At 72.4% G+C, this 57,671-nt stretch carries 45 protein-coding genes and 1 pseudogene (1 of these 46 running past the window's edge); 24 read left to right on the plus strand and 22 right to left on the minus strand.

Annotated features, from left to right (window positions below; translation table 11 throughout):
- Positions 1 to 146: 146 nt before the first annotated feature.
- The 4 genes and pseudogenes from ACFXI4_RS19735 to ACFXI4_RS19750 all read left to right on the plus strand — a co-directional run.
- Positions 147 to 272: pseudogene (locus ACFXI4_RS19735) on the plus strand (type I glyceraldehyde-3-phosphate dehydrogenase); the annotation flags it as partial.
- 209 nt (positions 273 to 481) lie between these two features.
- A complete protein-coding gene (locus ACFXI4_RS19740; RefSeq protein ID WP_384992420.1) occupies positions 482 to 3,178 on the plus strand; it encodes a GNAT family N-acetyltransferase in 2,697 nt (898 codons plus the stop codon).
- Positions 3,179 to 3,198: 20 nt separating this feature from the next.
- Positions 3,199 to 3,927 carry a CBS domain-containing protein gene (locus ACFXI4_RS19745; protein WP_384992422.1) on the plus strand — a complete coding sequence of 243 codons (729 nt, stop codon included), beginning with the start codon at positions 3,199 to 3,201 and terminating at the stop codon, positions 3,925 to 3,927.
- 15 nt (positions 3,928 to 3,942) lie between these two features.
- Entirely contained in the window at positions 3,943 to 4,437 is a 495-nt protein-coding gene (locus tag ACFXI4_RS19750) for a flavodoxin domain-containing protein (RefSeq protein ID WP_384992424.1), read from the plus strand.
- Between the two features lie 499 nt (positions 4,438 to 4,936).
- On the opposite strand, the gene ACFXI4_RS19755 is transcribed toward ACFXI4_RS19750, so the two are convergent.
- The 9 genes from ACFXI4_RS19755 to ACFXI4_RS19795 form a co-directional block, all read right to left on the minus strand.
- Positions 4,937 to 5,221, minus strand: a complete 285-nt coding sequence (locus tag ACFXI4_RS19755; RefSeq protein WP_384992426.1) for a DUF1876 domain-containing protein — start codon at positions 5,219 to 5,221, stop codon at positions 4,937 to 4,939.
- A 170-nt stretch (positions 5,222 to 5,391) separates the two neighbouring features.
- Positions 5,392 to 6,048, minus strand: coding sequence for an NAD-binding protein (locus tag ACFXI4_RS19760; RefSeq protein ID WP_362729665.1), 657 nt, complete (start codon positions 6,046 to 6,048; stop codon positions 5,392 to 5,394).
- Positions 6,045 to 6,704: a potassium channel family protein gene (locus tag ACFXI4_RS19765; RefSeq protein WP_384992430.1), complete on the minus strand. Its 660-nt coding sequence runs from the start codon at positions 6,702 to 6,704 to the stop codon at positions 6,045 to 6,047. The genes ACFXI4_RS19760 and ACFXI4_RS19765 overlap by 4 nt, the downstream gene beginning before the upstream one ends.
- Positions 6,701 to 9,490, minus strand: coding sequence for a cation-translocating P-type ATPase (locus ACFXI4_RS19770; protein ID WP_384992432.1), 2,790 nt, complete (start codon positions 9,488 to 9,490; stop codon positions 6,701 to 6,703). The genes ACFXI4_RS19765 and ACFXI4_RS19770 overlap by 4 nt, the downstream gene beginning before the upstream one ends.
- Before the next feature lie 55 nt (positions 9,491 to 9,545).
- Entirely contained in the window at positions 9,546 to 10,004 is a 459-nt protein-coding gene (locus ACFXI4_RS19775; RefSeq protein WP_362730695.1) for a CBS domain-containing protein, read from the minus strand.
- A 61-nt stretch (positions 10,005 to 10,065) separates the two neighbouring features.
- The gene (locus ACFXI4_RS19780) at positions 10,066 to 11,055 is read right to left on the minus strand and encodes an Acg family FMN-binding oxidoreductase (RefSeq protein ID WP_384992434.1); all 990 of its coding nucleotides are present in this window, start codon (positions 11,053 to 11,055) and stop codon (positions 10,066 to 10,068) included.
- Between the two features lie 31 nt (positions 11,056 to 11,086).
- Complete coding sequence (locus tag ACFXI4_RS19785) at positions 11,087 to 11,968, minus strand: universal stress protein (protein ID WP_384992436.1); 882 nt, start codon at positions 11,966 to 11,968, stop codon at positions 11,087 to 11,089.
- On the minus strand, positions 11,952 to 12,272 hold the full coding sequence (locus ACFXI4_RS19790; protein WP_384992438.1) for a DUF1918 domain-containing protein: 321 nt from the start codon (positions 12,270 to 12,272) through the stop codon (positions 11,952 to 11,954). Before ACFXI4_RS19790 ends, ACFXI4_RS19785 begins: the two co-directional genes overlap by 17 nt.
- A 151-nt stretch (positions 12,273 to 12,423) precedes the next feature.
- Positions 12,424 to 13,083 (minus strand): CBS domain-containing protein, encoded by a 660-nt coding sequence (locus ACFXI4_RS19795; RefSeq protein WP_384992441.1) that lies wholly within the window; start codon positions 13,081 to 13,083, stop codon positions 12,424 to 12,426.
- Positions 13,084 to 13,370: 287 nt separating this feature from the next.
- On the opposite strand from ACFXI4_RS19795, the gene ACFXI4_RS19800 reads away from it, so the two are divergent.
- Positions 13,371 to 14,276, plus strand: coding sequence for a universal stress protein (locus tag ACFXI4_RS19800; RefSeq protein ID WP_384992444.1), 906 nt, complete (start codon positions 13,371 to 13,373; stop codon positions 14,274 to 14,276).
- A gap of 102 nt (positions 14,277 to 14,378) precedes the next feature.
- On the opposite strand, the gene ACFXI4_RS19805 is transcribed toward ACFXI4_RS19800, so the two are convergent.
- From ACFXI4_RS19805 to ACFXI4_RS19820, 4 genes are all read right to left on the minus strand, one after another.
- The gene (locus ACFXI4_RS19805; protein WP_384992446.1) at positions 14,379 to 15,029 is read right to left on the minus strand and encodes a CBS domain-containing protein; all 651 of its coding nucleotides are present in this window, start codon (positions 15,027 to 15,029) and stop codon (positions 14,379 to 14,381) included.
- A 123-nt stretch (positions 15,030 to 15,152) separates the two neighbouring features.
- Positions 15,153 to 15,839: a universal stress protein gene (locus tag ACFXI4_RS19810; protein WP_384992449.1), complete on the minus strand. Its 687-nt coding sequence runs from the start codon at positions 15,837 to 15,839 to the stop codon at positions 15,153 to 15,155.
- 44 nt (positions 15,840 to 15,883) lie between these two features.
- Positions 15,884 to 16,465: a hypothetical protein gene (locus ACFXI4_RS19815; RefSeq protein ID WP_384992451.1), complete on the minus strand. Its 582-nt coding sequence runs from the start codon at positions 16,463 to 16,465 to the stop codon at positions 15,884 to 15,886.
- A 159-nt stretch (positions 16,466 to 16,624) separates the two neighbouring features.
- Entirely contained in the window at positions 16,625 to 17,017 is a 393-nt protein-coding gene (locus tag ACFXI4_RS19820; protein ID WP_384992454.1) for an STAS domain-containing protein, read from the minus strand.
- Positions 17,018 to 17,288: 271 nt separating this feature from the next.
- On the opposite strand from ACFXI4_RS19820, the gene ACFXI4_RS19825 reads away from it, so the two are divergent.
- The 3 genes from ACFXI4_RS19825 (at position 17,289) to ACFXI4_RS19835 (ending at position 21,896) form a co-directional block, all read left to right on the plus strand.
- The gene (locus ACFXI4_RS19825) at positions 17,289 to 18,356 is read left to right on the plus strand and encodes a zinc-dependent alcohol dehydrogenase family protein (protein ID WP_384992850.1); all 1,068 of its coding nucleotides are present in this window, start codon (positions 17,289 to 17,291) and stop codon (positions 18,354 to 18,356) included.
- 926 nt (positions 18,357 to 19,282) lie between these two features.
- The gene (locus tag ACFXI4_RS19830; RefSeq protein ID WP_384992456.1) at positions 19,283 to 21,010 is read left to right on the plus strand and encodes a GAF domain-containing protein; all 1,728 of its coding nucleotides are present in this window, start codon (positions 19,283 to 19,285) and stop codon (positions 21,008 to 21,010) included.
- Positions 21,011 to 21,146: 136 nt separating this feature from the next.
- Positions 21,147 to 21,896 carry a CBS domain-containing protein gene (locus ACFXI4_RS19835; RefSeq protein ID WP_384992458.1) on the plus strand — a complete coding sequence of 250 codons (750 nt, stop codon included), beginning with the start codon at positions 21,147 to 21,149 and terminating at the stop codon, positions 21,894 to 21,896.
- 365 nt (positions 21,897 to 22,261) lie between these two features.
- Here ACFXI4_RS19835 and ACFXI4_RS19840 read toward each other — a convergent pair whose 3' ends face one another.
- On the minus strand, positions 22,262 to 22,927 hold the full coding sequence (locus ACFXI4_RS19840) for a CBS domain-containing protein (protein WP_384992460.1): 666 nt from the start codon (positions 22,925 to 22,927) through the stop codon (positions 22,262 to 22,264).
- A 593-nt stretch (positions 22,928 to 23,520) separates the two neighbouring features.
- Between ACFXI4_RS19840 and ACFXI4_RS19845 the strand changes: the two genes are divergently transcribed.
- On the plus strand, positions 23,521 to 23,736 hold the full coding sequence (locus ACFXI4_RS19845) for a hypothetical protein (RefSeq protein ID WP_384992462.1): 216 nt from the start codon (positions 23,521 to 23,523) through the stop codon (positions 23,734 to 23,736).
- A 63-nt stretch (positions 23,737 to 23,799) separates the two neighbouring features.
- On the opposite strand, the gene ACFXI4_RS19850 is transcribed toward ACFXI4_RS19845, so the two are convergent.
- Complete coding sequence (locus tag ACFXI4_RS19850) at positions 23,800 to 24,513, minus strand: CBS domain-containing protein (protein ID WP_384992465.1); 714 nt, start codon at positions 24,511 to 24,513, stop codon at positions 23,800 to 23,802.
- Between the two features lie 228 nt (positions 24,514 to 24,741).
- Between ACFXI4_RS19850 and ACFXI4_RS19855 the strand changes: the two genes are divergently transcribed.
- Both ACFXI4_RS19855 and ACFXI4_RS19860 read left to right on the plus strand, forming a co-directional pair.
- Entirely contained in the window at positions 24,742 to 25,614 is an 873-nt protein-coding gene (locus ACFXI4_RS19855; RefSeq protein WP_384992852.1) for a universal stress protein, read from the plus strand.
- Positions 25,615 to 25,853: 239 nt separating this feature from the next.
- On the plus strand, positions 25,854 to 26,513 hold the full coding sequence (locus ACFXI4_RS19860; protein ID WP_384992468.1) for a pyridoxamine 5'-phosphate oxidase family protein: 660 nt from the start codon (positions 25,854 to 25,856) through the stop codon (positions 26,511 to 26,513).
- 321 nt (positions 26,514 to 26,834) lie between these two features.
- Here ACFXI4_RS19860 and ACFXI4_RS19865 read toward each other — a convergent pair whose 3' ends face one another.
- The 3 genes from ACFXI4_RS19865 to ACFXI4_RS19875 form a co-directional block, all read right to left on the minus strand.
- Positions 26,835 to 28,559: a SulP family inorganic anion transporter gene (locus ACFXI4_RS19865; protein WP_384992470.1), complete on the minus strand. Its 1,725-nt coding sequence runs from the start codon at positions 28,557 to 28,559 to the stop codon at positions 26,835 to 26,837.
- A 389-nt stretch (positions 28,560 to 28,948) separates the two neighbouring features.
- Positions 28,949 to 31,351, minus strand: coding sequence for a glycoside hydrolase family 65 protein (locus tag ACFXI4_RS19870; RefSeq protein WP_384992473.1), 2,403 nt, complete (start codon positions 31,349 to 31,351; stop codon positions 28,949 to 28,951).
- Between the two features lie 616 nt (positions 31,352 to 31,967).
- A complete protein-coding gene (locus tag ACFXI4_RS19875) occupies positions 31,968 to 32,873 on the minus strand; it encodes a pyridoxamine 5'-phosphate oxidase family protein (protein WP_384992476.1) in 906 nt (301 codons plus the stop codon).
- 401 nt (positions 32,874 to 33,274) lie between these two features.
- On the opposite strand from ACFXI4_RS19875, the gene ACFXI4_RS19880 reads away from it, so the two are divergent.
- On the plus strand, positions 33,275 to 33,787 hold the full coding sequence (locus ACFXI4_RS19880; protein WP_384992479.1) for a DUF2231 domain-containing protein: 513 nt from the start codon (positions 33,275 to 33,277) through the stop codon (positions 33,785 to 33,787).
- A 640-nt stretch (positions 33,788 to 34,427) separates the two neighbouring features.
- Here the strand turns inward: ACFXI4_RS19880 and ACFXI4_RS19885 are convergent.
- Positions 34,428 to 36,683 (minus strand): hypothetical protein, encoded by a 2,256-nt coding sequence (locus ACFXI4_RS19885; RefSeq protein ID WP_384992481.1) that lies wholly within the window; start codon positions 36,681 to 36,683, stop codon positions 34,428 to 34,430.
- Positions 36,684 to 37,008: 325 nt separating this feature from the next.
- Between ACFXI4_RS19885 and ACFXI4_RS19890 the strand changes: the two genes are divergently transcribed.
- The 8 genes from ACFXI4_RS19890 (at position 37,009) to ACFXI4_RS19925 (ending at position 48,401) form a co-directional block, all read left to right on the plus strand.
- The gene (locus ACFXI4_RS19890) at positions 37,009 to 38,124 is read left to right on the plus strand and encodes a LacI family DNA-binding transcriptional regulator (protein WP_384992483.1); all 1,116 of its coding nucleotides are present in this window, start codon (positions 37,009 to 37,011) and stop codon (positions 38,122 to 38,124) included.
- 603 nt (positions 38,125 to 38,727) lie between these two features.
- On the plus strand, positions 38,728 to 39,993 hold the full coding sequence (locus ACFXI4_RS19895; protein ID WP_384992485.1) for a sugar ABC transporter substrate-binding protein: 1,266 nt from the start codon (positions 38,728 to 38,730) through the stop codon (positions 39,991 to 39,993).
- Positions 39,994 to 39,997: 4 nt separating this feature from the next.
- Complete coding sequence (locus ACFXI4_RS19900) at positions 39,998 to 40,945, plus strand: carbohydrate ABC transporter permease (RefSeq protein WP_384992487.1); 948 nt, start codon at positions 39,998 to 40,000, stop codon at positions 40,943 to 40,945.
- A 4-nt stretch (positions 40,946 to 40,949) separates the two neighbouring features.
- Complete coding sequence (locus ACFXI4_RS19905; RefSeq protein ID WP_384992489.1) at positions 40,950 to 41,849, plus strand: carbohydrate ABC transporter permease; 900 nt, start codon at positions 40,950 to 40,952, stop codon at positions 41,847 to 41,849.
- 109 nt (positions 41,850 to 41,958) lie between these two features.
- Complete coding sequence (locus ACFXI4_RS19910; protein ID WP_384992491.1) at positions 41,959 to 43,170, plus strand: glycoside hydrolase family 1 protein; 1,212 nt, start codon at positions 41,959 to 41,961, stop codon at positions 43,168 to 43,170.
- Positions 43,167 to 45,056, plus strand: coding sequence for a glycoside hydrolase family 3 N-terminal domain-containing protein (locus tag ACFXI4_RS19915; protein WP_384992494.1), 1,890 nt, complete (start codon positions 43,167 to 43,169; stop codon positions 45,054 to 45,056). Before ACFXI4_RS19910 ends, ACFXI4_RS19915 begins: the two co-directional genes overlap by 4 nt.
- Before the next feature lie 854 nt (positions 45,057 to 45,910).
- The gene (locus ACFXI4_RS19920; protein WP_384992496.1) at positions 45,911 to 46,780 is read left to right on the plus strand and encodes a universal stress protein; all 870 of its coding nucleotides are present in this window, start codon (positions 45,911 to 45,913) and stop codon (positions 46,778 to 46,780) included.
- Positions 46,781 to 46,880: 100 nt separating this feature from the next.
- A complete protein-coding gene (locus ACFXI4_RS19925) occupies positions 46,881 to 48,401 on the plus strand; it encodes an AAA family ATPase (protein ID WP_384992855.1) in 1,521 nt (506 codons plus the stop codon).
- A 172-nt stretch (positions 48,402 to 48,573) separates the two neighbouring features.
- Here ACFXI4_RS19925 and ACFXI4_RS19930 read toward each other — a convergent pair whose 3' ends face one another.
- Entirely contained in the window at positions 48,574 to 48,858 is a 285-nt protein-coding gene (locus tag ACFXI4_RS19930; protein WP_384992499.1) for a hypothetical protein, read from the minus strand.
- A 1,134-nt stretch (positions 48,859 to 49,992) separates the two neighbouring features.
- On the opposite strand from ACFXI4_RS19930, the gene ACFXI4_RS19935 reads away from it, so the two are divergent.
- The 3 genes from ACFXI4_RS19935 (at position 49,993) to ACFXI4_RS19945 (ending at position 53,888) form a co-directional block, all read left to right on the plus strand.
- Positions 49,993 to 51,120 (plus strand): CapA family protein, encoded by a 1,128-nt coding sequence (locus ACFXI4_RS19935; protein ID WP_384992501.1) that lies wholly within the window; start codon positions 49,993 to 49,995, stop codon positions 51,118 to 51,120.
- Positions 51,121 to 51,501: 381 nt separating this feature from the next.
- A complete protein-coding gene (locus tag ACFXI4_RS19940) occupies positions 51,502 to 52,998 on the plus strand; it encodes a phosphoribosyltransferase family protein (protein ID WP_384992504.1) in 1,497 nt (498 codons plus the stop codon).
- Positions 52,999 to 53,468: 470 nt separating this feature from the next.
- Positions 53,469 to 53,888 (plus strand): CBS domain-containing protein, encoded by a 420-nt coding sequence (locus tag ACFXI4_RS19945; RefSeq protein WP_362732271.1) that lies wholly within the window; start codon positions 53,469 to 53,471, stop codon positions 53,886 to 53,888.
- Positions 53,889 to 54,174: 286 nt separating this feature from the next.
- On the opposite strand, the gene ACFXI4_RS19950 is transcribed toward ACFXI4_RS19945, so the two are convergent.
- Together ACFXI4_RS19950 and ACFXI4_RS19955 are read right to left on the minus strand one after the other, a co-directional pair.
- Positions 54,175 to 55,599 (minus strand): ATP-binding protein, encoded by a 1,425-nt coding sequence (locus ACFXI4_RS19950; RefSeq protein WP_362718670.1) that lies wholly within the window; start codon positions 55,597 to 55,599, stop codon positions 54,175 to 54,177.
- Positions 55,596 to 56,330, minus strand: coding sequence for a response regulator transcription factor (locus ACFXI4_RS19955; protein ID WP_362718667.1), 735 nt, complete (start codon positions 56,328 to 56,330; stop codon positions 55,596 to 55,598). The genes ACFXI4_RS19950 and ACFXI4_RS19955 overlap by 4 nt, the downstream gene beginning before the upstream one ends.
- A gap of 169 nt (positions 56,331 to 56,499) precedes the next feature.
- Between ACFXI4_RS19955 and ACFXI4_RS19960 the strand changes: the two genes are divergently transcribed.
- Positions 56,500 to 57,671 carry the 5' portion of a ferric reductase-like transmembrane domain-containing protein gene (locus ACFXI4_RS19960; RefSeq protein ID WP_384992508.1) on the plus strand. Its footprint extends 196 nt past the window's final position, so 1,172 of the gene's 1,368 nt are visible here — the first part of the coding sequence; the start codon lies at positions 56,500 to 56,502; its stop codon lies off the right edge, out of view.

The raw sequence follows: 57,671 nt of genomic DNA on the forward strand, positions 1-57,671 counted from the left end.
GCCTGGATCCGCGAACACGGCACCGACCTGCCCGAGGTCGCCGACTGGACCTGGAACGCCTGAACACCACCGACCCCGAAAGAGGTTCACCGCCACGCTCGCCCATCTCCTTGATTACGACTTGACGTTCGGGCACATCGAGCGACGGCGTCTTCGACCCGGCCCTGACCCGGGCCACCGGCACCCCGGCCAAGGTCTTCGGCCGGCACGACAACGAGTGGGGCTACACCAACCGGCTCCTGGACCTCACCGCCCTGGTGACCGAGGACTGATCCGGGCTGCCGGAGCCATCTCGTCCCGCCCCCGTCGGCCGGCCGGAACCCCGGCCGCCGGCGGGGGCAGTCGCGCTCGGCCGCCTCGGCTCCCACCCGGCCTCGTGATCGGGGGCCGATCGGCCCCCACCTCGTCCCGGACAGCCCATGGGACCAGGTCCCGCCGAGCGGGATGCTCGAAGCACGAACCGGTACGGAGGAGACCCGCGATGACCGACGACCTGCTCGAACGATCTTCGGCCCACGCGCTGCTCGCGGACGGGTCCACCGTGTGCATCCGGCCCGTGACTCCCGGCGACCACTCCCGGGTGAAGGGGTTCTACGAGGAGATGTCCGCGGAGAACCTCCGCCTGAGGTTCTTCTCGGTGAGCCGGCGCTCGGCCGCTATGGCCGCAGACCGGGCTTGCGCCCCGGCCCGCCCCGGTTACGGGGCACTGCTGGCCGAGACGGGGGGCCGGGTGCTCGGCCTCGCCGAGTACGAGACCGCAGACGCGGGGGACTCCGCGGAGATCTCCGTCGCCGTTGCCGACGGACTGCACCACCGCGGGGTCGGCACGCTTCTCGTCGAGCACCTGGTCTCGGCGGCTCGCGCCGACGGCATCACCGTCTTCACGGCCGACGCGCTGAGCGAGAACCACGAGGTGCTCCGGCTCTTCGCCGACCTCGGCCTGCGGACCTCCCGCCGTTTCGAGGGCCCGGAGACGCGCTGCACGATCCACCTCGACGAGGACGACGCCTACCTCTCGGCCGTCGAGTCCCGGGGCCGCGCCGCGGATGTGGCGAGTCTGCGGCCGCTGCTGTGCCCGGAAGCGGTCGCCGTGGCCGGCGCCGGACGCAAACCGGGCTCGGTGGGCCGGGCGATCCTCCACCACATCAGGACCGGCGGCTACACCCGTCGCCTCTTCGCCGTGAACCCCAGCGTGACCTCGGTCCTCGGGGTGCCCTGCTACCCGTCCGTCAGCGCCCTGCCCAGGACACCGGACCTGGTGGTCGTGGCGGTCCCCGCGGCGGCGGTCCCGGTCATCGCGGAGGAGTGCGGCAGGGCGGGCGTGCGCGCCCTCCTGGTCGTCACCTCGGGACTCGATCCCGACCAGGCCCGGGCACTCCGTACCGCCTGCCACACCTACGGCATGCGACTCGTCGGCCCCAACTGCCTCGGCATCTCCCACACCGAGCCCGGCCTGCGCCTGGACGCCACCTTCGCCGACCGCCACCCCCGTCCCGGCAGTGCCGGCGTCGCCGTCCAGTCCGGAGGCATCGGTATCGCCCTGCTGGACGGCCTGTCCCGGCTCGGCATCGGCGTGTCCTCGTTCGTCTCGCTGGGCGACAAGTACGACGTCAGCGGCAACGACATGCTCCAGTGGTGGGAGACCGACGGCCGCACCGACCTCGCCCTGCTGCACCTGGAGTCCTTCGGCAACCCCCGCGGGTTCTCCCGCACCGCCCGCCGGGTGGCCCGCCGGATGCCGGTGCTGACCGTGGACGCAGGCCGGTCCACGGCCGGCCGCCGGGCCGCCGCCTCGCACACCGCGGCCGCCGCCACCCCCACCATGACCCGCCGGGCCCTGTTCACCCAGGCCGGCATCACCGCCACCAGCTCGGTCGGTGAACTCCTGGAGGCGGCCGCGCTGCTCCACTCCCAGACACTGCCGGCAGGCAACCGTGTGGCCGTCGTCACCAACGCGGGCGGAGCGGGGGTCCTGGCCGCCGACGCCTGCGCCGAGGCAGGGCTCGCGCTGCCGTCGTTCACCCCGGCGACGACCGACGAACTGCTCGCCGTACTGCCCGACGGGGCCGTCGTCGGTAACCCGGTCGACGCCACCGCCGCTGTGACCGAGGAACAGCTCACGGACTGCGTCGACACGCTCATGGAGCACCCGGGCGTGGACGCCGTCCTGGTGGCCCTGGTCCCGACCGCCCTCGCCACCGCGATCGGCGACGACTTGGCACGGGCCGTCACCGGAGCCCCCGGACGCAGGCCCAAGCCGGTCCTCGCCGTCCGTCTGGAGCAGGACCTCCCGGTCCGGCTGCTGCCCGCCGCCGACGAGGGCGGCTCCATCCCGTCCTACGCCGAACCACAGGCGGCGGCGCGGGCGTTGGCCCACGCGGTAGACCGCGCGGCGTGGCTCGCCCGGCCGGCCGGCACCGTGGCCGAACTCCACGACGTCGACACCGGGCGCGCCCACGCCGTCGCGGACGCCTACCTGGCCGAGCACCCGCAGGGCGGCTGGCTCGACCCGCGTACCTGCGCCGACCTGCTTGCCTGCTACGGCCTCCCGCAGATCCCGTGGGCCTGGGCCGAGACCGAGGACGACGCCGTCCGCGCCGCCGAACGGCTGCGGGGCGCCGACGGCCGGGTGGTCATGAAGGCCCACTGGCCGGGCCTGGTCCACAAGAGCGAGGAGCGGGCGGTCCACCTCGACCTGCGCGGGGAGCCGCAGGTGCGCGCCGCGTTCCGGGACCTGGAGACCCGCTTCGGCCATCTGATGAGCGGCGTGGTCGTCCAGCCGCTCGCCCGGCGCGGCACCGAGCTGTTCGCCGGTGTCGTCCAGGACGAGGTGTTCGGCCCGCTCGTGCTGTTCGGGCTCGGCGGCACGGCCACCGAGATCCTCGCCGACCACGCCGCACGCCTCGCGCCCCTCACCGACCACGACGTGCACGACCTGATCACGTCCCCGCGCTGCGCACCCCTGCTCCTCGGCACCCGCGGCAACGGGCCCGTCGACCTCGAAGCCCTGGAGCAGCTGCTTCAGCGGCTGTCCCGGATGGCCGCGGACCTGCCGCAGCTCGCCGAGGCCGACTTCAACCCCGTCCTGGCCACGGCGGACGGCGCCACCGTGCTCGACGCCCGGGTACGACTGCTGCCGCGCCGGCCACAGGACCCCTATCTGCGCCGGCTCCGCTGAGGGCCGAGGAGGGAACCGAGATGAGGCACAACAAGGTGGGCTCCGTGATGACCACCGACGTCGTCCACGCCTCGTGCGGGACGCCGTTCAAGGAGGTCGCGCGGCTCCTGGCCGACAACCGGATCAGCGGGCTCCCCGTGGTCGACGACGACGACAAGGTCATCGGGGTCGTCTCCGAGACGGACCTCATGGCCCGCCAGGCCACCGCGCCGGGTGCCCTCGGGGAGAACCACCGTGCGTCGCTGGTGCGGCTGACGCGCGGCGCCAGAAGGCAGGCCGCCAAGGCGCGGGCCCGCACGGCCGGAGACCTGATGTCGGACCCGCCGGTCACGGTGCACGCCGAGAACACCATCGTCGAGGCGGCACGCACCATGGCCGAACGGCGGGTGGAGCGGCTTCCCGTCCTGGACGAGGAGGACCGGCTGGTCGGCATCGTCACGCGGCGCGACCTGCTCCAGGTCTTCCTGCGCCCCGACGGCGAGATCCGTGACGAAGTGATCGACGAAGTCCTCGTCCACGCGCTGTGGCTGCCGCCGCACGGCGTCGAGGTGTCCGTGGCCGAGGGCGTCGTCACGCTCGCCGGCCACATGAAGCACAGGACCGAGACCGAGATCGCCGTCTCCATGACCCGGCAGATCGACGGCGTGGTCGACGTGATCGACAGACTCACCTACCGCCTGGACGACTCCCGCATCCGCGAGGAGCAGGCACTGCACGGCGCGGCCGACGACTGGCCGCGCGGACTCTGAGAGGGGGACCTTCCCATGACCGGCACGGTGTTAGTCACCTACGGCAGCAGGAACGGATCGACAGCGCACATCGCGGAGTCGATCGCCGACACCCTGCGCGAGAACGGGCTGACCGTCGAGACGATGCGAGCCGTGTGCGTGCCCTTCGTGACGCGCTACGACGCGGTCGTGGTCGGCGGCGGCCTGTACGCCGGCCGCTGGCACAAGGACGCGCGGACGTTCGTCCGCCGCCACGGCAGGGATCTCGCCGAGCGTCCCGTGTGGTTCTTCAGCAGCGGTCCGCTCGACGACTCCGCCGCCGCGCGGGACATTCCGCCCGTGCGCGCGGTGCGCCGCGCGATGCGGGACCTGCACGCGCGCGGGCACGTCACCTTCGGGGGCTGCCTCGAAGAGGACGCCGACGGATGGCTGGCCCGGCGGATCGTGCGGGCCGGGAAGGGCGGGGACTTCCGGGACTTCGACACGGTGCGGGCGTGGGCGTCCGGGATCGCCGCGGAGCTGAAGAAGTGACCGTGGAGGCCGGGCGGATCCCGACCGACATTCACATCGCGCGCAGGGCCGCGTGCCCGACGGCCGGCACGTTCCAGCCCTGACTCAGCGCCTCGTCCACGTGGTCGACCTCGAAGGCGACGTCCTCGTCCACGGACAGGGCGGTGACGGAGTCGGGCGGCGTCCGGAAGACCCGGCCGTCCGGCGTCGACAGCGCGACGCGTCCGACCCCGTGCGTGCGGAGCAGGGCCCGGCACTCCTCCGCCCTGAGGTCCAGGAGCCGTGGGCGGGCAGGGCGTGCCCCTGCCCGGGCGGGGGGCCGGCACCGCCGCCGTACAGCGCGTCGAGCCCCAGCGCGTCGGCCGGCCCGATGAGGGCCGTCAGGCTCGGGGCATCGGGACGATCCTCCAGGTGGGCGAGGAGTGCCGGAGCCATCCTGGCGCGAGCGGCCGTCTCTGCCCGGGTGAGCCCCAGCCGCAGCCGTGCCGTCCTCTCCTGGAGTCGTCGGGCAAGCGTTCGTTCAGGCGGGCCAGCCGGTCGTCGCACGGTCGGCCGGCCGGTTCGCCCCGGCACTCTCGATGTCCCGTTCGGCAATGCGCAGAAGCTGCCGGGACAGGTCGTTCATGGCCCTGCCCGCCGCGAGTTCGTCGCCGATCTCCGGTACGTTGCTGTCGGTCGGGCGGCAGTGCGCGGTCCCCTGGGCCGTGAGTGAGGTGCTTCCCGTGTCCAGCACCACGCGTGCCTTGGTCGTTCCGTCGTCTTCCTCGAAGAGGTGGAGATTGACCTTCCACTGTGCCGTGTGCATCGCTTGCCTCCTCAGGTCCGCAAGGACGGAGTCCGCTTGGTCCGTCCTGTTTGTCCACCATCGTCCGGTGCCGGATCCCCTTCACAGGGCCGAAGGTCCCCTCCGTACCGCCGTCCGGCCCCGGAGAAGGCGACCCGGCTGATCCCCGACGGCGACGAGCACGTCGGTGCTCACTGGAAGGCCGCGTGGATCTCCTGCTCGGTCGCCTCGTGCGAGACGAGCAGCAGCTCGTCACCCGGCAGGAGCCGTACGCCGGGGCCCGGCACCGTGGGACGTCCGCCGCGCACGATGGTGGCGACGACGGTCCCGGCCGGCAGCTCGACCTCGCCCAGGAGGTGACCCGCGGCCCGGGAGTCCTCGGTGATCGCCGTCTCGATGACATCGACGCCCGCCTTGCTCAGCCGCAGCAGCGCCACCGTGTCCGTCGCCCCGGTCGCCTCCTCGATGAGGGAGATCAGCGGGGTGGCCGCGGGCACGGCCACGTCCACGCCCCACCGTGCGTCGAAGAGCCAGCCGTTCTCCGCGTCGTTGACCCGCGCGGCGACGCGTGCCACACCGAACCGGCGCTTGGCGAGCAGGGAGATGACGAGGTTGTCCTCGTCCTGGCCGGTGGCGGCGATGAGGAGGTCGCAGGTCAGGACGCCCGCGCGTTCGAGGAGCACCGGTTCGCAGGCGTCCCCGGCCACCAGGCGCACGCTGGGCACCTCCTCGATCTCGGCGATCCGTTCCTCGTCGAGTTCGACGAGGGTGACGTCGTTGTGTGCCGCGGCCAGTACCTGGGCGATCCGGGTGCCGAGGCGGCCCGCGCCGGCGATGAGGACCTTCACGTTCCCAGCTCCTTGTCCAGAAAGCCGCGCAACCGGCTCAGGGCGGTCGCGGCGACGGCGAAGGTGGCCACGTCACCCGGTTCGGCCAGGACGTCGCGGGCCGGCAGCATGGAGCGGCCGGCCCGGGTCACCTCCACCACGCGGATCTCCCCGTCGACGTCGAGGTCGGTCAGCCGCCGCCCGGTGAGATGGGCCGGCAGCCGCGAGCGCACCACGACGGTCTCGCCGCTGCCGAAGGACAGTTCCGTGGTCAGGTGCCGGTGCAGCAGCATCTGGTGGATGCGGTCCACGGCCCACCGGACACTGGAGATCGCCGGGATGCCCAGGTCGCGGTAGATGGCCGCACGCCGGGGATCGTGGATGCGGGCCAGAACGATCGGTACCCGGTAGGTCTCCTTCGCGGTGCGCGCGCTGACGATGTTGCCGTTGTCCCCGGAGGTGACCGCGACGAGCGCGTCCGCGTGGGCGACGCCGGCCGCTTCCAGTACCGGCCTGCTGAAGCCGTTGCCCGGATGGAAGGCACCGGGGAAGCCGGGCGGGAGCCGCCTGCGCGCCCTGGACTGCCGGTCGACCACACGAACGTCGTGCCCCTCGGCGGTCAGCTGGACGGCGAGGGCGGCTCCCACCCGGCCGCACCCCACGATGATCACTCTCATGGCGTCTCTCCCCCCGGAGTGGTGCCGCGCCGTCGCAACACCCACTTGCGCAGTTCCTCGGCGGCCAGCAGCAGCGCTCCGAACCCGGTCAGGACCGCCCAGTCGGCAGGGGCCAGCGGTGCCGTGCCGAAGACGGCCTGGAGCGGTGGCGCGTAGCTGATGGCGGCCATCAGGCCGATGCCGAAGCCGCCGGCCGCGAGCAGCCAGGGATTGCTCAGCAGGCCGACACGGAAGACGCTCTGCCGGTCGGTGCGTACCGCGAGCGCGTTGAAGAACTGGCTGACGACGATGCCGGCCTGGACCATGGTGATCGCCTCCCGGTAGACGGGATCGGTCCTGGTGAAGTCGGCGTAGGGGATGCCGGAGGCGTGGATGTGCCAGAAGAAGACGGCACACACGCCGATCGCCTGGATACCGCCGAGGAAGAGTATGCGGCCCATGACGGCCGCCGAGAACAGCCGTTCACGGCGCGGACGGGGCGGGCTGTCCATGACGTCGCGCTCCATCGGCTCGGCGCCGAGTGCCAGTGCCGGCAGCACGTCGGAGCCGAGGTCGATGGCCAGGACCTGGATGGCCGTGATCGGCACCAGCGGGAAGCCGGCGAAGGTCGCCGCGAGGATCGGGGCGAGCTCGGCGATGTTGTGGCTGAAGAGGTAGATCAGGAACTTGCGGATGTTGCGGTAGACGGAACGGCCGAGGCCCACGGCGGTGGTGATGGACGCGAAGGAGTCGTCGAGCAGCACCATCACCGCGGCCTCGCGGGCCACGTCCGTACCGGAGGCGCCCATGGCGACCCCGATGTCCGCGTGCTTGAGGGCGGGCGCGTCGTTGGCGCCGTCCCCGGTGACGGCGACGACCTCACCGCGCCGCTGCAGCGCGGTGACCACCCGCATCTTGTGCTCGGGACTGACCCGGCAGAGCAGCAGCTCCGTGGAGCCCGCCAGCAGCGCGTCCAGGCCGTCGTCGTCCAGCGCGTCCAGCTGCGCGCCGGTGGCCACGGACGGGGCCGGCCCCCGCACGATGCCGACCCGGCGGGCCACGGCCTCCGCGGTCAGCGGATGGTCACCTGTGACCATGACGATACGGATGCCGGCGCGCCGGCAGGCGTCCACCGCGTCCCGGACCTCGGGCCGCGGCGGGTCGTACATCCCGGCGAGTCCGAGCAGGGTCAGCCCCGACTCGACCTCGCCGAGCGCCGGGTGCGCCCCGGCGACCTGCCGCCGGGCGACCGCCAGCACACGCAGCCCGCCGCCGGCCATGCCGTCGGCCGCGGCCACCACCCGGTCGCGGAGAGCAGCCGTCAGCGGGGTGCTCGCCCCCTCCCACTCGACGGCGTCGCAGCGGGCGAGCAGTTCGAGCGGAGCGCCCTTCACGCACGCGACGTAGGCGCCCGCTGCGTCGCGATGCACGGTGCTCATCAGCTTGCGGTCGGAGTCGAAGGGATACTCCGCCACCCGCGGCGCACGGGCCTCCTCCGCCGCCGGATCGACACCGGCCTTCCCGGCGGCCACCAGCAGGGCGCCCTCCGTGGTGTCGCCCAGCACCCGCCAACCGTCCCGCCCGGACGGCGGCACCAGCCGGGCGTCGCTGCACAGCGCAGCCGTACGCAGCAGCTCCCGCACCGGCCCGGCGTCGGCGACCTCGCCCGCGGGCCCGTACCCCACGCCGGTGACCGCGTGCGCCCTGCCGTCGGCCCACAGCTGTACGACGGTCATCTCGGCCTGCGTGAGCGTGCCCGTCTTGTCGGTGCACACCACGCTCGTCGAGCCCAGTGCCTCCACCGCGAGCAGCTGCTTGACCAGGGCGTGCCGGCGTGCCATGCGCCGGACACCGATCGCCAGCGACACGGAGAGTGTGGCGGGAAGCCCTTCCGGCACGAGGGCCACCATCACCCCGAGCGAGAAGACGAACGTGTCCACGAACGGCTGCCCGCCCGGCGCGCGGATCGCGAACAGCAGGGCTCCCGTCGCCAGGGCCAGTCCCGCCACCCGGCGTGCCATGGACGCGACCTGACGCTGGAGCGGGGTCTGCTGGCGGGGTGCGGCGGCGGTGAGCCGGAAGATCCGCCCGAACTCGGTGGTGGCCCCGACGGCGCACACCACGGCCCTGCCCGTGCCCGCGACCACGTCCGTGCCCATGAAAACGGAGTTGTGCGCCTCCAGCGGCGGACCGGCCGGCACGGGCTCGGCCATCCGGGCGGCGGCGTCGCTCTCACCCGTGAGTGCCGCGTTGTTGACCGCCACCTCGTGTGCCTCGACCAGTCGGCAGTCGGCCGGTACGGCGTCCCCGGCCTCCAGGAGCACGAGGTCACCGGGAACCAGTTCGCGGGCCGGCAGCTCCCTGGGTTCGCCGTCCCGCAGGACCCGGCAGGTGTGCGGCACCATCGCCTGCAGGGACTCGGCGGTGCGCTCCGCGGAGTACTCCTGGGTGAAACCGATGCCGGCGTTCAGCAGGACGACACCGAGGATGGCCAGCGCCAGCTGAAGAGTGGCCGGGTCCCTGGGCTTCTCCAGCGCGTACGCGAGGAAGGTGATCGACGAGGAGACCAGCAGCACCACGGCGAAGAGGTCGGTGAACTGGGCGGCCAGGCGCCGCCATACGTGTCCCCGGCCCACGGCGGGAAGCTCGTTGGGGCCGTAGCGGGCATGCCTGGCGGCGGCCTCGGCGGAGGAAAGGCCGCGCCGCGAGCCGTTGAGGGCGGTGAAGACCTCGGGGACGGTCAGCGCGGAGACGGCGGGCGGCCCCGGTTCCGCTGCCAGGGACGGTGGTCCCTCTCCGGGGCGCACGGTTGCGCCGGACGGGTCGTCCTCGCGCAGCGCTGTCGTTCCCGATCGACCCGGGTCAGGCCTCATGCGGGCCGCCGCCGGCCGAGGGCGGTCCGGGCGGCTCCTGGAGCACGCTCCACGCGACGGGGCCGAGCAGGTCGGCCAGTTGCCGGAAGACATCCAGGAACAGGTCGTCGATCGTCAGCACCCCCACCAGGCTGCCCCCGTCGAGGACCGGCAACCGGCGTACGCCCGTGCGGCCGAAGGTGCGGTACGCGGCCCGCAGATCGTCATCCGCGTCGACGGTGACGACCTCGGGCGACATCACCGCGTCCACGGTCGAGTCCGGTGCCAGGCCGCCACCGAGGCCGCGCAGCGCGAGGTCGCGGTCGGTCACGATGCCGCACAGCTGCCCGTCCTTCACGACGAGGACGGAGCCCACGCCGCGTTCGGTCATCCACTCGGTCACCTCCTTCAGGGAGACACCTGGGTCCACGTGCACGGGAGGCGCGATCATCGCCTCGGACACCTTCATGCGGATGCTCCTCGTCTGTCGTCCGGTCGTGGTGCGGGGGTTCGAGCGGGACGCGCCGGCCTCACACGATGTCGAGCACCTCGTCCAGTGGCCGCCGAGGGCTCGGCCGTCCTTCGGGGCCGTGGCCGAGCCGGAGCACCATCTGCACGTGACCCATGGCGGAGAGGGGGTCGCGGGCCGCCCACCGGAGGTCCGGCCATTCGAGCGGCTGGGAGGTCACCGACGCGACCAGTCCGTCGGCGGTGGCCCGCAGCAGAACCCGTTCCAGCGCCTGCCCGGCGCGCAGCCAGTCCGCCGGGCCGTCGCGGGCCGTGCCGAGCAGGGCGATGTTCGGTTTCTTCTCGAACGACGCCCGCGGACGGTCCGGCATCGGGCGTCCGGCGGCGAAGTCGCGCACGGGGGCGTCGCCGCCACGGCGTGCGGGGCCGAACGCCTCGGCGGGGATGCCGTCGGACGGCACGGTCGTGCCCGACGGTTCCGCGTGCGCCCACCGCGCGGTCTCACCGCGCACTCCCGCGTCCATGGCCTCCCACTCCTCGGCGTCCCGCACCAGCTCCAGGATCGACCGCACATGCCAGCCCCCCGGGAACACCAACTGCGCGCCTTCGGCGTCGGCCGCCTCGCACAGAACCGCGCGTGTCGCCGACGGGATCTCCTCGTCACGGAAGGGGAGGCGGCTGGAGTGACGGCGGCCGACCAGGGGACGCAACCGGGCCAGTGCCGCGTCCGGCGGGCCGCTGCCGCACAGCCGCACCTCGGCGAGCAGGTCCGGACGCTCCGGATCCGGGAGCAGCCTGACGAGCGGAGCCAGCGCCGCCGCGGCGGCGGCCGCGCGGAGGTTGAGCAGTGCGGCTCCGCAGCTCACGTGCAGACCGCGGTGCTCCGGATCGGTGTGCGGCAGGGTGCGCGCCAGGTCGGCGTACAGACGCAGGACACCGGTGTCGCGGAGGTAGCGGAACCTCCACGGCTGTGCGTTGTGCTCCGAGGGCGCGGCGACGGCGTCCGTCACGAGAGTCTCGACGGTGTGGGCGTCGACGGGTTCTGCGGTCATGGTGGCCCTTCCTTCCATCGGCCGCGAGGGATCACGTGGGCTCGGACGGCACGGCGATGACCGGGCACCGCGCGTGGTGCAGCACTCCCTGGCTGACCGAGCCGAGCAGCATGCCGGAGAAACCGCCCCGGCCCCGGGTGCCCACCACCAGACCCAGGGCGTGGGCCGAGGCGTCGGTGAGCACCTGTACGGGGTGTCCGACGACCAGTTCGTGGCGCAGGTCCACCTGCGGGTAGCGGGCGCCGCGACCGGCCGCGATCTCGGAGAGCAGCCGCCGGGCCTCCTGCTGCGGTTCGTACTCGTCGAAGATCCTCAGCGGCCCCGGCTCCCAGACGAAGAGGGCCCGCAGCCCGGCACCACGCAGCGCGGCCTCCTCGAACGCAAGGTCCACGGCTGCCGCGGAGCGCGGGCTGCCGTCGACGCCGACGACGTAGTACGCCGGGTCCTGGGTGAGGTGTTCCGGTTCGGGCACGACGACCACCGGACAGCGGGCGTGAGCCATGACAGGCACGGCGACGGAGGCGGAACCGAACACCTCGTGGGCGCGGCTCAGATGCCGCGAACCCAGCACGACGGCCGTGGCGCCGCGGCTCTGCTCCCGCAGCACCCACACCGGATCGCCTTCCGCGAGCAGCGGGTCCACCGGGAGCCCCGGATGGTGCACCGCGACGAACTCCGCTGCCTCGTCCAGTACCTGCCGGCCCGCCTTGTGCAGCGCCTCGTTCCACTCCTCCCAGGAGGGCGGTGTGCGCCTCCTGCCGTCGCCGAGGGTCGGCACGCCCTCGGCGAGGACCGGGCGCAGCGGCAAGCGGCGCCGGGCAGCCTCGTCCGCCGCCCATGCCAGAGCCATCCGGTGAGCCGGGTCCGGATCCACGCCCACCACGATCGGTCGGGGATCACCGGGCCGGGTCATCACGGCCTCCGCCCTCCGGGCCACCGGATGCGGGGGCCGGGGACGTCAGGTGCCTGACGCGGGAGTCGGGTCCCGGGAAGTACACGGTCACCCGTCCGTTGTCGGACCAGCGCACGTCGTAGGGCGGGCTGCCGTCGGGATGGTGGAGCCCGACGACCTCGCCGTCCCGTGCGACGACTCCGGCCCTGGTACCGCGTACCACGATCTCGTCGCCGACGCGGGCGCGCATCGGGAAGCCGGTCACCTCGTGGCCGGTGTCCGCCGGGGTCCGGTCGGTCTGTTTCGCTGATATGGGAGCGGACATCGCTCTCGCCTCCTCCTTGCGGCGGTGCCGGAGAGTGCCGCCGATTCCACTTCCATTGCAGGCGGCGGTGCGGTCCGCGTGCCAGGGGCCATTGGTCCCTGTGCCGGGTCCGACGATCCCCGCGGGGTCGGTCAGGCGCCTGCGCCGCGCCTCACGACCTGGGCGGATCTCCCTTCCAGGTCAGGTCGCATTCGACATCCACCACGCCCTCGACGGCTCGTACGAGCCGAGCGGCCACGGGCGCCAGGGACATGTCGCTGACCCGGCCGCTGAGCCTGGTCACCCCGTCGTGCACCGCCACACCCACGTCCGAGTCACGCGGCGGGAAGAGGAGCGGGACGATGTCACGCCGAACCTCGTCGGCTATGTCGTCGTCCTCGCGCAGGAAGACCTTGAGCAGGTCACCGCGGCTGACCACACCTTTCAGCAGACCGCGCTCGTCCACCACGGGCAGTCGTTTGACCTTGTTCCGGGCCATGAGGCGCGCGGCTTCGGCCAGGGTGGCGCGCGGCCGGACCGTGATCGCGGGCGAGGACATCAGATCGCCCGCGGTCACCGCGCCGGCCTTGACCACCTCGGCGGGCGGCAACAGCGCATAGCCCTTCTCCGGACTGTCCCGCAGTTCCTCCGTGGGCAGCAGATCGGCCTCGGAGACGACGCCGACGACCCGGCCCGGGCCCGCCAGCACCGGAAGGGCGCTGACCTCCCGGTCGTGCATCAGGCCGACCACGTCCTTGAACGAGGCCCAGCGGCCCACGGCGGCGACCGAGCAGGTCATGATGTCGCCGACGAGATGAGAAGTCCCGTACATGATGACTCCGTAGGGTCCGGGACAAAAAGTGACTTTTTCCAGGATGCGTCGGCGGCCGGCGCCGAGGCAGGGGCCCCTCGGCTCCCGGTGGAGCCGATCGGCCCCCTCGCCGCCAGGCCGCCATGTCTCCCGCCGAGTCGCCGGTTCTGCTTCGACGGCAGGCGTGGCGGCCGGCCGCCACGCGGCGCAGGCGTGGGCCGGTCGGTCCCGCAGGGGGACGGGTGGCCCTTACCGTCCCGGGAGCGTGCCGTCACGCTGGAAGGGAACGCGCCCCGGAGGTGGAGATCATGTACCGAACCGTCACCGTAGGTCTCGACGGATCGCCCGAGAGCCGGGCCGCCGCCGAGTGGGCGGCGCGCGAAGCCCGGCTGCGCGGCCTGCCACTGCGGATCGTGCACGTGGCGGAGCGTGCCCCCGTGCCCGTGGCGCAGGCTCCGCTGGTGGGCCCCGAGACCAGCCAGCACTGGATCAGGCCGGTGCCGCGCGAAGCCGCGGAGGGCCTTCGTGTGCGGCACCCGGGTCTCGACGTGCTCACCGAGGAGCTGACGGGACCTGTGCCCGAAGCCCTCTGCGCGGCGGCGGACTCCGCCGAGCTGCTCGCGCTGGGCTCGCGGGGGTTCGGCGGCGTCGGAGGGTTCGTGGTCGGCTCGGTCAGCCTGGCCGTGGTGGCCCGCGCGGAACGGCCCGTGGTGCTGGTGCGTGACGGCGAGCAGGCCGCGGACGAGCACGGGATGGATCCGGCGGGCGTGCCGTCCGCCGCCACACCGTTCCGGCCGGTGGTGCTCGGCCTCGATGTCGATCACCCGGACGATACGCTGCTGGAATTCGCCTTCGACGCCGCGGTACGCCGGGAGACACCCCTTCGAGTGGTGTCCGCCTGGCCGGAGACGACCGCGTCCTACTACCGCTTCCCCGGCGACGCGGAACTCAAGGACGACCTCGAACGGAGCCACCGGACCGCTCTGGCCGAGGCGCTGCGCCCTTGGCGCCAGAAGTTCCCGGGCGTCGACGTCATCGAGGCCAGCCGCTGCGGCAGCGCCGCGCAGGTCGTCGTCGGCGCGGCCCGCGACGCGTCCCTGGCGGTCGTCGGCCGGCGCAGCCGTACCGGTTTCCTCGGGGCGCACATCGGTCATGTCACCCATGCCGCCCTGCATCACATAGCCGCACCCGTCGCCGTCGTGGCCCACGATTGATCCGGCGGCCCGGACCCCGGCGGCCGGGAAGGCATCGTTTCCGGAGTACGTGAACGGGTTGTCACGGCTCCCCGCCGGGTGAACGCTCGTCACGGCTCCCCGTCAGGCGTCCGCCGCGGTGAGCCGGCAGTCCACGCCCACCACGCCTTCGACACCTCGGACCATGCGCACCGCGAGCGGGATCCGGGAGCCGTCGATGACCCGTCCGGTCAGGGTGGCGATGCCCTCGGAGACCATGATGTGCACCGGCTCGACCGGTGCCGGGAAGAGGGGGTCGACGACCTCGCGCCGGATCTCGTCGGCGAGGTCCATGTCGGAGCGGAGGAACACCTTGAGCAGGTCCCCGCGGCTGACGACCCCTTCCAGCACGCCCTCGGCGTTCACGACGGGCAGCCGTTTCACATGCCGTATCGCCATGATCCGGGCGGCTTCCGGCAGCTTGGCGTCGGCATGGACGGTGACGGCAGGGGTACTCATGAGCTCCTCCGCCCGCACCGCCCCGGCCTTGGCCAGGCCGGACAGCCGGCGCAGCTGGGTGAACCGGTCCGGATCGCTGTTCCGGAACTCCTCCTTGGGCAGCAGATCGGCCTCGGAGACGACCCCGACCACCCGCCCGTCGCCCTCCAGCACGGGCAGGGCGCTGATCCTGCCGCCGTCCATGCGCCCCACGATGTCCTTGAACAGGGCCTCACGGCCCACCGCGACGACGGCACGCGTCATCACGTCGCCAACCTGATGCGGGCTGCCGGTCATGGTGTTCTCCTCACGGCTGCGGGGGGCCAGGGCCCGAGGGAGACTCCCACGGGTCCTGCTACCAGCGTGGACGTGTTCGCGCTCCCGCACTACCGGTCGGTCGGCACCGGGCGGGGCACCGGCTCACGACGGCACGACGGCCACGGCGCACGTGGCGCGCCGCAGCAGGTCCCGGACGGCCTCGTTCCAGACGGTGGCTGCGGAGCCGCGCGGGACCACGACCAGTGCGGCGCGTTCGGAGCAGCGCAGCAGCGCCTCCACGGGGCGGAGCAGCCGGACATCCTTCAGCACCCGCACGTCGGGGAACTTCTCGCGCCACGGGCGCAGGGCGTCGCCCAGCAGCTGGACCTCGTGGTCCTCCCAGGTGGCGCGGTCCCGCTCCGATATGCCGAAGGGCCGCTCGACGGCGCCCGCGGGCAGCGCCCAGGCATGCACGGCATGCAGGCGCACGCCCCGGATCCGGGCGCTCTCGAAGGCGAAGCAGAGGGCCGCGTCGCAGGGATCACGGGGGTCGACGACGACAGTGACTCCCGGCCGGTGGCGGGAGGTGGCGAGAAGGCCGGGGACGAGTACGACAGGCCCGCGCGCGGTGCCCGCGGGCGTGGCCGACAGACAGCCGGGCGCAGGCAGCGGGACGTCCTCGTCCCCGCCCACGCCGCAGACGATCAGCGAAGCCCCGACGAGTTCGTGCCACGGGGTGTGCCGCACATCCAGCGCCGCGCCCCGCAGCCGTGCCTCGCGTGCTGCCCACTCGAGCGCGGCCCGACCGGGCGCCGACGTGCCGCTGCGGACAAGGATCACGGGTTCCATCGCCGTTCGCCTTCCGGGTGGGGCGGGTTCGAGCAGCCGTGGTTTCATCCGGTCTTGTGACCCCAGCGGGGTCCGACGGTCGTCCACTCGCGGTCCCACAGGCCGAGCCGTCGCTGCTCCAGCCGCCACCGGGCGACCGCTCCGGCCCCGATGACCGCTCCGGCCAGCGCGCAGCCGGCCGCGGTCCCCAGGACCCCCGCCTCCATGGCGGCCGCGCCGGCGCTCGGCGGCTTGGTGGTCGCACGGCCCTGGCGGTCCAACCAGACCACGACGCGGGTACCGGCCTTGGTGCCGGTGTCCACGAGAGTCCGGCCGGTGCGCGTGGAGCCGTCGGGTGCGGTCCAGGCCACGGTGCCCTGCATGCGCTCGTCCTCCGTGCCGAGCCCGTAAGCGCTCTTCGGGACGTCGACGAGGAGCACGGCCCGCACGGGCTGCCGTTCCAGACGCTGCCGCGCGAAGACGTCGTCCGCGGCCCGGGCCGTGAGGAGTCCGGCGACGGTTCCTCCCACCACCACGAGCGCCCATACGGCGAGGACCACACAGGCCTCGACGACATCGGCACGGCGTCGCAGAGGGTTGCTCCGCCACCGCCACAGCAGCTTCTTCCCGCTCCGGGTCCTGCGCATCGGTCCGCACCTCCTTGTGGTGGCTCCCTGTCGTGGTGACACTCATGAAGGTGTCAGCCGGCCCGGCGCCGCGACATGGGCCGGCCGGGGACGGCCGTAGGGCTGCTCGGGGACAACTCGACCGGGCACATGGGCCGTTCAGCCCTCCTCGGGACGGGCTCAGGCGATCGCTGCGGAGGCCGGTCCAGGGGAGTCCGTGGCGGCGAGGGCCTCGGGGAGGCCGGGATACAGCTCGAAGGTGTCGCCCAGGCCCGTGCACCGCAGCAGCCGGGGGAAGCCGCCCCCCGGCGTGACCACACGCAGTCTGCCGGCGCGTGAGCGGACCCGGTTGCGGGCCCGGCACAGGAGAGCGAGACCGGAGCAGTCGATGAACGAGACGGGGCTCAGGTCGAGCACCAGATCGGGCTGCGCACCGGACGTCAGGTGGTCGAGGGCCGCGGAGAGGACCGGAACCGCCAGAAGGTCGAGTTCGCCGCCCAGGGTGACGACGGTCGTGCCGTGGTCGGTACGGGTCGTGTGGTACGTCACGGACCTCGTGTGGTTGTCGGCCATGGACACAGCCAAGTCCGGTCGCCGGGGGGTGCGGAAGGGCCGTTCGGCCCCTCGGGCCCGTGCCGGCAGGGCACGAACGGCCCGAGCGCAGTAGCTCGCGGGGGCGGCCGTCCGGCAGACGATGAGGGCCGGACGGCCCAAGCGGACCCGCCAGGGACGGGACAGACTGGATGCGCGGGGCAGGACCGGCGATGTCCCGGCGTCCTGGCGGTGCCCGCCGTCGGCGCCCGCCACCGTGCCCCGCGACGGACCGAGGACGGTGAGCGACACCATGAAGGCCTTCGTCTTCCACGGCCCCGGGCAGTCCGCCTGGGAAGAGGCCCCCGACCCTGCCCTCAAGGAGCCCACCGACGCTGTCGTGCGCGTGGACGCCGTCACGATCTGCGGGACGGACCTGCACATCCTGAAGGGCGACGTTCCCGAGGTGCAGCCCGGTACGATCCTCGGTCACGAGGCCGTCGGCGAGATCGTCGAGGTCGGCAGTGACGTCCGGACCGTACGGCCGGGAGACCGCGTCCTGGTCTCCTGCATCAGCTCCTGCGGGCGCTGCTCCTACTGCCGGGAAGGGATGTACGGCCAGTGCCGCGGCGGCGGAGGCTGGATCCTCGGCCACCTGATCGACGGGACCCAGGCCGAGTACGTCCGCGTCCCCTTCGCGGACCTGTCCGTCCACGCGCTGCCCACCACGGTCGACGGCAGGGACGCCGTGCTCCTCGCGGACATCTTCCCGACCTCCTACGAGGTGGGCGTGCTGAACGGCCGGGTGCGGCCCGGCGACACCGTCGCCGTGGTCGGCGCGGGCCCCATCGGCCTCGCGGCGATCACCACGGCACGGCTGTTCTCTCCGGAGCGGATCGTCGCCGTCGACCTGGCTCCTGCCCGGCTCGAGGCGGCCAAGCGCCTGGGCGCGGACGCCGTCGTGGACGCCCGGGAGGCCCCGGAGCAACTGATCGCAGACCTCACCGACGGACTCGGCGCAGACGTCGTCATGGAGGCCGTGGGCACACCGGAGACCTTCGAGTTGTGCACGCGCATGGTCCGCCCCGGCGGTCGCGTGGCCAACATCGGTGTGCACGGCAAGCCGGCCACACTGCACCTCGAAGACCTGTGGATCAAGAACGTGACCATCACCACGGGCCTGGTGGACACCCACTCCACCCCCACCCTGCTACGGATGGCCGCCGCCGGCCGGCTGCCCACCGGGCAACTGGTCACCCACACCTTCCCGCTGGACCACATGGAGCAGGCGTACGACGTCTTCGCCCATGCCGGCGACACCGGCGCGCTCAAGGTCGTGCTCGGCGGGGAGCAGCACGAGGTCGCCGTCCGCGTGACCTGACCGATGAGCGGACGTGACCCGTCATGGCCGAACAGGTACGGCCGCACGCGGCGGAAGGACCGGCGCTGGGAGGCGTGGGGCGCCGTGTGGCGGCCCGCCGCAGAGAACTCGGGCTCACCCGCGAGCGGACGGGCGAACGATCCGGTATCGCGGGCGCCCCCGGCCCGATGCAGGGCGTCGCCCGGCTCGCCCGGCGTCGGACGCCTCGGTGTCGACACCGCCTCGGGCCCGGTCGTCCCGCCGGCCGATCACATCGTCGTGGACGGCACGATCGTCTTCAGGACAGCGGACGAAACCACACCGGCCGTGGTCCGGGCCGTCGGGCGGCCTTCGCGGCCGACGGTGGGCGAACGGCGACGGCGGCCCGTGGGTGCGGATCGAGCCCCGCTCGGTGACCGCGCCGCATCACGGTCGCATCCGGGCCGGGCGCCGAACAGCCGCGCACCGACCGGCAGAGCAACCGTGTACCGCCCGGAGCGCCCTCCTGAACGTGGAAGGCCGGGTTCCCGGGTGCGGCCGGGGAGCCGGGCCCGGGCGACGCCGGAGCCCACTTGGCGGACGCCTCGCGCAAGGCGTTCCTGGCGGTCCTCGGCCGCCGGATCCGTAGGGCCGGCTTCGGCGGCCCTGCAACGTCGGCCCGGTGGCCGACACCGTCGTAGCGGGTGACCCACACCGTCGTACCGCACGACTGACCGCGGACCGAGCGGAGCGACACCGGGGGAAGGGAGTCCGCGCCGATTTCGTCGTCCGGGGAGCCCGAGTTCCCGGGCCGAGGCATCGCCCGTCCTGCCCGGCACGGCCGTGCGGCTCCGTGCCGGATGCCCCCGACTTGACCCGATCCGGATGCCCACGCCGCTCGCCGCGCACTACGGTGGCAGTTGACCGGACCTGCCGGTGTACGAGTCGACGGGATCGGGAGGAGCGCTGTGGAGAGCCCGGAAGTAGCGCGCGTACGGTTGCCGCAGCTCCGGTTGGACGAGCTGCTGGACGAACTGCAGGCCCGGCTGGACGCCGCGCGCGGCACCCGGGACCGGGTGCACAGCCTGCTGGAGGCGGTGCTCTCGGTCGGCCGGGAACTCGATTTGGAGCAGGTTCTGCACAGCATCGTGCAGGCGGCCGCGGTGCTGGTCGACGCCGAGTACGCCGCCCTGGGTGTGATCGGCCCGGACGGCCGACGGCTGTCGGCCTTCCTCACGGCCGGCGTGACCGAGGAGGAGATCGCCCGGATCGGTCCGCTCCCGGAGGGGCACGGGATCCTTGGTGAGTTGATCCGCGATCCCGAGCCGCTGCGCCTCGCCAAGCTCTCGGAGCATCCTGCGTCGTACGGCTTCCCGCCGAACCACCCGCCGATGAACACCTTCCTCGGCGTTCCCATCCGCGTCCGTGACCAGGTCTTCGGCAACCTCTACCTGACCGAGAAGCGGGGCGGCGGCCAGTTCGACGAGGAGGACGTGTCGGTGACGTCGACGCTGGCCGTGGCGGCCGGAGTGGCGATCGACAACGCCCGTCTGTACGAGGAGTCGCAGCTGCGCGAGCGGTGGCTGCGGGCGAGCGCGGAGATCACCAACAGCCTGATGTCCGGCAGCGCCGGCGCTGATGCCCTCGGGCTGATCGCGGAGCAGGCCAGGGAGATCACCGGCTCGGCGCTCGCAGCCGTCGCGACACCGATGGAGAACACGGATTCCCTCACCGTGGAGACCGCCGTGGGCATGGACGCGGACGCTCACCGGGGACTGGTGCTCCCGCTCGACAGGACGCTCATGGGACTGGCGTTCGCGCACGACAGCCTGGTGACCAGCGCTGACGTGGTCCACGACGAGCGGGTCTCATCTGAGCCACCGCGCTTCAGCGGACTGGGGCCCGCCGTGGCCAGCCCCATCAGCGGGAGCGAAGCCGGCGTGCGCGGCGTGGTGTTGCTGGCGCGCGAGGCTGGCCAGCCGCCGTTCACCGCGAAGGAGACCGAACCCCTGCAGGTTTTCGCCTCCCAGGCCGCCCTGGCGATGGAACTGGCGGAGCGGCGCCGGGACGCCGAGGAGGTCGCGGTGCTCAAGGATCGCGACCGGATCGCCCGGGACCTGCACGACCTGGCGATCCAGCGGCTGTTCGCCACCGGAATGACCCTGCAGAGCGCCGTGCGGTTCATCGAGCACTCGGAGGCGTCCGAGCGGGTGCTGCGTGCCGTGGGCGACCTGGACGAGACCATCAAGATCATCAGAACGACGATCTTCGGGCTGCGGACCCGGGAGGGCGGCCCCGACACCGGGCTGCGGGCCCGCGCCGTGCGGGTGGCCGGCGAGGCGGCCCCGGCTCTCGGGTTCGCGCCGAGTCTGCGGATGGAGGGGCTGATCGACACCGACGTGCCCACAGGGATTGCCGACCATGCGGTCGCCGTCCTCTCCGAGGCCCTGACCAACATCGCCCGTCACGCCCACGCGGACCGGGCGGAGATCGTGCTTGTGGCCGACGGGCAGGATCTGTCGCTGAAGATCACGGACAACGGCGTGGGCATCCCGTCCGAGGGACGCCGCAGCGGGCTGCGCAACATGGCGGAGCGGGCGGAGGAACTCGGCGGCCGGCTGGAGTGGGACTGCCCCCCTGCGGCCGAAGGGGGCGGTACGACGCTGGTGTGGCGGGTGCCCGTGGGGGAGCGGTAGCGACAGGCTGGGCCCGCCGCGCGCTCTGACCCGGGAAGGCCGGACCGGGAAGGGGACCGTTCGGCTCATGCACTCCGAGGGCGGATGGCCCATTCTGAGGGTGTCGGACCACGGCAGCCGAACCCTGGAGGTCGCCATGACCGGCACTCCGCACGTCGTGAGCGACGTGATGACCCACCCCGTCCTTGCCCTGCGTCGCGGCGCGGCCTTCAAGGACATCGTGAACGCCCTGCAACAGTGGAAAGTGAGCGCGGCCCCCGTCCTGGACGACGACGGGCGCGTCGTCGGCGTCGTCTCGGAGGCCGATCTTCTGCGCAGGGAGGAGGCCCGCACCGGCGAACCGGCCGGTTCCGGCCGGTTCCGGCCCCGCTCCGACCTGGCCGAGGCCGCATCGGTCACCGCCGGCCTGCTGATGACCACCCCGGCCGTCACCGTCCGCCCCGAGGCCCCGCTGCCCGAGGCCGCGCGTACGATGGCCCGGCACGGCGTCAAGCGGCTTCCGGTGGTCGACCCGGACGGACTGCTTCGGGGCGTCGTGAGCCGTGCCGACCTGCTGAAGGTGTTCCTGCGGAACGACGAGGACATCGCCGAGGAGATCCGGCACGAGATACTGCCGCACCTCTTCCCCGACACGGCCGAACCGGTGCTGGTGCAGGTGCGCGACGGCGTCGTCACCCTCAGCGGCCGTGTCCCGGACACCGCGCTGGTCCCGGTGGCTGCCGGATGGGTACGGGGCGTCGACGGCGTGGTCGCCGTCGACTGCGCGCTGGCGGGTCCGCCCCGCCGCCCGGACCTCGACCCCGATCTGCCCGCCGCCGGGTGCGCCGCGCCCGCCGCGCACGCGAGGCCGCAACCGGCCCCGTTCCGTTCTTCGCCGCATCCCTGAACTCGTAGCCGCTCTTCGACGGGGCAGCCGCGCTCGACGAACCAAAGGGCACCCGCCATGCGAAGCCCGGCCAAGGCCGACGGCCCTCCGCGACCGCGAACCTTGGACCACACGTTCGCCGGGCGGCGCTCCGCCCTGCCGGCGGTGACCTCCTGAAAGGGCCGACCAGGGGCTTGCCGACCGTCACGGTCCTGCTCCCGGAGGAGGAGACGGGAACCTGGAACATCCCGGTGCGCACCGGCTGACGCCGGGGCAGGGAGCCGACCCACGGCAGGTGTGCGGGCGGTACCCACCGGCCGCCGCACACGCTGTGACCTGCCGTCGGGGGAGCGCGACGCAGGGGTGACGCTGTGCGCCGGGACCCCTCACGCGGGCTCGCTCCGCACGGACCCCGGGACCAGGCAGCAGCGGACGTCGACCACGCCTTCGACAGCGCGGGCCAGCCGGTCGGCCACGGCGGCGAGACCGTTGTTCTCGACCCACCCGGTGAGGGCGACGACGCCTTCGGTGACCTCGACCTGGATGTGGTCGGCGGACAGCGGGAAGAGCCGGTCCACGACCTCGTGCCGTACCTCCTCGGCGAGCGCCTCGTCGTCGCGCAGGAAGACCTTCAGCAGGTCGGAGCGGCTGACAACGCCTTCGAGCAGGCTCTCGTCGTTGACGACGGGCAGCCGCTTGACCTTGCGCTGAGCCATGATGCGCGCCGCCTGGGCGAGCGTGGCGTTCGGGTGCACCGTGACGGCGGGCGAGGTCATCACTTCCCCGGCGCACAACGCGCCGGCCTTCGCCAGGTCGTCGATTCGCTGCCGCTGGGTGAACCGGTCCGGGTCGCTGTCCCGGAACTCCTCCTTCGGGAGCAGATCGGCCTCGGAGACAACGCCGATCACCCGGCCGTCCTCCTCCAGTACGGGCAGGGCGCTGACCTTCCACTTCTCCATCAGGGCGACGACGTCCTTGAACGGCGCGTCGCGGCCGACCGAGGCGACGGTACGGGTCATCACGTCGCCGACCGTGTGCGGTTTGCCGGGCATGGTCTCCTCCTCGGAAGGACGGACGGGGCCGAGGGGCCCTGCTCCCAGGGTGGGGTGCGGGCGGGCCCGGCCGCCACGGGCCGCCCGGACCCGGCGAGGGGTCTTTCGGCCTCACATGCGGGCGGCATCGTCCCCGTCCCCGCGGGGCCGGAGAAACCCGCTCCGCCGCGTTCGCGTGCCGCGGCACCACAGGAAGGACGGCAGCCGTTTTCCGCCGTCCCTCCTGGGGTCCTTCCCGCCAGTGGGCAACAGATCCCTGGAACAACGCGTCAAAGGTCGGTCGGCGCTCCCGCAAGGCAGGACGACTGGCGTCAGGACCATCGTGCGGTGCGCGACGACGGACCGACCCGTCCCGTGCGCCCGTCGGCGGGAGCGCCCCGCACCGCTCACGTTTCCCCCCGGACACTCGGCGCCCGCGCATCGGCTCCGCCGGGGGGTCCGTCCTGCCCTGCGCGCGGGCCGACGGTTCCCGGGCCGTGGGGCCCCTGCGGCAGGGACGGTAGGGGCCATGGTCCGGACCGTCCGGCACATGCGTCATGAGGTGCGCCGGAGTTGGCTGGGAGTGAGGGGAACGACCCCGATCAGGGAGGGCGATGACAGTGGGCACGAGCCTCACACCGGAGTTCTGGGAGCACTTCTCCGTCTTCCTGGTGTTGGCGCTGGCGATCACGGCGATCCTCAGCGCGGTGTTCACCACGGTGTTCGACGCGCTGAACGCGCGGCTGCGCAACCGTCGGCGGCACGGACCGGCGCCGCGTGAACCGCACCGGCCGGCGCCGTCCGAGCACCGAACGTCGGTGCAGTGCTGACCAAGGGGCCGGCGCCCTTCCTCCAGGAGGCAAGGGCGCCGGCCCCACTGCCGGTTCGGACCGTCAGAGCCCGCGGAGCCAGTCGTCGGCCACCCCGTGGAGCTTCTGTTCGGTCGGCCGCAGGCGCTTGTCGTCGATCCGGTAGGAGAGATGGTCGACGACATCGACGACACCGTCCAGCCGACGCGTCATGCCGAGGGCGACGGGGACCTCACTGCGCCGTTCCAGCCGTCCGGTGAGGGTGACCACGCCGTCCTGGGCCGTGACCTCGACGGCGTGCGGAGCCAGCCAGAGGGTGTTGCCGAGGACCTCCCGCCGGACCTCCCGCACGAGTTCGTCGTCGGAACGCAGGAAGCCCCTGAGCAGGTCACCACGGGTGACGATGCCGACGAGCCGGTCCTCCGCGTCGAGCACGGGCAGGCGTCCGACGTGATGACCGGCCATCAGCCGGGCCGCCTCGACGACCGTGGCATCGGAGCGGACGGTGACGGCGGGCGTCGACATGACTCCGGCAGCCGTGGTGGCGTTGATCTTGGCCGCCGCACGCCGGGCTCCTCGGCCCATGACGTGCGTACGGTCGTGCTCGGGACCGCGGGTCTGGTGCAGCATGAGGTCGGTCTCCGAGACCACGCCGACCACCCTGTGGTCCTCGTCGACCACCGGAAGGCCGCTGATGCGGTGCTCCTCCAGGAGCCGCACCAGCTCCTTGAACGGGGTGCCATACCCAGCCGTGACGACGTCGGCGACCATGACGGCGCCGACCTTCGTGGGCTTCATGTCCGGGCCTCCTTCAAGACCATGACCCGCGCCGAGGCGGGCCTCACCGAGAGCCCCCTACCGGTGGGCCCGGGCCCAGCGTGCGGCGCGCTCCTGCACGCCGGCAGGGGCTGACCGGGCACACGAACGGGCCAAGTGGCCCCTGCGCCCCGCCGCCGGCAGATGGCACGGTGACAGTGGAGCCCCCTGCTGCTCGACGTGGCAGTCCGACGAAAGGCGGTGGCGACGATGGCGTCTCCCCTGGTCGTAGGCGTCGACGGATCGGACGGAAGCCTGGTCGCGGTCGACTGGGCGGCGGACGAGGCCGCCCGCAACGAGATTCCGCTACGGCTGGTGTACGCCTCCCGCTGGGAGCGCTACGAGGCCGGAGTGCCGTCGGACGGCAGGGAACGCCCGTCGGAACGGGTGCTGGCCGAACACATCGTCGCCTCCGCGGCCGAGCGCGCCGCGCAGCGCTGTCCGGATGTGAAGGTCACCACCGATGTCCTCCCGGACGACGCGGTGTACGGCCTCCTGCGTGAGGGCGACAGCGCACATGCCCTGGTCACCGGGTCGCGCGGTCGGGGGGAGGTGGCCGGGCTGCTGCTCGGGTCGGTCGGCCTCGCCGTCGCGGGCAAGGCACGGTGCCCGGTGATCGTGGTCCGAGGCGACAGGACCGGCCTGGCCGGCCGGCACGAGCGGATCGTGCTGGGCGTGGGGGATCCCTCCACAGCGAGTGAGGCCGTACGGTTCGCCTTCGGCGAGGCCGAGGCTCGCGCGTGCGCCCTGTACGCGGTCCGGGCCTGGCGCTGTCCCCGGCTTGAGCTCGGCGACCGGACGGAGTTCGCGGAGGGGGTCCGTCAGTACGAGGGAGAGGCGTCAGCGCTGCTCGACGCACTGCTCGGTGAAGCCGTGGCCGCTCATCCAGAGGTCAGCGTGCGCAGCGTGACGGTCGAGGGACCGGCCCACCGGATCCTGGTGGACCGCTCCGCCGGTGCCGACCTTGTCGTCATAGGCGCGAGGCGCCGGGACGGACACGTCGGTCTGCAGCTCGGCCGGGTCGCCCACACGCTGCTGCACCACGCGGAGTGCCCGGTGGCGATCGTGCCGCGGACGGCGTGAGCGTTGCCCCGGTCCGGACGACGGAAGAAGCCCCTCGTACCGGTGCGGGACCGGCGAAGGCGCACGGAGAGGACCGGGGCACCATGCACCTCGGCCGCGGCCGCTCCGGAGCGGCCGGGTGCGGGGACTCGATGGAAGATATCCTTGAGGACGAGGACAACAGCCCTGGGTCATCGGCCGGTGCCTGAGTCCAGGGCCGCGAGAGACACCCGCCCCGAGCGCCGTGTGGGGAGGAGATCTTGAAAGGGAACGCTGATCGTCCGGCTGACCGTGATCTCATCCAGCGAATCGAGACCCGGCTCAAGCAACTGGGCCTGACGGAGCAGGAGCTGGCAGGCCAGGTCGGGATGTCACCGCACTACCTGCGGTACCTGATCGAGTCCGGGGCCGATTTCGACCCTGGTGGGTTTCTGAGGGTCGCCACCGCCCTCGGGATGACCTACCGGGAATTGCGCGAAGGCCCGGGCGACGCACCCGCAGGCCGGCGCGGAGCGGCCTCGCACCCGGTGCTCGTGAAACTCACCGCCAAGGAATGCTGGGAGCGACTGGACACGCACGGGGTCGGACGTGTCGCGTTGCCGGCCCATCCAGGGCCCAGGGTGTTCCCGGTCAACTACGTCGTCGACGGCTTGACGGTGGTGTACCGCACGGATGCCCAGGGAGCCGCGGCGGTCGAACCCGGCGGCGAGGCATCCTTCCAGGCCGATCGCATCGACGAGCAGCGCAGCGTCGGCTGGAGCGTCCTGGTGGTCGGCACCGCGGAACACGTCACGGACCCGGAGACCGTTCGGCACCTCGCGGCGCAGTCTGGCGGCGAGCCCTGGGCGGGCGGCGCCAGAGACCTGTTGATCCGCCTCGTGCCGTCGGAGATCAGTGGGCGCCGGATCCACGACCTCTGACCCCGGGCCGGTGCGTGGCGTCCGCGCCGGGCGTCCCGGGTCCGGACGCGCCTGGGGCGGAGGCCGGGGGAGACGCGAGGGTGCCCCGGTCGCAGGCCTCTCGCGTGACCGTTGACGACCAGGACCGAATCCCGGGGCGGTCCTGTCCTCATGGGCCGCCTCGATCATCCTGACGGCCTCCACCATGCCGCCGGCCGGTCGGGGACGAAGCCGGGACCGTCGGCCTTGCGACCCGGAGGAGGGTGACACCCGGCGTCCGGCGCGGCGACCGTACCGTTCCCGCGGCACGGCAGCCGGCCGGCTGCCGTGCCGTGGGCTCACTCACGAGTTGTCGGGGTGCGTCGACAGCCACTGGTGATAGGCCGAGACCGCGGTCGGCAAGGTCGGGAACATGAGATCCGGGCCGACCGAGTCCGCGAGGCCGTAGGCCTTCAGGCTGTCCAGGAGATCCTGCTTGACCCGGGCGAGGGCGAACACGACTCCGCGCTCGGTCAGTTCGCGGCGCAGTCCGTCAACGGCGTCGAGGGCGGTGATGTCGACTTCGACGTTGGCCTCGGCGTTGAGGACGAACCAGCGGACGGGTTCGGTCTGTGTGGCTACGGCGGCCAGGGCCCGACGGCGGAAGTCCTCGGCGTTGGCGAAGAACAGAGGGGAGTCGTAGCGGTACACGAGCAGTCCGGGGACCGTGCGGGCCATGGGGTAGTCGTCGATGTCGTGCATGCCGGCCATGCCGGGCACCAGACCCTCGACGGCGTCGTGCGGACGAGCCACCCGGGTGAGGAGTTCCGTCACCGACAGGCCGACGGCGACCAGGACGCCGTAGAGGATGTCCAGGACGAGTACGCCCGCCAGGCAGCCCAGCGCCAGCAGGAGTTCGCGGCGGCGGAAGGAGGCCAGGCGGCGGAAGCCGGACAGATCGATCATCCGGATGGCGGCGTAGACCACCAGGGCGCCCAGCAGCGCGGCGGGCGTGCGGGCCAGCAGCGGGCTCAGGAAGAGCAGCACAGCCAGTACCAGGGCCCCGGCGACCAGGGAGTACGCCTGACTGCGTGCGCCGGTGGAGTCGGCCAGGGCGGTACGGCTCGCGCTGCTGCTGACCGGGAAACCGTGCAGGGCGCCCGCGCCGAGGTTGGCGGCACCCAGAGCCAGGAACTCCTGGTCGGCATCGAGGCCGGTGCCGTCGTCCGGACTCCGGCCCGCGAAGGCGCGGGCCGTCAGGACGCAGTCGGTGAACGCCACGAGAAGGACGCCGATGGCCGGCAGAGCCAGGCGCGGCAGGGCGCCGAGGTCCGGTGCGGCGAGGTCCGGCAGGCCGGAGGGAACCGTACCGATGACCTGGATGCCGTAACGGTCGTCCAGATCGAGCGCGACCACGGCCACGGTGCCCAGGACCAGTGCGAGAAGCGGTCCAGGGAGCGACCTGAAGCACCGCGCCGCAACGAGCAGACAGGCGAGCGCCGTGACCGAGAACGCCAGGGTGGGCGGCCGGACATCGCCCAGGTGCCGCAAGAAGAACCAGAGTTGGGGGAAGAACCCGGCTTCCGTCGTCCGTACTCCCGTGATCTTGGGCAGCTGGTCCACCGTCATGATGAGAGCCACGCCGGCCAGGTAGCCGATCAGGACCGGGCGGGAGAGGAGATCCGCCAGGAAGCCCAGGCGCACCGCCCGTGCGATCAGGCAGGCCAGGCCGACCGCCGTGGCCAGGGTGGCCGCCAGTACGGCGTAACGGGCGGCGTCACCGGCCGCGAGCGGGCCCACCACCGTGGCCGTCATCAGGGCGGTCGTCGACTCCGGGCCGACCGACAGCAGCCGCGAGGAGCCGAACACGCTGTACACGGCCAGGGCGGGCAGGATCGCCCAGAGCCCGGCGACCGGAGGCAGCCCGGCGACGGCGGCGTACGCCATGACCTGTGGTACCAGGTACCCGGCCACGGTCGCTCCGGCCAGCACGTCTCCCTTCAGCCAGACACGCCGGTAGCCGAACAGCAGGTCGAGTCCGGGCACGAGCCGGCGCCATCCAGGATGTCCCCCTCCGCCGTGGGTCATACGCCGCCTTTCGCCTGCTGGCTCCAGCATCCACCGGAGTGAGCCGGACCGGAACCGCAACGTCGTGCTCATGCCCAACCGGTCATACGCATGGAGCAGTTCAGCCCGACGCGTGCCGACCTCCGGCGGACCCTCCCGGCCGCACGGCCGGAGTGAGGGGCGTCGGGGAGCACGCGCAACCCCCTCCCGGCGCCCGGAGGATCGCCGCCACGGCCGAGCACGTGACCCGAGACCCGCGGTCCGGCCTCCGGCTCCGCTCGTCGTGCGGGCACCGGCCGCGTCCGCGGCTGAGGCCGCCGCCGGGGCCGGCCGCCCCCGTCGCCGTCGTGGCCCACGCCTGAGGGACCGTCACGGGTACGCCGCGGCGCAGGGAGCCGGACTCGCGCTGGTCACTCCTTGCGCAACTTCAGCGTGCACGTCTCCCCCGGGGCGATGGTCACGGCCCGGTCCGCCAGGATCACGCGGATCGGCGACCTCTCCGAGTCGGGCACGCTGATCTCCAGGTGCCCGCTGCGGCGACGCAGGCCCACGCCCCAGTGACCGTGATAGCGCACCGTGAATCCGTACTCGGACAGCGCGGGCAGCGGGACCGGGTCGAGCCACAGGGCGTCCTCCCGGGTCTCCAGTCCGGTCAGGCCACGCTGGACCAGGTCGAGGGTGCCCGCCATGGCACCGAGGTGGATGCCCTCACCGGTGGTGCCGCCCTGCACGTCGGCGATGTCCGACTCCAGGGCCTCGCGGACGTACTGCCACGCGTCCGCCCGTCTGGCCCGGGCGAGGACCAGTCCGTGGACGAGGCCGCTGAGGGTGGAGCCGTGGCTGGTGCGCCGCAGGTAGTAGTCGACGGTCCTGCGCCAGATGTCGTCGTCCAGTTCGTACCCCAGGCGCCCGAACACCGTCCGGAGTTCGGCGGGCGAGAACAGGTAGCCGAGCATGAGGACGTCGGCCTGCTTGGAGGCCCGGTAGCGGTTGACGGTGTCGCCCTCGGCCTCCAGGATCCGGTCCAGCCGCCGTATCGTGCCGTAGCGCGCGCGGTAGCTGTCCCAGTCGAGCTCGGCGAGCGTGTCGTAGCCCTCGAACTGGCTGATGACACCCTGATGGAAGGGCACTCGCAGCCGGCGGGAGACCTCCTCCCACCTGGCAGGTTCGTCCGCGGTGAGACCGAGCTGCTCGCGCAGCTCGTCGCGGCGCCAGGCCGGCAGACGTTCCAGGAGTTCGAGGGCGCGGGTGAGCACCCAGGCAGCGGTGACATTGGTGTACGTGTTGTCGTCCAGCCCCGGCCGCGCAGCACCGGGGTAGCCGTCGTGGTACTCGTCGGGGCCGACGACGCCGAGGATCCGGTAGCGGCCCGTGCCGGGGTCGAGGACGGTGAGGTCCGCCCAGAAGCGGGCGATCTGCAGCAGCATCTCCGCGCCCCGGGAGTACAGGTACTCGGTGTCGCCGGTGGCCTCGCAGTACTGCCACACGTTGTAGGCGACCGCGGAGCCCACGTGGTGCTGGAGCCGGGAGTGATCGGGCAGCCAGTGGCCGGAACCGGGATTGAGATGCCATGCCTGGGCCTCCTCGCGGCCGTCGCTGCCGCTCTGCCACGGGAACATCGCCCCGGTCCGGCCGGCCTCGGCGGCGGCCCTGCAGGCGCGCGGGAGGCGCCGGTACCGGTAGTCCAGCAGTGCCCGGGAGACCTCGGGGAAGTGCAGGTCGAGATAGGGCAGCACGAAGAGCTCGTCCCAGAAGACATGACCTCGGTACGCCTCTCCGTGCAGCCCCCGTGCGGGCACCCCCACGTCGAGATCCGCGGTGTGCGGTGAAAGCGTCTGCAGGACGTGGAAGAGGTGGAGACGCAGGATCCGTCCCGCCTCGCCGGGCACCTGGACGTCCGCGCGCCGCCACAACCGCTCCCAGGCCGCGGTGTGGGACTCCAGCAGGGCCGGGAAGTCCGCCGCCGCGGAGACCCGGTCGAGGGCCGCGTCCAGCGGATCGCTGATCGCGGTGTCCCGTGAGGTGTGCAGTGCGACGGTCTTGTCCACGGTGACGGGCCGGCCGGGAGCGATCGGGACCACCAGGCGATGGACCGCGCGGTGCCGGACCGGACGGAACTCCGGTGGCGGCAGGGACCGGCCGGCGACGACCGTGGTCCGGGCGGCGAGCGCGACCACGACACCCGACGCCTTGGTCCGGCAGCTCAGCCAGATGCTGTCCGGCTCCCGCACGCCCGTACGGACACCGGTCAGGTGATGGCGGTTCAGGGCTCTGTAACGGTGCACGTTGCCGTTGACCACCTCGCTGTCGAGGCAGCTTTCGATCTCCACCTCACCCGACCAGTCCCGTGCCGTGAAGACCGTTCGCAGCGCGGCCAGGTGAGGATCCGCCATGTGCACCAGGCGGATCTGCTCCACACCGAGCACGCCGGTCCCGACATCGCTGTGCCGGAAGGTCCGGGTGAGCGTCGCGCGCCGCAGGTCCAGCGTGTGTCTGTGGTTCATGATCGTGCGCGGGTGCGGGGAGAACCAGGGGCCCCAGGTTCCCCCGGTGCGCCGCCTGCGGAACCGCAGCAGCAGCCAGTTCGGCAGGTTGACCAGGTCCTCGTTCGTCACCCGCCGCCCCGCTACGGTCGACTCCAGCCGGTTGTAGCACCCGGCCACGTAGGTGCCCGGGTAGTGGACCAGACCGGCCCGGCACTCGGGCAGCGCGCCCCGCGTGGCGAAGTAGCCGTTCCCCAGCGTGCAGAGGGATTCACGCAGCTTCTCGCCTGCGGGGTCGTAGCCCGTCCACTCCCATGTCCACTCCGGCATCGGGCACCCTCTCCTTCCCCCGGAGGCATTCCCCTTCGGGTGGTTCGGTTCTCCCGGGCCGTATCGCGGGCTTCGGACCGCTGGGGGACGACGGCGGCCTGGCACCAGGCGTGGTGGAGGAGAGCATCCGCGCCCCTGCCGCACCCAGGCGCCGCCGGCGCCCGGCACGCGGTCCACGGCTCCGCGCCGGGGTGGGCCGCACCCGTACGGCGGTCGGTCTGCGACCGCGCGCCTGGGCCGCGGGCCGGGCGAGTCGTACGGCACCGCTGCCGCCGTCCGGGTTCTCGACCTCGGCCCCGGTCCGCAGGCGTGTTCCTCGGTGCCGCGCCGTGCCGTGCCGCACGCTCGCGGACCGCGGCCACCGGGCATGCGGCACGAGCCGTCGCCGCCGGCACCGAGCCCAGCAGCGCCCCGATGATCCCGCCGCTTGCGTCGCCGTCACCGCCGTCGCCGTCCGGTTCGAGAGGGTCTTCGGGACTTCGGACGGACCCGTGTGAACCACCGTCGCACCGTCCCCCCCGCCACCGTGACACCCCGCCCCGATCCCCGCTGCGGCCGCTCCGCCGGACCTGGACGCCGGGGCGGGTGGGCCCGGGCGGTATCGCCCCGGGTCGGGTCATTGACCGTCGGTGGTGATCCGACGGCCCGTCAGGTTCGTGGGCCGGATCGACACCCACATCTCGCGTTCGCCGCCCGCCCAGGGTGTCGTGTGGGCACGTTCGGCGATCCGTCGGACGGCGTCGGGGTTCGTCACGACGTTCGCGGGGCCGACGGCCAGGACGCTCCAGCCCCGGCTGAACGCCTCGTCCAGGCGGTCGACCTCGAACGCGACCTCGGTCTCCGCCGCCCTGGCGGCGACGGAGTGCGGCGTGGTCCGGAAGGCGATCGCATCGTCGACGACCTCGTAGTTGACCGGGACGACCACCGGGCGGCCGTCGGATCCCGACACCGCCAGCCGTCCCACCCCGTGTGTGGAGAGCAGGGCCCGGCACTCCTCCGTACCGAGTTTCCGGAATCGAGGGTGCGGCAGCGCATGTCCCTGACCAGGCGGCAGTTCGGCGCCGCCGCCCAGGAGTGAGGTCACCGTGGTGCCGAGCGCGTCGGCGAGCCTGATGAGCGTGCCGAGACCCGGGTCCGCGGGGTGCTCCTCGAGATAGGCGAGATAGTCGGGCGCCATCCGGGCGCGGCGGGCCGCCTCCACCCGGCTGAGTCCCTGCCTGCGGCGTTCGTCGGCCACGCGCCGGCCGATGTCGCCGGGGTCGGCCCTTGCGTCGGGCGCGGTGGCCGGGGGCGTGGACTCCGGCCGTGTCTGCCGCACGTCCGAGGGAGGGTGTCCTTCGAGGTGGCGGATGTGCGCGTCGGGTCCGGGGAACACGAGCGTCACTTCGTCCGTGTCCGACCAGCGCACCTCGTAAGGAGGCGTGCCGTCCGGGTGGTGGAGTCCGACGATCTCGCCGTCTCGCCGGACGGCGCCGGTCGCCGTGCTCTCGATGACGAGCTGGTCGCCGAGGTGAGCTTCCATGATCGCCGCCCTTTCCTCGCAATGCCGCTGATTCCAACCTGCCACGTGAGCCACATCGGCGCACGGCGCGTAGGCCCGGCGGCCCGGACGCCGTGCGAACCCGGCTGCCCTCCTGCCCTCGGCGGTGCGTGGCCCCGAAACCGCGGTGCGCACCCGGTCCGGTCGCAGAGGCTCCGGCCGGCGCCCCCGCTGTCGCCGGTCAGGGGTGCCGGGCGCCGCTGCCCGGAACTCTCCTCGCGCGCGGACCCGTGTGCCGCCGATCCCACGGCTTGCAGGAGGCAGAGCGGCTCTCCGGCGGGATCAGGGGGACCCGCTCGCCTCAGAGGTGACTGAGAGGTTCCTGTGCAACGCTGACGCGCGTTCGTACCCGCTTGTGAACATCTCATCCGAGGACCCTCTTCATGACACTGATCAACGGCCTGCCGGCGCACGTCCTCCTCGTGCATCTCGTCGTGGTGCTCGTCCCGCTGACCGCGGTGGCGCTCGTGGCCGCGGCGATCTCCCGGCGAGCCGCCCGACGCATGGGCGTAGCACTGCCACTCCTTGCTCTCGTCTCGCTGGTCAGCGTGCCGCTCACGACGAGCGCCGGTGAATGGCTGGAACGGCATGTCACGGACAACGCCTTGGTGGAACGGCACGCCGAACTCGGAGACGGTCTCCTTCCGTGGGCCGCCGGCTTGTTCCTCCTGGCGTCGCTGGTCTGGTGGGGTTCCCGCGCCACCGGGCCCCGGGCGGACGCCGCGGGCGCGGCCATCCGGTCCGCTGTGCCGATACGCGTGGCGGCGGTGGTTCTCTCGGTGGCCGTGGCGGCGGGTGCCGTGGTGGACGTGTACCGCATCGGCGACTCGGGCGCGAAGGCGGCCTGGCACGGCGGCTTCTCCCAGACGGCCTCCCATGCCCGGGATGAGGACTGAGAGTCCCCGCCCGGTCGCACCGTGCGGCGGACTGGTTTCCGTACCGGGCGCTCACTTCGCCGACCGAGGGTGGGCCACGGCAGCTGTCACGCCGGTCCCGGCCGGGACCGGCCGGTAGGGTCGTGATCCGTCAGGCCGGTCGTCGCGAGGCGGAGCGCGGCTTCGGAGCGGTGCGGGCGCCACGCGTGGTCGGGCGCGACGCGGCGACCGAGAGCGACGCCGGGTTCGCGGCGGCCCGCCGCCGGGACGCCCTCGGCGGCGGCGTCGCGCACACCGCACCACGCCACCGCCCGAGCGTTTCCCCGGCGCCTCGCCCGACCGGTCCGTGGCAGACCCCCGTCCGGCAGCGCCCTTCTCCCCCCTTCTCCCCCCTTCTCCTGCGCGGGCGTCCACGGGAGCGTCCCCTCGGCGACCTCCGCGGGGCGTATCCCCTGTGACAGGCTCACCGAGCGGACGCCGGAGTCCGACGGCCGCCGCACGGCCCGCTCGACAGTCTCCTTACGGGGCCGACCCGTTGGGGAACCGTCGCCGCGCCGTCGGTCGGGCGGAGCCGTGCTTCGAACCGGTCATCGGTTCGCGGGCCGCTCGGTCGGAGCCGGCGGAGGGACGTGCGCCGGCGCGTTCACTTCCGCGACATGTCTCAGCCGGACACCTTCACCCAGTCCAGGTCGAGTCCGAGCGCGCTGTCGTCGCCGTTACGCTGCAGAATGAGCGTCCCCTGCGGGGGCACGTCGACCCGGGACGAAACCGTGGCCAGCGAACCCCGGGAGTCGGGGAAGGCGATCGACGTGGTCCTCCCGCCGAGGATGAGTGTCATGCGCGCGTTCCGCGTACTGCGGTACCGGAAGGTCACGGCGTCCCCGCCGATCGTCTTGGGAACCACGACGGAGGCTCCCACCACGTCGAAGGAGGTGGCCACCCCGCCCGCGGAGGCGCGTGGGTCGGCCACGGCGTGGGCGCCGTTGTACAGGCCGCTCTGGGCCTCCGCCTCGTACTGGCCGTCGACCGCGAGGTGCCCGAGGGTGAGACCAGCGGCGCCCGGCCCGCGGGCGGCGCGCTCGACGACCACCCGTGCGCCGCTCGGCACATCAACGGTGAGAACACGGTCCGCGAACACTCCCGGACCGGCGGTCGCGGGCAGGTGCACCGGATGGGCCGTGCCGCCTACGGCCAGCACCACGTCCGTGGCCTCGGTCGTGGCGTAGTGCAGGGTCACCCGGCTGCCGCCGTGCACCTGCCGGAAAGTGGCGGAGGAAGCCCGGCCGGCGGGGAGCACGAGGGCCGAACCGTCGGCAGTGGGCGTGGTGCCGTGACCGGCGGCCGTGACCGCCTCGTAGTCGGCCAGCGGCCGCAGCCAGTCGACGACCGTGTCGCGCCCGCGGACCTGGGTGAGCCGGACCGAGCCCTGGAACGGTACGTCGAGGGGGACTGACACGACCCGCCAGGTGTGCGAGGCGGGCAGGCGGAGTGTCCGGGCCGCGGCGCCCGAGGCAGACATACGCACCGTGGCCGCACGGTCGGAGCGGTAGCGCATCTGGACGACCGACGCGTCGCCCAGGTCGTAGAAGGCCAGGGCCCGGCCGGGGCCGGCGAGGAGCACCGCCTTTCCACCGGAGGCGGAGGAGTCGCCGACCTCGGGAGCGGCAAGGCTCGTGCCGTCACGGTAGTAGCGCACGGCGCGCACGTTCTCCGCCTGGACGGTGCCGGTCGCCGGATAGTCCAGCGTCCAGTCCATCCAGGCGGCGGGGTCTCCTTCCTCCTTGTAGAGATTCTGGGCGAAGTAGAGCGTGCCGCGGACGTTGAACTGCCGTCCTGCCGAGGAACCGTCGCGGTAGTAGGCGGTCGTCTCGGGCAGTGCCAGCCGCTTGGCGGCGAGGGAGGTGACGAGCCCGGCCGTCTGCGCGGGGATCACACCGTTGTTGTAGTCGACCGTGTGAAACCCGTACTCGATGACTTTGGGCTGCGTCGGGTACTGGCTCATCATCAGGTCCATCGCACGCTGCAGGCGCGGCTGGTTGATCCGCCGCGAGGTGGTGGCGTTCTCGTCCGGCGGCTCGGCGGCGGGATAGCTGTAGTTGTTGAAGAAGTAGCCGTCGGCGGGGTGCGCGATGCCGGCGTAGGACGGCGTCGGGTAGCTCTGGTCCCAGCCGTAGAAGACGCTCAGGTACAGCTCGGCTCCGGCGCCGAGGATGCCTCGCAGACGGGAGATCAGGTAGTCGGCGTACGGCGCCTGGCTCGCGGCCCAGGCGGGGTTCCCGCGTCCGTCGGAGTACTGAGAGGTGACGAAATGCCCCGCCACGGTCCCGTCGTCGACGGGCATGTTGAGCGCGAAATAGGCGATGTCGCCGAGCCGGTGGGCGCGGATCAGGTAGTCGAACAGGGAGGTGTAGCCGTGCGCCGGGTCGTCGCTGCCGTAGTAGTGCAGGACGCTCTCGGCGTCGGTGTGCGCCGGGTCGCCGGCGTCGAAGTCGAAGGTCGCGGAGTCGTACCACTCGATGCGGACCACGGCCTTCTGACGGTCCGTCTCGAGCTGGTCGAAGAGGATGTCACGGTCGGCGTCCGTCATCTGCACGAGGTTGTAGAAGCCGATGGTGTTGATGCCCTGGTCGTCGCGCATATGCGTGAAGTCCCTGGCGACGCGGTCCCGGAAGTCGGCGGCGGGGTCGAAGATGTAGGTCGAGCCGGTGACGGGTCCGTCGGGATCGGCGTACAGGTCCGTGTAGTGCGAGGGGTCGTAGGGAGTCAGCGACACCCCGCCGTCGTCCGCCGAGCGGGCCACCGCTGCGTGCGGCACTCCGTGCGTGTCCGATGCGGCCTGCGCGGTGCCGAGGGCCGGGCCGGCCCCGACCAGCAGGGTGAGCAGTGCGGCGAGGAATCCGGATCCAAGGGTTCTCACGAGCCACCTCCTCATGGGTGGGCAGGAAGGCTGGAACGGCCGACCGGACCATGTATCTAAGCGCTTAGGTCGGCCGGATCGCGGATGACTTTAAGCGCTTAGATTCGCCGCTGCCAAGACTCGTGACGGAGGCTGCTGCCAAGACTCGTGACGGAGGAAGAGGGGGCTGCGGCCCGCCGGCCGCGGCGCCGCGCGCGCACGGGCCGTTCCCCCTTGGGCGAGGTCCCCGCAGGTGATCCGCCCGGGTCGCGGGAGACGGTGTGTAAGGTTGGAGTGCGAAATCAAAGCGCATAAATCGCGGTCCGGCCAGTGACGAGGGGGCTCGGTGACCAAGCCGGCTACGGTCTACGACGTGGCGGAACGAGCAGGCGTGTCGATCGCCACCGTCTCGATGACGTTCCGGCGCCCGGACAAGGTCAAGGAGTCCACGCGCGACCTGGTCCACGTGGCCGCCCGTGAACTGCAGTACGTACCGTCGGCCAGCGCGCGAGGGCTCGCCGACGGCCGCACCCGGGCGCTGGGCCTGTTCTCCTACGACTACCTGATCGAAGCCCGGCCGGCGGCGCCGCCCCTCGGTGCGCCCCGCCCCGGGGAGCCGGTCCCGGTGGTACGAGAGGCGCCGGACGAGATGTGCCGGGACTTCCCGCTCTACGCCGACGAGGTTCGCCGCGGCATGGAGATCGCCAGCTGGGAACGCGGGTACGCGGTGATGATCGGCGGACCGAGTCACGCCAATCCGGTGTCCTTCGTGACCGACGTCGCCGGCCGGGTGGACGGCCTGGCCGTCTTTCCCCAGACCCTGCCGCCTGCGGCGCTGGAGCACATCGCGGGGCGCATCCCGGTCGTCTCCGTGTCGGAACCACCGGCGGACGACCGGCTCAGCCATGTCACCGTGGACAATCGCGGCGGCGTGCGCGCGATCACCGAGCATCTGGTGCGCGACCACGGCTGCCGGGACCTGATGTTCGTCGGTGGGCTCAACCCCGCCGAGGCACGGGCCCGCTTCGACGGCTTCCGGGACGCGCTGCGCGCCGCGCGGTTGCGGGTTCCGCGCAAACCGCTCGTGCCCGGCACGCGGACCGACGCGCGGGGGCGTGCGGCGGTGGAACTGCCCGTCGATCTGGAACTTCCCGAGGCTTTCGTGTGTGCCACCGACGACGTGGCCCTCGACATCATGGAGATTCTGAACGACCGCGGCGTCGACGTGCCCGGGACGGTCGCCGTGACCGGATTCGACGGCATCGCCGCGGGGCGGATCGTGCGGCCCGCGCTGACGACCGTGCAGCAGCCGATGGTGGAGATGGGCAAGGCCGTGGTCGAGATCCTCGCCGCCTCGATCGAGGAGCCCGGGCGCGCCCCGGAAGTGCGGGAGCTGCCGGTGCGACTGGTACTCCGCGAAAGCTGCGGCTGCCCGCCGCGGTCCTCCCGCTGGGCGCACTGAGGGGCAGGGCCGGTCCGCCCCGGCGGGCGGAGCCTGTTCGCCTTCCCGTGCTGCCGGCGGCGTCGGTCTCGGGCCGCCGGTCCAGTCCGCTGCGGGACCGCGGACCCTGCCGTTCCGGGCCGGCGGGTACCGGCCTGTGCCGGGGACCGGGGGTCCTGTGTGCCGCGGGGCAAGGGGTGTCCGGACTCCCGGCCAGGGGTTCGGTCCGTTCGCGGCTCGCGCGGTGGCGTTCCTCGGTGCGGGTCTTCCCGCGTGCGCGTTTCGTTGCGGGCCCGGCGGTGCTCGTCCTGCCCGTGCGGGATCCGGATCGCGTCGCCGGCTCGTCCGTCCCCGGCTCGGGGGGCGGGTTCCCGGCGCCGCGGCTGGCCCATCTCCCCGACGTGGCGATCCCTTTCGGCCGGGCTCTTGCCAGTCCGAAATCTATGCGCTTAGCATCGGCACGCGCCTGGAAATCTAAGCGCTTAAATCCGCACCCGTTCCGACGTGTCGCACGGAACGGAACGGCCGGTCGGGGCACCGTCCGCCGAGCGCCGCGACCACCTGCGAAAGCCGGGTGCGGAACACACACGGGACCCATGAGGAAAAGCAAGAAGGAGGCGCGCGATGCCACGGAGCCGAGTGATGCTGGCGATCGCTGTCTGTGGAGGGCTGGCACTGACCGGCTGCGGCCGCAGCGCTCAGAAGGGATCTCCCCAGGCCGTCAGCACCCTGGAGGCGGGGGCGGCCAAGGGAACCGTCACGATATGGGCCCAGGGCGCCGAGGCCGACCAACTGCCCGCCCTGCTGAAGAAGTTCGAGGCGAAGAACCCGGACGTCACGGTGAAGGTGACGGCGACCCCCTGGGGCAGTGCCCACGACAAGTACCAGTCGGCCATTGCGGCGGGAGCCACCCCGGACATCGGCCAGATCGGCACCACATGGATGGGTGAGTTCGGCAGGGCGGACGCCTTCGCCGCCGTCCCCGCCAACTTCGGGGCCACCGGCTTCTACTCCGGATCCCTCGCCTCGACCGAGGTGGAGGGCGCGGCGCTGGGCATCCCCTGGTACGTCGACACCCCGGTGCTCTACTACCGGACCGACCTCGCCCGCAAGGCGGGCTTCACCTCCGCCCCGCAGAACTGGGACGACCTGAAGAGGCTCGCCAAGGCGCTGCAGAGCAAGGCCGGGGCGAAGTACGGCATCGGCCTCCCCCCGAAGGACTTCCAGGCCTTCCTCCCCTTCGCCTGGTCCAACGGGGCACGCCTGACCACGGCCGACGACGGCCGCTGGACCCTCGACACCCCGCAGATGCGAGAGGCCGTCTCCTACTACCGCAGCTACTTCACCGAGGGTGTGGCGGACCGGACTCCCAGCACGGACACCGGAGCCGTCGAGTCGACGTTCGTCAAGGGCGAGGTCCCGATGTTCATCGGCGGTTCCTACGAAGTGGGCCAGCTGAACCAGGCCGGGGGCGCCGGCTTCGGGGACAGGTACGCCACCGCCGTCGTGCCGGGCCGGGTCTCCCACACGTCCTTCGTCGGGGGCGGCGACCTCGCCGTCTTCAAGAAGTCCAAGAACCCCACCGCCGCGTGGAAGGTCCTGCAGTTCCTGTCCCGACCCGACACCCAGGCCGAGTGGTACCGGATGACCGGCGACCTGCCTTCGGTGCAGAGTGCCTGGAAGGCCCCGGCACTGGCTCACGACACCAAACTGGCGGTGTTCGGCCGGCAGCTCAAGGACGTGAACTCTCCGCCCGACACTCCTCAGTGGGCACAGGTGCAGGCGGCGGGAGACGCCCAGATGGAGCGTGTCACCACCGCCGGACTCGCGCCCGCGAAGGCCATGCGGACCCTTCAGTCGGAGGCCGCCGCAATCGGGTCCGGGAGCTGACCGCATGGCCCAGCTGCCCTTCCACGCTCCCCGGGCAGGGGAGCCGCACCCCGGCCCGGCCCGGCGCCGGACCAGCCCGGCCGCACGCCGTCAGGCGGTCGTCGCCTGGATGTTCGCGCTGCCGTTCGTCGCGGTGTTCGGCGTCTTCATGCTGCTGCCGCTGATCTCGTCGTTCCTGATGTCGTTCACCGACTTCCGCAGCAGCGACGTGCAGACGCCCACCCAGGTGGACTTCGTCGGCCTCCACCAGTACGTCCGGCTCTTCGAGGACCCCGGTTTCCGCCGGGCGCTGCTCAACACCGGCTACTTCGTCGTGGTCGGGATCCCCTTGACGATGGTCGTGGCGCTGGTCCTGGCCGTCGCCCTCAACAACGGCATCACCCGATTCCGCACCGTCTTCCGGCTCGGCTTCTACACGCCCGTGGTGACCAGCATCGTGGCCGTCGCGGTGGTCTGGCGCTACGTGCTGCAACCGGACGGCCTGGTCAACACGTTGCTCGGGTACCTGGGCGTCCGCGGACCCGACTGGCTGCACAGCACCACCTGGGCCATGCCGTCGCTGATCGCGATGGCCGCCTGGCGCAACATGGGCACCTTGATGATCATCTTCCTGGCGGGTCTGCAGAACGTGCCGCACGAACTCCACGAAGCCGCCGCCATCGACGGCGCCGGCCCCCTGCGCCGTTTCACCGCAGTGACCCTGCCTCTGCTGCGCCCGGCCCTGCTGCTCGGAGCGGTCATGCTCTCGGTGGGCTACCTCCAGTTCTTCGAGGAGCCCTTCGTGATGACCCAGGGGGGTCCGCTCGACTCCACGGTCTCCGCGACGTACTACACGTTCAAGGAGTTCGGCTTCGGCAACTACGGCCAGGCGTCCGCCGCGAGCTACGTCCTGTTCGTCGCCGTGGCGCTGCTGAGCCTCGTCCAGTTCCGCTCACTGCGCGCGAAGGACTGAGCCGATGACCACGACACTCTCCCGTCCGCCCGTACGGCGCCCCGGAAAGAACCCGCGTCCCGACCGTGAGCCCGGGCGCCGCTCCACGGTCTCCCGCGGCCAGTGGCTGACCTACGTCCTCCTCGTCGTCGCCGTGTGCCTGACGCTGATGCCGTTCGCGTGGATGGTGCTGGGATCGTTCAAGTCGCAGGGCGAGATCCTGCGCGACCCCGACGGCTGGCTGCCCCGTTCGCCCACGCTGGGCAACTACCGGTTCTGGTTCAGCGGCCTGCACATCGGCAGCTACTTCGAGAACAGCCTCCTGGTCGCCCTCGTGACGGTCGCCGGGAACCTGGTCTTCTGCTCGATGGTCGGCTACGTCCTCGCGAAACTCGAATTCCCGGGCAAGCGGACGTTGTTCCTGCTGGTGATGACCATGCTGATGGTGCCGGGCACGGTGACGTTCGTGCCGCTGTTCGTCCTCGTCGGCAAGCTCCACATGATCAACACCTATCCGGGGCTCATCCTGCCGTACCTGGCTTCCCCCCTCGGCGTCTTCCTGATGAGGCAGTTCATCAGGTCGGTGCCGGACTCGCTGATCGAGGCCGCGCGCATCGACGGCGCCGGCGAGCTGCGGATCTTCGCCAGGATCGTGCTCCCGCTGTGCGGACCGCCCTTGGCCACGCTCGGCATTCTGACGTTCCTGAGTTCCTGGAACAACTTCCTCTGGCCGCTCGTGGTGGCCCAGAGCCAGGACAAGTACACCCTGCCCGTCGCGCTGTCGCTGTACTCGACGGGTCCGCAGGCCGCCCAGTACGGCCTCCTGCTGGCCGGCTCGGTGATGGTGATCACGCCGATCGTGCTGGTCTTCGTGCTGCTGCAGCGCTGGTTCGTGCAGGGCCTCGCCGCGACCGGCATCAAGTAGTGCTCCGGCCCACCCGCGCGGCGCGCGAGCGGGTCCTTCACCGCTCGGCTCTTCCGTCCCTTCCGCCGGCTCCATCCCCCGTCTCCACGACCGAACAGGACGCCCGACGATGCATCGTCCCGAGTCACTCGCCTTCCCGCCCGGTTTCTTCTGGGGGGCCGCCACCGCGGGCCACCAGACGGAGGGCAACAACGTCAACAGCGACTACTGGCAGCGCGAGTACGCAGCCGGCACCACCGTCCCCGAACCCAGCGGAGACGCCTGCGACAGCTACCACCGCTACCGTGAGGACATCGCCCTGCTGGCCGGCACCGGACTGGACACCTACCGCTTCAGCCTGGAATGGAGCCGCATCGAACCCGAACCGGGCGTCGTCTCGCGCGCCGAGGTCGATCACTACCGCCGGATGGTCGACGCCTGCCACGAGGCGGGCCTGACGCCGATGGTCACCCTCAACCACTTCACGGTGCCCCGTTGGATGCACGCAGACGGATGGTGGCGGGCCCCGAAGGCGGCCGAGTTGTTCGCCCGGTTCACCGAGACGGTGCTGCCCGTGGTGCGTGAGGGAGTGCCCTGGGTGTGCACCATCAACGAGCCGAACATCATCGCCTGCGGAGCCGGAGCGGAGGAGGGCGGCGCCAACCTGGTCGCGCACGGCCTGGCCCGCCCGAGCCGACAGGTGTCCGAGGAACTCGTGCGCGCCCACCGTCTCTCCCGCGAGGTCCTCTCGGCGGAGGGCGTCAGGTCCGGCTGGTCGGTCGCCACCCAGGCCATCCACGCCGAACCCGGGTGCGAGGAACAGGCTCGCGTCTACAGCTATCCGCTGGAGGAGTTCTTCCTCGAGGCCTCCCGCGGCGACGACTTCGTCGGCGTGCAGGCCTACACCCGTACGTTCGTCGGACGGGAGGGCGCGCTGCCGCCGCGCGAGGGCGTGGAGAAGACGCTGACCGGGTGGGAGTACTTCCCCGAGGCGTTGGCCATCGGCGTGCGCAACGCCTGGGAGGTCACCGACCACGTGCCGGTCATCGTCACCGAGAACGGCATAGCAACCTCCGACGACAACCGACGGATCGACTACACGGCCGAGGCCCTCGGCCACCTTCACCGGGCCATCGCCGACGGCGTCACCGTCCATGGCTACCTGCACTGGAGCGCCCTGGACAACTACGAATGGGGCCGGTACACGCCCACCTTCGGACTGATCGCGGTGGACCGCACCACCTTCGCCCGCACCGTCAAGCCCAGCGCCCACTGGCTCGGACGAGTGGCTCACGCCAACGCCCTGCCCGCCGCCCCCGTCCTGGCCGAAGGTGCCGCATGACCACGGCACGAGAGGACCTCGACCCGCACCTGGCCCGCCGGGACGGCATAGTCTTCCGAGACCTGGCCGGCACCGGTAGCCCGGAGGTCTACGAGGACCCGCGCGAGAGCGTCGACCGGCGGGTGGAGGACCTGCTGGCCCGGATGACCCTCGCGGAGAAGGCCGGGCTGATGTTCCACACCATGGTGCGGTCCACGACGTCGGGTCTGCACGAGCCGTCCCCCGACTGCGACGACATCCCGCGCGACGTCCTGTCCACGTCGACCCTGGTGACCGCCAAGCACATCAACCACTTCAACGCCGCTCCGCGCATGGCCCCCCGTGCCTACGCGGAATGGCACAACCGGCTGCAAGGGCTGGCGGCCGAGACACGGCTCGGCATCCCGGTGACGCTGTCCAGCGACCCGGTCCACGGCTTCACCGACAACCCGGCCACCGCCATCACGACGACCACGTTCTCCCGCTGGCCCGAGCCGCTCGGCCTGGCGGCTTGCGCGGACCCGGCCCTGGTGGCGGAGTTCGCCGATGTCGTACGCCGGGAGTACCTCGCCGTCGGCATCAGGATGGCCCTGCATCCGCAGGCCGACCTCGCCACCGAGCCGCGCTGGTCCCGTGGCGTGGGCACCTTCGGCGCCGACGCCGAACGCGCCGCCGAACTCGTCGCCGCGTACGTCCGCGGCATGCAGGGCGAGCGGCTCGGTCCCGACAGTGTGGCCTGCATGACCAAGCACTTCCCGGGAGCCGGCCCCCAACTGCGCGGCGAGGACGCGCACTTCCCGTACGGCCGTGAACAGGTCTACCCGGGAGGCAACTCCGAGCAGCATCTGCTGCCCTTCGAGGCGGCCTTCGCCGCCGGGACCGCAGCGGTGATGCCGTACTACGCCGTCCCGGTCGGACTCGGCGTGGCTCAGGTGGGTTTCGGGTTCAACCGCGACGTCGTGACCGGCTGGCTGCGCGAGCGGTACGGCTACGACGGGGTGGTCTGCTCGGACTGGGGCCTCGTGACCGACGTCCGGGTGGGCGGAACCCGCTGGCCGGCCCGCTGCTGGGGTGCGGAGGAACTGAGCCGCATCGACCGCGTACACCAGATCCTCGCCGCGGGCGTGGACCAACTGGGCGGCGAGTTCTGCCCGGAACTCGTCGTCGAACTGGTCGAGTCCGGCCGGGTGGAGGAAAAGCGCCTCGACGTCTCCGCACGGCGCATCCTGCGCCAGAAGTTCCGGCTCGGCCTGTTCGACCATCCCTACGTCGATCCGGACGAGGCCGAACGCACCGTCGGACGAGCGGATTTCGCCGCCGCGGGCGTCCGGGCCCAGCAGCGGGCTGCCGTCCTGCTGACGAACGGCGCCCCCGCCCGGCCGGTGCTTCCGCTCGCCCGCGGAACCCGGCTTCACCTGACCGGCGTCGATCCTGCCGCCGCGGCCCCCTACGGCGAAGTCGTGGCCGAACGGGCCGATGCGGAGGTGGCGTTGATCAGGCTCCAGGCGCCGTACGAGGAACGGCACACCGGAATCGACTACGAAAGCGCCTTCCACCAGGGCCGGTTGGACCTTCCTGCCGAGCGCAGCGCACGTCTGGCCGGCGAACTGCACGAAGTGCCGTCCGTGGTGGTCGTCCATCTCGACCGGCCCGCGGTCATCCCCGAGATCACCGCCGCCGCGGCCGCGACGGTGGCCGAGTTCGGGATCACGGACGAGGCCCTGCTGGGGCTGCTGTTCGGCGACGCCTCACCCGGCGGGCGCCTGCCGGCGGAGATGCCCTCCTCGATGCGCTCGGTGGAGGCATCGCGGGAAGACGTGCCGAACGACACGGGTGACCCGCTCTTCCCGGCAGGCCACGGCCTGTCCTACCGCACCGCCGGTGACGAGACCCACCGGACCGACTGAGCGGGCCGGTGCGGACACCGAGCCGCCCGCGCGCCTCCACCTCCCTGAGGCGCGCGGGCTCCACCGGCCGAACAGGTCGTGGTCGCACGCTGTGGCCGCGGGGCCGCAGTCCGGCGTGCGCTCACGCAGCGGACCTCGGCGGGTGGGGGAGAGCGGCCTGGTGGCCGCCGGCTCCCGCTGCCCGTCCTGACCCCGGCGGACCGCCGGCGAGTGCGCCGTGCCGCCGGGAAGACGGACGGCGGAGAGCAGCTTCCACACCCCCGAACCGGATCCGCCACCGGACAACGACGGTGTCCGAGGCGGCCCGCCGGACGCCTGGTGCCGCCGGGCGTCCGGCGGCGGACCTCTCGCCGCGGGCGCGCACCACCCGCGGGCCCGGTTCAGGGCGGCCTGCCCGGCGCCCGGCGAGGTCCTCGTGGTGCGGACGAGACAGCGCACCCGCACGGTCAGCCGCGTCAGCCCGGTACGGCGAACGGCTTTTCCGGCCGGCACGGGCCGGTCGCGCACCGTGAGACCGGCGGCCCGGTCCGTCCCCGTGCGCCGCAGGACCGCCACCGGCCGCTCTTCGCCCACGGCACGTGGCGAGACGTGACGACACGCCCGGAAGGCCCGCACCGCCCCATGCGGGGGCCCTGCCCCCGCTGCACCGGGGCCGGCATGGAGGCAGCCGTGCCTTCTTCCGCTCCGGACCACAGGCCCTGCGTCCGCACTCCGCGTGCGGCAGGGGGGAGCTCGGGGGGATCCTCGAAGGGAGAACCGTACTCGGCACCCGGGCGACGTCCGGACCGTCCGCTCGATCGGACCAGACCCGTTCGCAACTGTCTGCAGCTCCCTACGGAACGGAGGCCGCCGCCATGGACCCAGTCGTCACCGTGGGACTCGACGGCTCAGCCGAGAGCCTCGCCGCCGCCCGCTGGGCCGCCGACGAGGCGGAGAACCGCAAGCTCACCCTGCGCCTGCTGCACGCGTGGCCGATGCTGGCACCGGAACCGGCCCACGTTCCCGCGGAATTCGACCAGAACTACTGGGCGAAGCGTCTTGTCCACTCCGCGCAGACGGAGCTCCAAGCACGCCACCCGGCGCTGACCGTCGTCGGGAGCCTGGTCGCCGACGATGCCCAGAACGCCTTGCTGAGGGCGGCGTCGGAGTCGGAGATCACGGTACTCGGCTCACGCGGTCTGGAGTCGGTGCAGAGCTACTTCCTGGGAGACATCAGCATGCCTGTCGTCGCCCGGGCCGAGCACCCGGTGGTACTGGTCCGTGCCGAGCCACCGCAGGAGGAAGCGCCCCGAGCCGTCCCGGGCCGTGTCGTCGTGGGCCTGAAACTGAACGGTTCCCCGGACGAGCTGCTGGACTTCGCCCTCCACACGGCCGCGGCCAGGGGCGTTCCTCTCCTGGCCGTCCACGGCCGCAGCGTGCCGCTCCACGCACGGCTGCCCTGGGGTGTGGACCAGGAGATCGGCGAGCGGATGACGCGCGAGGCCCACGGGGAGTTGCACGCCGCGCTGCGCCCGTGGCGGGAGAAATACCCGCGGGTGGAGGTGACCGAGAGCGTCCGGCTGGAGAGTCCCGCCAAGGCGGTCGTGGCGGTCGCCGAGGGAGCCTCGGTGCTGGTGGTGGGCCGACGCCGGCATCATCACGGACCCGCACCCCACCTGGGGCCCGTGGCGCAGGCCGCCATCCATCACGGACGCTGCCCCGTCGCCGTCGTTCCTCATGACTGAGCCCGGCAGCGGCAGGACACCGCAGTGGTCGGTGCGGCAGCCGGAGGCGACCGCCGTTCGCCCCGCACCCCCGCACGGCGGGGGACCGGCGCGCGCCGGGGTGTGCGAGACCCACACGGCGACGCTGTTCTTCGTCGGCGACCGGGCCTACAAGGTCAAGAAGCCGGTCGATCTCGGATTTCTGGACTACACCACGGTCACCGCCCGCCGGACGGCCTGCGAGCGTGAGGTCTCCCTCAACAGCCGGTTCGCCCCCGACGTCTACCTGGGGCTGGGCGAGTTCCGCGGTCCCGGCACGGAGATCCCCGAACCGCTCGTGGTGATGCGCCGCATGCCCGAGGACCGGCGCCTCTCCCACCTGGTCCGGGAAGGAGCCGTCGTGGACGGCGTTCTCCGCACCGTGGCCCGGCACCTGGCCATGTGGCACGCGGCCGCGCCGCGCGGCCCCGACGTGGACGCGCAGGGCACGCGGGACGCGCTGTCGGCACGGTGGGAGGCGAGCTTCGCCCAGGTCCGCGCACTGGCCGCCGACGGGTCCGGGCCCGAGTGCGACACCGAACGGCTGGTGCGCCGGTTTCTCGCCGGACGAAGGCGGCTGTTCGACACCCGCATCGAGCAGGGGCGGGTGGTCGACGGCCACGGAGACATGCTCGCCGAGGACATCTTCTGCCTCGACGACGGACCTCGTGTCCTTGACTGCCTGGAGTTCGACGACCGACTCCGCCATGTCGACGGCCTGGACGACGCCGCCTTCCTCGCGATGGACCTCGAACGGCTCGGCGCCCCGCAGGCCGCGGCGTACTTCCTCGCTCAGTACTGCCGGTACTCCGCCGACCCGGCGCCCCCGTCCCTGTGGCACCACTACGTTGCCTACCGTGCCTTCGTCCGGGCCAAGGTCTCGATGATCCAGGCCGGTCAGGGAGCGCCCGGTTCGGAAGCGGCCGCGCGGCGGCTGGCCGCCATGGCACTGAGCCACCTGCGCTCGGCGGGCGTCAGTCTCTGCCTCGTCGGCGGGCTCCCGGGCAGCGGGAAGTCCACCCTCTCCGGAGCACTGGCCGACCGGCTGGGTGTCACCTTGCTGAGCAGTGACCGCATCCGCAAGGAGCTGGCCGGCCTCCCCGCCGAGCAGTCCGCGGCGGCCGGCTACGGCCAGGGGCTGTACACGCCCGAGTGGACGGCCAGAACCTATGCCGCCCTGCTCGAACGCGCGGCCGTCCTGCTGTCCCTGGGCGAGACCGTCGTGCTGGACGCCACCTGGTCCGAGGCCGGGCAGCGGGAAGCGGCCATGCGGGTGGCCGAGCGTGCGAGCGCCGATCTGGTGGCCCTGCACTGCCGCGTTCCGGACGGAATGGCGGCGGCCCGGCTGAGCACGCGCGCACCCGGCGCGTCCGACGCCGGTCCCGGCATCGCCCGCGCCATGGCCGCGAGGGAAGCCCCGTGGCCCGACGCCGTGCCGGTCGACACGAGCGGTGCGCTGGAGTGCGCGGTCCAGCGTGCGCTGACCGCCGTACGCCCGTGGGAGGCCGACCGGCTGCCGCTCTTCCGCCGACACCACGGGGAGCCGGCCGCAGACAGCACGGCCGGCCGTGCCGGCCAGGAGGGCGACGAGGGGGACCGCTGAGGGGCGTGTGAGTGACCACGGGCCGGACCGGCCGGTGCCCGGCCGGCACCGCGCCTGCGATCGCCCGTCCGCCACGAACCGGTCCGGGCGTCCTCACGGGACCTGCGGCCGAGTGCGGGCATGCTCCCGCGATCGGCCGCCACCTGTTCCGCGCCTGATCCACCGTCACCGCTCAGACAGGGCTGTGCCTACGGAGAGCGGTGCCACCGCCGGTTCGTACGGCCTCCACCACCTCCTGGTGCAGGGTCCGGCTGTCCTGCTGAGAAGTGCACGGCACCGGACTGCCGCTGAGGGTGAACCACTGGGAGGTGCCGCTGTACTGGATCTTCACATCGGCCTGCCCGCCCTTCCACGCGGTGTGCACGGTCATCTCCCCGCTGACGATCCCGGCCTCGTCGGTACGGACGCCCCCCTGCCCGGTGAACACACCTTCTGTCGTCCACGATGTCTGGACCATGGCGTCTTCAGCCTTTCTCGTTCTACCCGAGTGCGGAGGCAGCCGGTTCCCGCGCGCCCCGCGGGTCCGCGCTGGGGCCCGAACGCCCGTCCGGCCTCGTCTTCGACGGACCGCGAGACCGGCGCCGGGGAGCCGTGGCCACCGCGACCACCTCCGCTGCTGTACTCCTTCGGGCCCGATCCGGGGCTGTCCGCCCGGCGGGATCGAGTCCTGCCGACATCGTGCGCACAGGGACGGCACGCCGACAGGGCCGAACGGACCTTCATGGGACCGGTCGGTCCAGCCGACGACAGCGCGAACCCCCGGCCCGGTCGAGAGTGATCCGGCAGCGCAGCGGCCGGACGGTCCGCCCCGCCCGGACGGGGTGTCGACGGCCACCGTCGGCCGCCCGTTCGCGCGTCCTGTCGCGGGACAGCCATGGGTGATCTCCGTGGGGGGAGTGACCGAAGACGGCGCGGCCAGAGGGTGAGGGGACACGACTCGGTATGCGGAGGGTTCCGCACGGCGGTCGGGCGGAGGAGGGAAGCGATGTTCTGCCCGGTCAGTCCGCCCATGCGAGGTTTTCACATACTTATGCCCTAAATCTATTGACTTGTGCATTTTGGGAAGCATGATGGTTAACAGCCCACAAACCGGAAGAGCCGCAAAGCCGGCCAGGACGTCCAACCGGCGGAGCGCACTCGGACGGGATGTGGTTCAGGCCCCCGGCAAGCCGGCGCGATACCGGGGCGACAGTGACGACTGAAGCCCCAGGACACGTGCAGCACTACCGGGGACTGTTCTGCCCTCGGAGCCTTCGCATCGCAGCCTGACCTCGGTGCGAAGGCTCTGCCATGCCTGCGTCCCCCGTCTCCCCGGCAGGCCTGCCGAGGCGGCGGCGGGCCGCTCGCTGGAGGACTGCGGCAGGTGGGCCGACCTCCACGGACCGGACAGGGGGCTCGTCGTCCGGTCCTCGGGTGCCGGAACCAGGGGCGGCCGCCACCGCGCGCGGCCCAGCGAAGCCGTTCGGCAGGCCGCGCTGCCTCCGCGTACCACGCCGTGCGAGCACCTGACGTACCCGCCGCACCCGCCTTCGCGCGCCGCCCCTGACGGCTCTGACTTGGGAGGGTGCACGAGGGCGTCTACCTTGAGAGGGTGCACGAGGGCGTGGTCACGCTGTTCCTCGGCGGGGACGTGATGCTCGGCCGGGGCGTCGATCAGATTCTCTCCCACCCCGCCGACCCGGAGCTGCGAGAGGAACACCTTCGCGACGCCCGGGCCTACGTGGACCTGGCAGAGGCGGCGAACGGCCCGATCCCACGGCCGGTCGACTTCCGCTGGCCCTGGGGCGAGGCACTGACCGTCCTGGACGCCGTCGCACCCGACATTCGCCTGGTCAATCTGGAGACCGCCGTCACCGGTGACGGGGACTTCGCGCCCGGCAAGCACGTCCATTACCGGATGAGCCCGGCCAACCTGCCGTGCCTGGCCGCGGCCCGCCCGGACGTCTGCGCGCTGGCCAACAACCATGTGCTGGACTTCGGCCCGCGCGGGCTCCACGAGACGCTCGACTCCCTGGCGGAGGCGGGGCTGCGAACCGCGGGGGCCGGCCGGGACGAGGTGCGGGCGAGACGGCCGGCCATCGTGCCCCTGGGGGCGGACGCACGCGTGCTGGTCTTCTCCTTCGGGATGCCGTCCAGTGGGATCCCGACGGACTGGGCGGCCACCGGGCAGCGGGCCGGTGTCGACGTCGTCGCGGAGCCTTCGGCGGCCGCGGCGGCGGCGTTCACCGGCCGTCTGCGGCAGGTCAGGCGGCCCGGGGACATCGTGGTCGCCTCGATCCACTGGGGGCCCAACTGGGGTTACGCCGTCTCTCGTTCCGAGGTCCGCTTCGCCCATACGCTCCTCGACGAGGGCGTGGACGTCGTGCACGGACACTCCTCGCATCACCCGCGCCCGCTGGAGGTGTACCGGGACGGGCTCATCCTCTACGGCTGCGGTGACCTCGTCGACGACTACGAAGGCATCCGCGGGTACGAGCGCTACCGGGACGACCTGCGGGTGCTGTATCTGGTGTCGTTGGCGGCCACCGGCCGGCTGCTCGAGACGCGGATGGTGCCCCTGAGGGCGCGCAGGATGCGGCTGGAACACGCCTCGGCCGAGGACACCGAGTGGCTGCGCGCCGTCGTCGACCGGCACAGCCGGGAGTTCGGCACCCGTGTGGACGGGACGCCCGACGGCACGCTCACCGTGCGGCCCTCGTACGCCGGGCAGCACACATGAGGTCCCGCCGGCCGGGCACGGGGACGGCGCGGCAGGACGCCGGTGCCCCGCCGGAGGCGACGAACCCGGCCGACCAGTCCGCAGAAGGCGGCCGAAAGGCCCTTCCGCGCACGCCGTCCGCCCGAGTCGTCCTGAACGGACCCACGGAAGGACGGCGGCAGGAAGTGGGGCGGCAGGCAGCAGGAGCCGCAGTGCCGGACTCGGGCGGCCGCCAGCGCCCGAACCCGACCGGAGGCGGGAGGGCACGACCCCGGGCCCACGGCGAGCGGGGCGCACCTCCCGCAGCGCCGCGCGTGCGCTCTACGCCGGGGCGAGGATGGAGGGTGTGGGCTGCGTGCACACGTGTCGGAGGCCCTGTTCTCCAGGCGAGGAGGCCGAGTCGTGTTCTTCCACGATCGTCGGGACGCCGGCCGACAGCTGGCTTCCCTGCTGACGCAATTCAAAGGTCCCGACGTCATGGTGCTGGGACTGCCCCGAGGAGGGGTCCCGGTTGCCGCGGAGGTGGCGAAGACGTTGGGCGCGCCGCTGGACGTCTGCCTGGTACGCAAACTGGGTGTGCCCTCCCAGCCGGAGCTGGGCATGGGGGCCATCGGTGAAGGCGGCGCCCGTGTCATCAACGACGAGGTGGTGCGGGCCGCGCGTGTCACCCCGTACGAGCTGGCCGTGGTCGAGGCACGTGAGCGTGAGCTGCTCGAGAGCCGTGCGCGGCGCTACCGGGGCAGACGGGAGCCGGCGGCCTTGACCGGTCGAACGGTGCTGGTCGTCGACGACGGCGTCGCCACCGGTTCGACGGCGCGTGCGGCCTGTCAGACCGCCCGTGCCCGCGGGGCGGAGCGGGTCGTGCTGGCGGTTCCAGTGGCCCCCGATGACTGGACCGCGCGCCTGGGCGCGGACGCCGACGAGCTGGTGTGCCCGCACACCCCGTGGAACTTCTACGCGATCGGGCAGTTCTACGACGACTTCTCGCAGACCGGGGACGACGAGGTCGTCGCCTGCCTGGAGGAGGCGCTCGCCCGCTCCGCGGGCGCCCGGCCCGCGGCGGCCGCGCCCGAGGGCCGTGAGGCGGAGGTGCGCACGGGCCCGCTGGTGCTGCGGGGACAGCTGACCGTGCCTGAGGGCGCGCCGGGGGTCGTGGTGTTCGCGCACGGCAGCGGCAGCAGCCGGCACAGCCCGCGCAACCGGTTCGTCGCGTCCGGCCTGAACCGGGCCGGGCTGGGCACCCTGCTGTTCGACCTGCTCACCGAGGAGGAGGAGACGGACCGGGCCAATGTCTTCGACACGGGTCTCCTCGCCCGGCGGCTCGCGGACGCCACCGGCTGGCTGCGCGAGCAGCCCGAGGCGCGAGGGCTGACCGTCGGATACTTCGGTGCCAGCACCGGCGCCGCCGCCGCGCTCTGGGCCGCCGCCGAGCCCGACGCGCGGATCGCCGCCGTCGTCTCCCGTGGCGGGAGGCCCGATCTCGCGGGACCGCGGCTGCCGGCCGTCACGGCGCCCACGCTGCTCATCGTCGGCGGCGACGACGCACTCGTACTCGGTCTCAACCGCGACGCACAGGCCAGGCTGCGCTGCGAGAACGAACTCGCCGTCGTTCCCGGGGCCACCCATCTCTTCGAGGAGCCCGGAACCCTGGAGCAGGTGACCGACCTGGCCCGTGACTGGTTCACCGGCCACATGGTCCCGGCCGCCCACACCACGGTCCGATTCTCAACGCCGCGGCGGGCGCGGGCTCCCCGTCGGGACACGGTGCGTCAGCCGCGCCGCACCTGGTCGCGGGAGCAGGGTCTCGTGGCGGCGTGCGCCGTCGGCTGCCGACCTCCGCCGTGCGTCCTAGGATGGAACTCCGGGCGGGGAGAAGAAGAGCCGTCACCGTGCCCCTGAGGCCACAGTGGACTCACCGGGCCGGCCCGCAACCCCCGCCGTTTCCGGCAAGCCGGCTTTCGCGCCCGGGATGACGCCTCTTCGTGCACGGGGTGCACCGCGCGGACACCGGGCGTGAATCCGTGCCGATGGCCTTCCGTACCCGTCGGCGGCCGCGAAGGGAAGTGGGGACATGCTGACCGGAGAGCCGGAGAGTTCATGACGACGGCCGCGGTGCGCGTGCGGCGCGACCAGGACGACGTCCGTCCGGAAGCGTCGTCGTCGGCGGCGTCGTCAACCACCTCGTCCACCCCGTCGAAGGCGCGGGAGACCACCACGGCCCCAGGCACTCACGTGCTGCGCGATCCCCTGCCACGGGCACCGCACGTCGGCGTCCGTGAGCGCGGCGGCCCGGCTGCCGGTCAACGGCGCCCGCGGGGCGGCTCGGCGGCACTGACGGGGCGCAGGCCCACATCGGAAAGGCACAGGCCATGACCACTGCGCGGGACATCATGCACACCGGAGCCACCTGCATCCAGGAAAGCCAGACGCTTCTGGACGCGGCGCGCAAGATGAAGGAACTGAACGTCGGCGCCCTGCCGATATGCGGGGAGGACGACCGCCTCCACGGGATCGTCACCGACCGTGACATCGTGCTGAAGTGCCTCGCCAAGGGCAAGGACCCGCGGACCATGACCGCGGGCCAGCTCGAGCAGGGCAAGCCGATCACGATCGACGCGGACACCGACAGCGAGCGGGTCCTCCAACTCATGGAGCAGCACAGGATCCGGCGCCTCCCGGTCATCGAGAACCACCGTCTCGTGGGCATGATCAGCGAGGCGGACCTCGCCCGCCGTCTGCCGGAGGAACAGGTGGGCCACTTCGTCGAGGTCGTCTGCGCGACCGCCTGACCAGGGGGACGTGCACAGCCTGCGGGCCGTCGTCGCAACACGGCGGGGACACGGCAGGTGTCCCGGCCCGCGGCTCCGCGGCGGCCTCCGACGCACCGGCCGGGGACGCCTTCGAGGACGGTGCGTCCGGTCCTCGGCGCGGAGAGGATCCGACGTCACGGGTGCCGACGCGCGTGGGTGAACGGGCGGTCGGGTCTCGTCCCGGTCGGTGCTGGGGCGACACGCTGTCCGCGCTGCCAGGCGGTCGCGGCGGCGCGCAGGAGAACGTCCTGGAGCCTGTCGATGCTCAGGCGGGGAGCGTCAGGCGGAAGCTGGTGTGTCCGGGGCTGCTGGTGACCGTCGCGGTGCCGCCGTGCGCCGCGATCACGGCCTGGACGATGGCGAGTCCGAGGCCTGTGCTGCCCGTGCTGCGAGAGCGGGCGTTGTCGGCACGGACGAATCGGCCGAAGACCTCGGGCTGGGTCTTCTCGGGGATGCCGGGTCCGTTGTCGGTCACGTCCACGCACACGTGGGATCGGTCGGCCGTGAGCGTGACGGTGACGTCGGTTCCGGGCGGGGTGTGGGTGCGGGCGTTGGACAGAAGGTTGCCGATGGCCTGCTGGAGGCGGTAGGAGTCGCCGGTGACGGTGACGGGCTCTTCGGGGAGGTCGAGGACCCAGTGGTGGTCGGGGCCGGCGGCCCTGGCGTCGTCCGTGGCGTTCAGGATCAGCAGCGTGAGGTCGACGGGAGCGTGTTCCAGGGGGCGTCCGGCGTCGAGTCGAGCAAGGAGGAGCAGGTCGTCGACGATGCGGGTCATGCGCTGGGACTCGTTGTCGATGCGTTCCAGTGCGTGATGGACGGGGGCGGGGACGGAGCCCGGGTGTCGCAGGGCGAGTTCGGCGTGGCCGCGGATGTTGGCCACGGGGGTGCGCAGTTCGTGGCTGGCGTCGGCCGCGAAGTGGCGCAGCCGTTCTTCGCCGGCCTGGCGTCGGGTCAGGGCGTCCTCGATGTGGCCGAGCATGTGGTTGAGGGCGCTGGCGACCTGGCCGATCTCGGTACGAGGGTCGGTGTCGGGCAGGGGCGCCGGCATGGCGATCTCGCCGCTGGCGAGTGGCAGGTCGGCCACTTCCGCCGCACGCGCGGTGACGCGCTGGAGGGGGCGCAGTGAGATTCGCACCCAGAGGGCGCCCGCGAAGCCCGTGGCGACGAGGGCGACTGCGAACAGCACCGCTTCGACCGCTTCGAGGCGGTGCACGGTTTCCTCGACGGGATGCAGAGGCAGGCCGGTGATGAGAATGTCCCGGTCGTCGCCCTCGACGGCCGTGACACGGTATTTGCCCAGGGCGGAGAGGTGGATGCTGTGCCCGGTGCCGTCCGGGCGGACCGCCACGAGTGTGCGGCGGTCCTGGGAAGTGAGCGGGACGGTGCGGTCGGTGTCGTCGTCGATGGTCGAGGCCTGGGTGACCACGCCGTTCAGCAAGCGGGCCCCGAAAGTGGAGTCGGCCTGGCCGCGGGTGTCGGGGCGGTTGTCGAAGTCGGGGGAGGCCTCGTGCTCCAGGCTGGCCGCGAACCGGCCGCCGGAGGCGGAAAGCTGCTGGTCGAGGCGCCCCACGAGGAAACCGCGCAACGCGAGGGCGGTGGTGATGCCGACAGCGAGGCAGGCGACTGCGAGAAGGGTCACGAGCCCCGCTGTGAGCTGCCCGCGCAGCGTGCGCAGTACGCGGCGGCTCACGAGGGGTCCGGTTTCAGGACGTAGCCGACACCGCGGACGGTGTGGATCATGGGAGTGCGTCCGGCATCGATCTTCTTGCGCAGGTAGCTGATGTAGAGCTCGACGACATGGGCGCGGCCGCCGAAGTCGTACGCCCACACCCGGTCGAGGATCTGTTCCTTGGACAGGACCCGGCGTGGGTTGCGCATGAGAAAGCGCAGCAGTTCGAACTCGGTACGCGACAGATCGATACCGACCCCGTCCCGTCTGACCTCCCTGGCCTCCTCGTCCATGATCAGGTTTCCGACGACGAGGCTGGGCGCGCCCGGCTGAGCCGTCAGCCCGGCCCGCCGGAGCAGGCCGCGCAGCCGGGCCAGGACCTCTTCCAGGCTGTACGGCTTGGTGACGTAGTCGTCGCCGCCCGCAGTGATCCCGGCGATGCGGTCCTCGACCGCGTCGCGCGCGGTCAGGAAGAGCACACACACGCGAGGCGCCTCACGTCGCAGGGCGCGCAGCACCTGAAGGCCGTCCAGGTCGGGGAGCATCCAGTCCAGGACCACCGCGTCGGGCCGGAAGTCCCGAGCGACGGCGAGCGCGCTCGCTCCGTCGAAGGCGGTACGGACCTGCCATCCCTCGCCGGTCATGACAGCGGACAGGACGTCGGTGACGTCGGGCTCGTCGTCCACGACGAGAATCCTCACGGGCCCTTCGGCAGGGCTGTGAGCAGGCGATGAGGTGGATAGCTCGTCCATGGTCCCTCCAGCATCCCCCAGGGCAGGTCGCGTCAGAACGAGCCCTGACTCTGAGTTTCCTCTGAATCCGCTCTCGGACGGGCTGCGCCCGCCGTTTCAGAAGGAACCCAGAGGTTCGGCTGTGAGGCTGGCCGCTCGTCACCGGGGGACAGCGATCCGGAGGAGCTTCATGACCACGCCCATCACCGCGACGGCCCCCCATGCCGGTCCGGGCATGGGTCACCGGCGCCCGCGTCGCAGCGTCGTGCCCCTGCTGGCTCCGTCGGCGATCTGGGCCGGCGCCGGCGGAGTCCTCGCCCTGTGGTGGAGCAACACCACCTCCGTGGTCGGTCCGGCGGGCTGGCTGATCGGAGCGGGACGCATCACCGGACTGCTGGCCGGCTACGCCTGTGCGGTCCTTCTTGCGCTGATGGCCCGGGTGCCCCTGCTCGACCACACGATCGGCAGTGACCGGCTGGCCCGCTGGCACGCCTTCGGCGGACGCTGCACCGTGTCCCTGGCGCTCGCCCACACCCTGCTGATCATCTGGGGGTACGCGCTGACCTCGCACACGAGCGTGGTGAGCCAGACCTCCACGCTCGTCCTGCACTACCCCGACCTGTTGAAAGGCACGGCCGGGTTCCTGTTGTTCCTGCTTACCGCGGTCTTCTCCGCTCGTGCCGCCCGGCGCAGGATGAGCTACGAGACCTGGCACTACCTGCACTTCGCCACCTATCTGGCGGTCTTCCTCGCCTTCGGTCACCAGCTCTCCAACGGCGCCGACTTCGTCGGCAACCGCCTTGTCCAGACGGCCTGGTACGCCCTGTTCCTCGGTGTCGCCGCACTGGTGGCCTGGTACCGGTTCGCCGTTCCCCTGCGGCGCGGGCTGCGCCACCGCCTGCGAGTTGCCGCGGTCCACCCCGAGGCGCCCGGCGTGGTCTCGGTCCACCTCAGCGGTGAACATCTGGAGGAGCTGGGCGGCGAGCCGGGTCAGTTCCTGCGCTGGCGCTTCCTGGCCCCTGGTCTGTGGTGGACGGCCAACCCCTACTCCCTCTCCGCCCCCGCCGGGCCGGGGCGTCTGCGCATCACCGTGAAGAGCGCCGGCGGCCACAGCGCGGCCCTCGCCCGTCTGCGTCCCGGAACCCGAGTATGGGCCGAGGGCCCCTACGGCAGCTTCACCGCGGGCCGTCGCACCGCACCCAAGGTGTTGCTCCTGGCCGGCGGGGTCGGCATCACCCCTTTGCGCGCGCTCTTCGAGACGCTCCCCGGCCACATCACGCTCGTCTACCGCGCGCGCCGGGCCGAGGACCTCGCGCTGCGTGCCGAACTCGACGCGATAGCCGTCCACCGGCAGGCCACCGT

It is taken from the genome of Streptomyces sp. NPDC059224, from assembly GCF_042754285.1.
GTDB lineage: Bacteria > Actinomycetota > Actinomycetes > Streptomycetales > Streptomycetaceae > Streptomyces.

Coding starts and splice junctions, on each gene's coding strand:
- ACFXI4_RS19790 (WP_384992438.1), bottom strand. CDS start 12,272: ATGTCCGCTCCCATATCAGCGAAACAGACCGACCGGACCCCGGCGGAC.
- ACFXI4_RS19795 (WP_384992441.1), bottom strand. CDS start 13,083: ATGTACGGGACTTCTCATCTCGTCGGCGACATCATGACCTGCTCGGTC.
- ACFXI4_RS19750 (WP_384992424.1), top strand. CDS start 3,943: ATGACCGGCACGGTGTTAGTCACCTACGGCAGCAGGAACGGATCGACA.
- ACFXI4_RS19895 (WP_384992485.1), top strand. CDS start 38,728: ATGCCACGGAGCCGAGTGATGCTGGCGATCGCTGTCTGTGGAGGGCTG.
- ACFXI4_RS19775 (WP_362730695.1), bottom strand. CDS start 10,004: ATGAAGGTGTCCGAGGCGATGATCGCGCCTCCCGTGCACGTGGACCCA.
- ACFXI4_RS19815 (WP_384992451.1), bottom strand. CDS start 16,465: ATGCGCAGGACCCGGAGCGGGAAGAAGCTGCTGTGGCGGTGGCGGAGC.
- ACFXI4_RS19800 (WP_384992444.1), top strand. CDS start 13,371: ATGTACCGAACCGTCACCGTAGGTCTCGACGGATCGCCCGAGAGCCGG.
- ACFXI4_RS19955 (WP_362718667.1), bottom strand. CDS start 56,330: ATGGACGAGCTATCCACCTCATCGCCTGCTCACAGCCCTGCCGAAGGG.
- ACFXI4_RS19865 (WP_384992470.1), bottom strand. CDS start 28,559: ATGACCCACGGCGGAGGGGGACATCCTGGATGGCGCCGGCTCGTGCCC.
- ACFXI4_RS19840 (WP_384992460.1), bottom strand. CDS start 22,927: ATGCCCGGCAAACCGCACACGGTCGGCGACGTGATGACCCGTACCGTC.
- ACFXI4_RS19740 (WP_384992420.1), top strand. CDS start 482: ATGACCGACGACCTGCTCGAACGATCTTCGGCCCACGCGCTGCTCGCG.
- ACFXI4_RS19805 (WP_384992446.1), bottom strand. CDS start 15,029: ATGACCGGCAGCCCGCATCAGGTTGGCGACGTGATGACGCGTGCCGTC.
- ACFXI4_RS19910 (WP_384992491.1), top strand. CDS start 41,959: ATGCATCGTCCCGAGTCACTCGCCTTCCCGCCCGGTTTCTTCTGGGGG.
- ACFXI4_RS19820 (WP_384992454.1), bottom strand. CDS start 17,017: ATGGCCGACAACCACACGAGGTCCGTGACGTACCACACGACCCGTACC.
- ACFXI4_RS19850 (WP_384992465.1), bottom strand. CDS start 24,513: ATGAAGCCCACGAAGGTCGGCGCCGTCATGGTCGCCGACGTCGTCACG.
- ACFXI4_RS19870 (WP_384992473.1), bottom strand. CDS start 31,351: ATGCCGGAGTGGACATGGGAGTGGACGGGCTACGACCCCGCAGGCGAG.
- ACFXI4_RS19905 (WP_384992489.1), top strand. CDS start 40,950: ATGACCACGACACTCTCCCGTCCGCCCGTACGGCGCCCCGGAAAGAAC.
- ACFXI4_RS19945 (WP_362732271.1), top strand. CDS start 53,469: ATGACCACTGCGCGGGACATCATGCACACCGGAGCCACCTGCATCCAG.
- ACFXI4_RS19875 (WP_384992476.1), bottom strand. CDS start 32,873: ATGGAAGCTCACCTCGGCGACCAGCTCGTCATCGAGAGCACGGCGACC.
- ACFXI4_RS19835 (WP_384992458.1), top strand. CDS start 21,147: ATGACCGGCACTCCGCACGTCGTGAGCGACGTGATGACCCACCCCGTC.
- ACFXI4_RS19810 (WP_384992449.1), bottom strand. CDS start 15,839: ATGGAACCCGTGATCCTTGTCCGCAGCGGCACGTCGGCGCCCGGTCGG.
- ACFXI4_RS19845 (WP_384992462.1), top strand. CDS start 23,521: ATGACAGTGGGCACGAGCCTCACACCGGAGTTCTGGGAGCACTTCTCC.
- ACFXI4_RS19855 (WP_384992852.1), top strand. CDS start 24,742: ATGGCGTCTCCCCTGGTCGTAGGCGTCGACGGATCGGACGGAAGCCTG.
- ACFXI4_RS19785 (WP_384992436.1), bottom strand. CDS start 11,968: ATGACCCGGCCCGGTGATCCCCGACCGATCGTGGTGGGCGTGGATCCG.
- ACFXI4_RS19920 (WP_384992496.1), top strand. CDS start 45,911: ATGGACCCAGTCGTCACCGTGGGACTCGACGGCTCAGCCGAGAGCCTC.
- ACFXI4_RS19880 (WP_384992479.1), top strand. CDS start 33,275: ATGACACTGATCAACGGCCTGCCGGCGCACGTCCTCCTCGTGCATCTC.
- ACFXI4_RS19755 (WP_384992426.1), bottom strand. CDS start 5,221: ATGCACACGGCACAGTGGAAGGTCAATCTCCACCTCTTCGAGGAAGAC.
- ACFXI4_RS19915 (WP_384992494.1), top strand. CDS start 43,167: ATGACCACGGCACGAGAGGACCTCGACCCGCACCTGGCCCGCCGGGAC.
- ACFXI4_RS19930 (WP_384992499.1), bottom strand. CDS start 48,858: ATGGTCCAGACATCGTGGACGACAGAAGGTGTGTTCACCGGGCAGGGG.
- ACFXI4_RS19900 (WP_384992487.1), top strand. CDS start 39,998: ATGGCCCAGCTGCCCTTCCACGCTCCCCGGGCAGGGGAGCCGCACCCC.
- ACFXI4_RS19765 (WP_384992430.1), bottom strand. CDS start 6,704: ATGAGAGTGATCATCGTGGGGTGCGGCCGGGTGGGAGCCGCCCTCGCC.
- ACFXI4_RS19745 (WP_384992422.1), top strand. CDS start 3,199: ATGAGGCACAACAAGGTGGGCTCCGTGATGACCACCGACGTCGTCCAC.
- ACFXI4_RS19825 (WP_384992850.1), top strand. CDS start 17,289: ATGAAGGCCTTCGTCTTCCACGGCCCCGGGCAGTCCGCCTGGGAAGAG.
- ACFXI4_RS19780 (WP_384992434.1), bottom strand. CDS start 11,055: ATGACCGCAGAACCCGTCGACGCCCACACCGTCGAGACTCTCGTGACG.